This window comes from Sphingomonas glacialis, from assembly GCF_006439055.1.
GTDB lineage: Bacteria > Pseudomonadota > Alphaproteobacteria > Sphingomonadales > Sphingomonadaceae > Sphingomonas > Sphingomonas glacialis_A.
The window spans coordinates 169,928-227,598 of the sequence record NZ_RCZC01000004.1 but is presented as its reverse complement, the minus strand read 5'-3'; the positions used below and the strand labels follow the sequence as shown (position 1 = coordinate 227,598).

General features: G+C 65.6%; 46 protein-coding genes (2 of these 46 running past the window's edge). 22 read left to right on the top strand and 24 right to left on the bottom strand.

The window, feature by feature from the left end:
- From EAH76_RS15585 to EAH76_RS15560, 6 genes are all read left to right on the top strand, one after another.
- Positions 1-769: the 3' portion of a beta-galactosidase gene (locus EAH76_RS15585; RefSeq protein WP_140851196.1), read on the top strand. 1,316 nt of this gene lie to the left of the window's left edge; the window shows 769 of its 2,085 coding nt (coding positions 1,317-2,085); its start codon lies off the left edge, out of view; the stop codon is at positions 767-769.
- A gap of 124 nt (positions 770-893) precedes the next feature.
- Positions 894-2,024, top strand: coding sequence for a ThuA domain-containing protein (locus tag EAH76_RS15580; RefSeq protein ID WP_241659723.1), 1,131 nt, complete (start codon positions 894-896; stop codon positions 2,022-2,024).
- 103 nt (positions 2,025-2,127) lie between these two features.
- A complete protein-coding gene (locus tag EAH76_RS15575) occupies positions 2,128-2,871 on the top strand; it encodes a FadR/GntR family transcriptional regulator (RefSeq protein WP_140851195.1) in 744 nt (247 codons plus the stop codon).
- Positions 2,872-2,983: 112 nt separating this feature from the next.
- Positions 2,984-4,801, top strand: a complete 1,818-nt coding sequence (locus EAH76_RS15570; protein WP_161989061.1) for a beta-L-arabinofuranosidase domain-containing protein — start codon at positions 2,984-2,986, stop codon at positions 4,799-4,801.
- A complete protein-coding gene (locus EAH76_RS15565) occupies positions 4,801-6,069 on the top strand; it encodes a ribulose-bisphosphate carboxylase large subunit family protein (RefSeq protein WP_140851193.1) in 1,269 nt (422 codons plus the stop codon). Before EAH76_RS15570 ends, EAH76_RS15565 begins: the two co-directional genes overlap by 1 nt.
- Positions 6,066-7,349 (top strand): four-carbon acid sugar kinase family protein, encoded by a 1,284-nt coding sequence (locus EAH76_RS15560; RefSeq protein WP_140851192.1) that lies wholly within the window; start codon positions 6,066-6,068, stop codon positions 7,347-7,349. Before EAH76_RS15565 ends, EAH76_RS15560 begins: the two co-directional genes overlap by 4 nt.
- 228 nt (positions 7,350-7,577) lie before the next feature.
- Here EAH76_RS15560 and EAH76_RS15555 read toward each other — a convergent pair whose 3' ends face one another.
- The 14 genes from EAH76_RS15555 to EAH76_RS15490 form a co-directional block, all read right to left on the bottom strand.
- A complete protein-coding gene (locus EAH76_RS15555; RefSeq protein WP_140851191.1) occupies positions 7,578-8,840 on the bottom strand; it encodes an MFS transporter in 1,263 nt (420 codons plus the stop codon).
- The gene (locus EAH76_RS15550) at positions 8,837-9,505 is read right to left on the bottom strand and encodes an aspartate/glutamate racemase family protein (RefSeq protein ID WP_140851190.1); all 669 of its coding nucleotides are present in this window, start codon (positions 9,503-9,505) and stop codon (positions 8,837-8,839) included. The genes EAH76_RS15555 and EAH76_RS15550 overlap by 4 nt, the downstream gene beginning before the upstream one ends.
- A 21-nt stretch (positions 9,506-9,526) precedes the next feature.
- Positions 9,527-12,769, bottom strand: a complete 3,243-nt coding sequence (locus EAH76_RS15545; RefSeq protein WP_140851189.1) for an alpha-L-rhamnosidase — start codon at positions 12,767-12,769, stop codon at positions 9,527-9,529.
- Complete coding sequence (locus EAH76_RS15540) at positions 12,766-13,671, bottom strand: amidohydrolase family protein (protein ID WP_140851188.1); 906 nt, start codon at positions 13,669-13,671, stop codon at positions 12,766-12,768. The genes EAH76_RS15545 and EAH76_RS15540 overlap by 4 nt, the downstream gene beginning before the upstream one ends.
- Position 13,672: 1 nt before the next feature.
- On the bottom strand, positions 13,673-14,422 hold the full coding sequence (locus tag EAH76_RS15535; RefSeq protein ID WP_140851187.1) for an SDR family NAD(P)-dependent oxidoreductase: 750 nt from the start codon (positions 14,420-14,422) through the stop codon (positions 13,673-13,675).
- The gene (locus EAH76_RS15530; protein WP_140851186.1) at positions 14,419-15,276 is read right to left on the bottom strand and encodes a fumarylacetoacetate hydrolase family protein; all 858 of its coding nucleotides are present in this window, start codon (positions 15,274-15,276) and stop codon (positions 14,419-14,421) included. Before EAH76_RS15530 ends, EAH76_RS15535 begins: the two co-directional genes overlap by 4 nt.
- A 13-nt stretch (positions 15,277-15,289) precedes the next feature.
- The gene (gene rhmD / locus EAH76_RS15525) at positions 15,290-16,474 is read right to left on the bottom strand and encodes an L-rhamnonate dehydratase (RefSeq protein WP_140851185.1); all 1,185 of its coding nucleotides are present in this window, start codon (positions 16,472-16,474) and stop codon (positions 15,290-15,292) included.
- Positions 16,475-16,546: 72 nt separating this feature from the next.
- Positions 16,547-17,842: a glycolate oxidase subunit GlcF gene (glcF, locus tag EAH76_RS15520; RefSeq protein ID WP_140851184.1), complete on the bottom strand. Its 1,296-nt coding sequence runs from the start codon at positions 17,840-17,842 to the stop codon at positions 16,547-16,549.
- A 4-nt stretch (positions 17,843-17,846) separates the two neighbouring features.
- Entirely contained in the window at positions 17,847-18,959 is a 1,113-nt protein-coding gene (gene glcE, locus EAH76_RS15515; protein ID WP_241659722.1) for a glycolate oxidase subunit GlcE, read from the bottom strand.
- On the bottom strand, positions 18,956-20,437 hold the full coding sequence (locus EAH76_RS15510) for an FAD-linked oxidase C-terminal domain-containing protein (protein ID WP_241659721.1): 1,482 nt from the start codon (positions 20,435-20,437) through the stop codon (positions 18,956-18,958). Before EAH76_RS15510 ends, glcE begins: the two co-directional genes overlap by 4 nt.
- Positions 20,438-20,448: 11 nt before the next feature.
- A complete protein-coding gene (locus EAH76_RS15505; RefSeq protein WP_140851332.1) occupies positions 20,449-21,213 on the bottom strand; it encodes an SDR family NAD(P)-dependent oxidoreductase in 765 nt (254 codons plus the stop codon).
- Positions 21,213-22,355, bottom strand: a complete 1,143-nt coding sequence (gene lldD, locus EAH76_RS15500) for an FMN-dependent L-lactate dehydrogenase LldD (RefSeq protein ID WP_140851182.1) — start codon at positions 22,353-22,355, stop codon at positions 21,213-21,215. Before lldD ends, EAH76_RS15505 begins: the two co-directional genes overlap by 1 nt.
- A 38-nt stretch (positions 22,356-22,393) precedes the next feature.
- The gene (locus tag EAH76_RS15495; RefSeq protein ID WP_140851181.1) at positions 22,394-23,374 is read right to left on the bottom strand and encodes a sugar phosphate isomerase/epimerase family protein; all 981 of its coding nucleotides are present in this window, start codon (positions 23,372-23,374) and stop codon (positions 22,394-22,396) included.
- A gap of 53 nt (positions 23,375-23,427) precedes the next feature.
- Entirely contained in the window at positions 23,428-24,231 is an 804-nt protein-coding gene (locus EAH76_RS15490) for a DeoR/GlpR family DNA-binding transcription regulator (protein WP_241659720.1), read from the bottom strand.
- On the opposite strand from EAH76_RS15490, the gene EAH76_RS15485 reads away from it, so the two are divergent.
- The 4 genes from EAH76_RS15485 (at position 24,203) to EAH76_RS15470 (ending at position 30,981) form a co-directional block, all read left to right on the top strand.
- Positions 24,203-25,354 carry a transketolase gene (locus EAH76_RS15485; protein ID WP_241659719.1) on the top strand — a complete coding sequence of 384 codons (1,152 nt, stop codon included), beginning with the start codon at positions 24,203-24,205 and terminating at the stop codon, positions 25,352-25,354. The two genes, EAH76_RS15490 and EAH76_RS15485, sit on opposite strands and share 29 nt — an antisense overlap.
- The gene (locus tag EAH76_RS15480) at positions 25,351-26,307 is read left to right on the top strand and encodes a transketolase family protein (RefSeq protein WP_140851180.1); all 957 of its coding nucleotides are present in this window, start codon (positions 25,351-25,353) and stop codon (positions 26,305-26,307) included. Before EAH76_RS15485 ends, EAH76_RS15480 begins: the two co-directional genes overlap by 4 nt.
- An 8-nt stretch (positions 26,308-26,315) precedes the next feature.
- Positions 26,316-27,800 (top strand): FGGY family carbohydrate kinase, encoded by a 1,485-nt coding sequence (locus tag EAH76_RS15475; RefSeq protein ID WP_241659718.1) that lies wholly within the window; start codon positions 26,316-26,318, stop codon positions 27,798-27,800.
- Positions 27,801-27,891: 91 nt separating this feature from the next.
- Entirely contained in the window at positions 27,892-30,981 is a 3,090-nt protein-coding gene (locus EAH76_RS15470) for a TonB-dependent receptor domain-containing protein (protein ID WP_140851178.1), read from the top strand.
- A gap of 94 nt (positions 30,982-31,075) precedes the next feature.
- Here EAH76_RS15470 and EAH76_RS15465 read toward each other — a convergent pair whose 3' ends face one another.
- The gene (locus EAH76_RS15465; protein ID WP_140851177.1) at positions 31,076-33,301 is read right to left on the bottom strand and encodes a hypothetical protein; all 2,226 of its coding nucleotides are present in this window, start codon (positions 33,299-33,301) and stop codon (positions 31,076-31,078) included.
- Between the two features lie 388 nt (positions 33,302-33,689).
- On the opposite strand from EAH76_RS15465, the gene EAH76_RS15460 reads away from it, so the two are divergent.
- Complete coding sequence (locus tag EAH76_RS15460) at positions 33,690-34,721, top strand: IS110 family transposase (RefSeq protein ID WP_140851176.1); 1,032 nt, start codon at positions 33,690-33,692, stop codon at positions 34,719-34,721.
- A 497-nt stretch (positions 34,722-35,218) separates the two neighbouring features.
- Here EAH76_RS15460 and EAH76_RS15455 read toward each other — a convergent pair whose 3' ends face one another.
- Positions 35,219-36,133 carry an IS110 family transposase gene (locus EAH76_RS15455; RefSeq protein ID WP_140851175.1) on the bottom strand — a complete coding sequence of 305 codons (915 nt, stop codon included), beginning with the start codon at positions 36,131-36,133 and terminating at the stop codon, positions 35,219-35,221.
- A gap of 423 nt (positions 36,134-36,556) precedes the next feature.
- Here EAH76_RS15455 and EAH76_RS15450 point away from each other — a divergent pair, with 423 nt between their 5' ends.
- From EAH76_RS15450 to EAH76_RS15430, 5 genes are all read left to right on the top strand, one after another.
- Positions 36,557-37,090 (top strand): DUF6538 domain-containing protein, encoded by a 534-nt coding sequence (locus EAH76_RS15450; RefSeq protein WP_140851174.1) that lies wholly within the window; start codon positions 36,557-36,559, stop codon positions 37,088-37,090.
- A 60-nt stretch (positions 37,091-37,150) separates the two neighbouring features.
- The gene (locus EAH76_RS15445) at positions 37,151-38,320 is read left to right on the top strand and encodes a site-specific integrase (protein ID WP_140851173.1); all 1,170 of its coding nucleotides are present in this window, start codon (positions 37,151-37,153) and stop codon (positions 38,318-38,320) included.
- Between the two features lie 35 nt (positions 38,321-38,355).
- Positions 38,356-38,559 (top strand): hypothetical protein, encoded by a 204-nt coding sequence (locus EAH76_RS15440; protein ID WP_140851172.1) that lies wholly within the window; start codon positions 38,356-38,358, stop codon positions 38,557-38,559.
- Between the two features lie 338 nt (positions 38,560-38,897).
- Positions 38,898-40,127 (top strand): carbohydrate porin, encoded by a 1,230-nt coding sequence (locus EAH76_RS15435; protein ID WP_161989060.1) that lies wholly within the window; start codon positions 38,898-38,900, stop codon positions 40,125-40,127.
- A 94-nt stretch (positions 40,128-40,221) separates the two neighbouring features.
- A complete protein-coding gene (locus EAH76_RS15430; protein WP_206667886.1) occupies positions 40,222-41,121 on the top strand; it encodes a fructose bisphosphate aldolase in 900 nt (299 codons plus the stop codon).
- Between the two features lie 36 nt (positions 41,122-41,157).
- Here EAH76_RS15430 and EAH76_RS15425 read toward each other — a convergent pair whose 3' ends face one another.
- Positions 41,158-42,576: a pyridoxal phosphate-dependent decarboxylase family protein gene (locus tag EAH76_RS15425; RefSeq protein WP_206667885.1), complete on the bottom strand. Its 1,419-nt coding sequence runs from the start codon at positions 42,574-42,576 to the stop codon at positions 41,158-41,160.
- Positions 42,577-42,798: 222 nt separating this feature from the next.
- Between EAH76_RS15425 and EAH76_RS15420 the strand changes: the two genes are divergently transcribed.
- Together EAH76_RS15420 and EAH76_RS15415 are read left to right on the top strand one after the other, a co-directional pair.
- Positions 42,799-43,455, top strand: coding sequence for a sulfite oxidase-like oxidoreductase (locus EAH76_RS15420; RefSeq protein ID WP_140851170.1), 657 nt, complete (start codon positions 42,799-42,801; stop codon positions 43,453-43,455).
- A 10-nt stretch (positions 43,456-43,465) separates the two neighbouring features.
- Positions 43,466-43,891, top strand: a complete 426-nt coding sequence (locus tag EAH76_RS15415) for a DUF2721 domain-containing protein (RefSeq protein WP_140851169.1) — start codon at positions 43,466-43,468, stop codon at positions 43,889-43,891.
- A gap of 48 nt (positions 43,892-43,939) precedes the next feature.
- Here the strand turns inward: EAH76_RS15415 and EAH76_RS15410 are convergent, their stop codons facing one another.
- The 3 genes from EAH76_RS15410 to EAH76_RS15400 are packed head-to-tail and all read right to left on the bottom strand — an operon-like array spanning position 43,940 to position 47,587.
- Entirely contained in the window at positions 43,940-44,545 is a 606-nt protein-coding gene (locus EAH76_RS15410; RefSeq protein ID WP_161989059.1) for a TetR/AcrR family transcriptional regulator, read from the bottom strand.
- A gap of 13 nt (positions 44,546-44,558) precedes the next feature.
- Positions 44,559-46,007, bottom strand: coding sequence for an efflux transporter outer membrane subunit (locus EAH76_RS15405; protein WP_140851167.1), 1,449 nt, complete (start codon positions 46,005-46,007; stop codon positions 44,559-44,561).
- 11 nt (positions 46,008-46,018) lie between these two features.
- Positions 46,019-47,587 carry a DHA2 family efflux MFS transporter permease subunit gene (locus EAH76_RS15400; protein ID WP_241659717.1) on the bottom strand — a complete coding sequence of 523 codons (1,569 nt, stop codon included), beginning with the start codon at positions 47,585-47,587 and terminating at the stop codon, positions 46,019-46,021.
- Positions 47,588-47,706: 119 nt separating this feature from the next.
- On the opposite strand from EAH76_RS15400, the gene EAH76_RS15395 reads away from it, so the two are divergent.
- The 3 genes from EAH76_RS15395 (at position 47,707) to EAH76_RS15385 (ending at position 50,335) form a co-directional block, all read left to right on the top strand.
- Positions 47,707-48,834, top strand: coding sequence for an HlyD family secretion protein (locus EAH76_RS15395; RefSeq protein ID WP_140851166.1), 1,128 nt, complete (start codon positions 47,707-47,709; stop codon positions 48,832-48,834).
- Between the two features lie 252 nt (positions 48,835-49,086).
- A complete protein-coding gene (locus EAH76_RS15390; protein WP_140851165.1) occupies positions 49,087-49,326 on the top strand; it encodes a hypothetical protein in 240 nt (79 codons plus the stop codon).
- Positions 49,319-50,335: a GGDEF domain-containing protein gene (locus EAH76_RS15385; RefSeq protein WP_140851164.1), complete on the top strand. Its 1,017-nt coding sequence runs from the start codon at positions 49,319-49,321 to the stop codon at positions 50,333-50,335. The genes EAH76_RS15390 and EAH76_RS15385 overlap by 8 nt, the downstream gene beginning before the upstream one ends.
- Positions 50,336-50,502: 167 nt before the next feature.
- Here the strand turns inward: EAH76_RS15385 and EAH76_RS15380 are convergent, their stop codons facing one another.
- Positions 50,503-51,918, bottom strand: a complete 1,416-nt coding sequence (locus EAH76_RS15380; RefSeq protein ID WP_241659716.1) for an MFS transporter — start codon at positions 51,916-51,918, stop codon at positions 50,503-50,505.
- A gap of 277 nt (positions 51,919-52,195) precedes the next feature.
- Between EAH76_RS15380 and rpsU the strand changes: the two genes are divergently transcribed.
- On the top strand, positions 52,196-52,396 hold the full coding sequence (rpsU, locus tag EAH76_RS15375; RefSeq protein WP_140851163.1) for a 30S ribosomal protein S21: 201 nt from the start codon (positions 52,196-52,198) through the stop codon (positions 52,394-52,396).
- Positions 52,397-52,409: 13 nt separating this feature from the next.
- On the opposite strand, the gene EAH76_RS15370 is transcribed toward rpsU, so the two are convergent.
- The 3 genes in view from EAH76_RS15370 to EAH76_RS15360 are tightly spaced (at most 56 nt apart) and all read right to left on the bottom strand, a layout consistent with a single transcriptional unit that may run on beyond the window.
- Positions 52,410-53,771, bottom strand: coding sequence for an efflux transporter outer membrane subunit (locus tag EAH76_RS15370; RefSeq protein WP_206667884.1), 1,362 nt, complete (start codon positions 53,769-53,771; stop codon positions 52,410-52,412).
- A gap of 44 nt (positions 53,772-53,815) precedes the next feature.
- A complete protein-coding gene (locus EAH76_RS15365) occupies positions 53,816-57,037 on the bottom strand; it encodes an efflux RND transporter permease subunit (protein WP_140851161.1) in 3,222 nt (1,073 codons plus the stop codon).
- A 56-nt stretch (positions 57,038-57,093) separates the two neighbouring features.
- Positions 57,094-57,671: the 3' end of an efflux RND transporter periplasmic adaptor subunit gene (locus EAH76_RS15360; protein ID WP_206667883.1), read on the bottom strand. Its footprint extends 610 nt past the window's final position; only the last 578 of its 1,188 coding nucleotides appear in the window; its start codon lies beyond the right edge, outside the window; its stop codon occupies positions 57,094-57,096.

Below are 57,671 nucleotides of genomic sequence, written 5' to 3'. Positions count from 1 at the left end.
CAAGGGTTTCGATCCGGTGCGCGAATTCACCGACTTCTACCGCCCGCTGCGCGTCGCAGCGCAGGGGGTGGCGGTGCTGCCGGTCGAAGCCGATCTGTCGCATTACCCGTTGGTCGTGGCGCCCGCACTCAACGTGATGACCGCCGAGACCGCGCAGCGCCTCGCCGCTTACGCCGCGGGCGGTGGGCATCTGGTGCTCGGTCCGCGTTCGGGGATGAAGGACGATGCCAACGCCTTGTGGCCCAACCGCCAGCCCGGCCCGCTCGCCGGAGCGCTCGGCGCGCATGTCGAGCAATTCTACGCGCTCGACACACCGGTCGGCATCACCGGCGGCGTGACCGGCACCGTCTCGACCTGGGCGGAAGCGCTGCTGCCCGATGCGGCCGATACACAGGTGGTCGCGCGTTACACCGATCCGGGCGGCTGGCTCAACGGCAAGCCCGCGATCGTCACGCGGCCGATCGGCAAGGGAAGCATCACCTATGTCGGTGCCTGGCTCGATCCCGTCGCGATGCGCGGTCTCGCGACGCGCTTGCTCGATCAGGCCGGGGTCAAGCCGATCCTCGGTGCGATCGATCCCGACGTCGAAGTGAGCGCGCGGGCCGGCGCGAGGCGGTGCGTGCTGGTGCTGATCAACCATGGCACGGCGGCGCATCCCGTTGCGTTGCCGGCGGGTGCGCGCGTGGTGACCGGGTCGCTCGCCAACGGGACGCTGCAACCGCATGCTGTGGCGGTGGTGCAGACGCAAAACGAAGCGCCATGCCGCTAACCCACCCTCCTTCGTCACTCCGGGCTTGTCCCGGAGTCCACTGTGCCGCGTGTCCTGCGGCCGTAGGATACGAACCGCGGTGGACCCCGGGACAAGCCCGGGGTGACGAAAGGGGAGATCGATCGTGTTCCATGACACGCTGACGCGCACCCTCATGGCAGCCATCGCCGCCGCTCTGCTGTTCCACACCACCGCTGCGTCCGCCGCGACCACCGACTGCCCGCTGCGCGACGCGCCCTTCTCGGTCGATTCCCCGCTGCTCGACGTGCTGCTCAGCCCCGCCGCCCACGCCATCGTCGATCGCGAAACACCCACGCTGATCAATCCCCTCCCCCTACATCTGCAAAAGCTAGATGCCGCGGCTTTCGCCGCGATCCTCACGCTCAGGATAGTGGCCAAGTCAAAAGCCCTCGACCTCACCAAACTCGACGCCGCCCTGCGTGCCGAACCCGTCACCCCCGCCGACAGGCACGCCCGCTGCGCGCGCTACGACGACGATCCGCTGACTACGCTCCCCCGAGCCGGCAAGCCGGCGCTGCTGATCTTCCAGAAGATCACCGGCTTCCGCGACGGTCCCTCGGTCGACGCCGGCGAACGCGCGCTGCGCGCCATCGCCGCGCGCAAGGGCTGGACCGTCGTCGTCACCGATCGCGGCGGCGCGATGACAGCCGCGACGCTCAATCAGTTCGATGCGGTGGTGTGGAACAATGTCAGCGGCGACGTCCTCACGCTGCGCCAGCGCGCCGCGTTCCGCCAATATATTGAGCAAGGCGGCGGGTTCATCGGCATCCACGGTGCCGGCGGTGATCTTGCTTATTTCTGGGACTGGTATACCGACACATTGCTCGGCGCACGCTTCAAGGGGCATCCGACCAACCCGTCGTTCCGCGACGCGCGCGTGCAGGTGGACCGCGCCGACGGCATCACGCGCGGCCTGCCGCCGAGCTGGTCGATGAACGACGAATGGTACTCCTTCTTCGCCTCGCCGCGCGCGACCGACGCGACGGTGCTGCTGACGCTCGATGAAACGAGCTACGCACCCGTCGGCGGCGGCGCGAGCATCGCGATGGGCGATCATCCGATCGCCTGGAAGCGCTGCCTCGGCGAGGGCCGCGTCTTCTACTCGGCGATCGGCCATCGCCCGGAAACCTATGCCGACCCCAACAACCAGCGTTTCCTTGAACAGTCGATCGCATGGGCGGCGAAACGCGGCACGACGCAATGCCGGAATGGTCGCGAGGTCCCAGCGCAATAAATTCAACGCGTTACAGGGACAAATTGCGACACGCGTTGCCTCCGGCCCGTTCTTCCTATTATATCCGAACCGCCGTAGCGACACGGGGCGGAGAGCAACGACGATGGAGGGTCAGGTCAGTTTCGGCAGGTTCAGCGGGGGGACGCTGTCGAGCCACGACCAAGTGGCGCGCGCACTCGGCGTCGATATTCTCGCCGGCACCTTTCCGCCCGGGGCCAAGTTGCCGCCCGAAGCCGAAATTCTCGCGCGCTTCGGAATCTCGCGCACCGTGCTGCGCGAGGCGTTCAAGACGCTCACCGCCAAGGGCCTGATCGTGTCCAAGACGCGTGTCGGGACGACGGTGCTCGACAGCGCGCACTGGAATTTCTTCGATGCCGACATCCTCGAATGGAAGATCAGCCAGGGCTTCGACCTGGCCTTCGTGCGCGACCTCGCCGATATCCGCCGTTCGATCGAGGCGACCGGCGCCGCCTCCGCCGCCGAACGCCGCTCGAGCGCCGACATTGCCGAGATGCGCCGCTGCATCGAGCGGATGAACGCCGCGACCGCCAACGCCCATGCCTTCGCGCTCGCCGATCTCGACTTTCACAAGGCGGTCGGCCGCGCGTCGGGCAACGTACTGATCCGCTCGCTCGCGGCGGTGATCGAGACCGCATTGCTCGCGTCGTTCCGGATGAGTTCGCCGGTGCGCGAGGCCGACGAGCACGAGGCGAGTGTCGCGGGGCACCACCGCATCGTCGACGCGATCGAGGCCGGCGACGCCGAGGGTGCGGCGGCGGCGATGCGCGCGATTATCGGCCACGGCGTCGCGCGGATCGAACGCGGGATAAACGCGCCCGTCGTCTAGTTTCGAATTTCTTCGAATCGAATTGCGGCTTGTTTCGCAATTAGTACTATTATAAACCTTTTCCTCACAGGAGGCGCTGCGAATCGGCGATCCCGCGTTTGAGAGGATGAGTATGCCGGGCTTGCCCACAGCCGCGTTGTCGCGCCGTGACTTCTTCCACTGTGCCGCCTGCGCCACCGCCGTCGGATCGCTTGGCGTCGTGCCGTTCGCGCATGCCGCCACCAACGCGCTGCAGGGGAAAGAAGCGGTCCACGAATTCCCCTATGGCGCTGTCCGTCTCACCGGCGGCGTGATCAAGCAGCATTACGATCACATCCACGCGCACTATCTCGCGCTGGACAATGATCGGCTGCTGAAAGTCTTCCGCCAGAATGCCGGCCTGCCCGCGCCCGGCCCCGACATGGGCGGCTGGTACGATGCCGACGGCTTCGTCCCCGGCCTCGCCTTCGGGCAATATGTCTCCGGCCTCGCGCGCATCGCCGCCGCCACCGGCGACACCGTCGCCAAGGCCAAGGTCGCCGCACTGGTCGACGGCTTCGGCAAGGCGATGCTCGTCGCCAAGAACCCCTATGCCGGCCCCAAGGCGCAGGAGCAGTGGGCCGCCTATGTGATGGACAAGTACGTCGTCGGCCTGATCGACGCCTATCGGTTGTGCGGCGTCGAGCAGGCCAGGACGCTGCTGCCGATGATCATCGACAAGTGCATGCCGTATATCTCGCCGGTCTCGCGCGACCGGATCGGCAAGGTCGATCCGCCGTATGACGAGACCTTCGTGCTGCCCGAAAACCTGTTCCACGTCGCCGACATCACCGGCGACGACAAGTATCGCGCGATGGCGGTGCATTACATGCTCGACAAGGAGTGGTTCGACCCGCTCGCCAAGGGCCAGGACGTGCTGCCGACCAAGCACGCCTATAGTCACACGATCGCGCTAAGTTCGGGCGGCCAGGCCTATCTCCATCTCGGCGACCCGAAATATCGCAAGGCGCTGGAGAATGCCTGGACCTTCATGGAGCCGCAGCGCTTCGCCAGCGGCGGCTGGGGCCCCGAGGAGCAGTTCGTCAAGTTGCACGAGGGCCATCTCGCCGCCAGCCTGAAGGCCTCGGTCGCGCATTTCGAGACGCCGTGCGGCAGCTTTGCCGACATGAAGCTCGCGCGCTACCTGATCCGCTTCACCGGCCAGCCGGTCTATGGCGACGGGCTGGAGCGCACGCTCTACAACACGATCCTCGCCGCGCGCCTGCCCGACAGCGACGGCGATTATCCCTATTATTCGGATTACGGCGCGGCCGGCGAGAAGCGCTATTACCAGAAGAAATGGCCGTGCTGCTCGGGCACGCTGGTGCAGGCCGTCTCGGATTACGTGCTCAACCTCTATTTCCACGACGACGACGCGCTGCTGGTCAACATGTACGCCGCCTCCGAAGTGACCTGGGATCGCCCGGGCGGCGCGGTCGAAGTCGTGCAGGAAACCGATTATCCGTCGAAGAACAGCGTCCGCCTGACGGTGCGCAAGCCCGGCAACGGCGCCTTCGCGATGAAGCTGCGCATCCCGGCCTGGACGAAAGACGCAACGCTGCTGGTCAACGGAAAGCCCCAGGCGGTGACGCCCGGCACGCTGGCGGTGGTCAGCCGCCGCTGGAAGGCGGGCGACACGCTCGACCTCGTCATCCCGCAGCCGCTGCGCACCTTGCCGATCGACGATCGCAACCCGAACCTCGCCGCCGTGATGCGCGGCCCGGTGATGTATGTCGGGATCAACCCCTGGACCGGGATCGAAACGCAGACGATCGCGCTGCCGGGGACACTCGAACCGATGCCCAATAGTGACGTCGCCTACCGCACGCAGGTGGGGGCGCGGAACCTGGTGTTCATCCCGTATTTCAATGTCGATACCGAGCGTTCGACCACCTACTTCAAGATCGCCTGATGACCGAACAGCGCCTGACGGCAACCTATTGGATCGAGACCGCCTTCCCGCTCGCGCAGGCCGCGGCGACGATGGGGGGCGAGCAATCGACCGGCACCTTCGTCCGCGTCCCCGGCGAAACCGACGAACTGCGCGAGGCCCACGCCGCGCTCGTCGAGGAGATCGTCGAACTCGGCGAAGTGGCGTCCCCGTCGCTGCCGGGCTCGGGCCTGCCCAAATCGGGCGACGCCACCCGCCGCGCGGCGCGCGTCGTCCTGTCCTGGCCGATGTCGAACTTCGGCCCGTCACTGCCCAATCTGCTGGCGACGGTCGCGGGCAATCTCTCCGAGCTGAAGGCGTTTTCCGGACTCAAGCTGATCGACCTGAAGCTGCCGCCGGTGTTTCTCGATCGCTACCAGGGCCCGCAATTCGGCGTCGCCGGCACGCGGCAACTGACCGGCGTGTACGACCGCCCGATCATCGGCACGATCATCAAGCCGAGCGTCGGTCTCTCGCCCGAAGCCACCGCCGATCAGGTGCGCGGGCTGGTCGAAGCCGGTGTCGATTTCATCAAGGATGACGAACTCCAGTCGGACGGCCCACATTGCCCGTTCGACGCGCGCGTCTCGGCGGTGATGCGCGTGATCAACGACCACGCCGAGCGCACCGGCAAGAAAGTGATGTTCGCCGCCAACCTCACCGGCGAGATCGACGAGATGCTCAGCCGCCACGACCATGTCCTTGCCGAGGGCGGCACCTGCGTGATGGCGAGCATGAACTCGATCGGCCTGCCCGCGATGAAGGTGCTGCGCGCGCATTCGCAACTGCCGATCCACGGCCACCGCAACGGCTGGGGCATGTTCGGCCGCTCGCCTGCTATCGGCATGAGCTTTGTCGCCTATCAGAAACTGTGGCGCCTCGCCGGGATCGACCACACGCATGTCAACGGCATCGACAACAAGTTCTGCGAACCCAATGACAGCGTGATCGCCTCGGCGCGCGAATGCCTGACGCCGATGTTCGACGCGCCCCATCCCGGATGCGAAGTGATGCCGGTCTTTTCCTCCGGCCAATCCGCCCGCCAGGCCGCACCGACCTTCGCCGCGCTTGGCAGCGTCGACTGCATGTTCGCGGCGGGCGGCGGGATCCTCGCGCATCCCGGCGGTCCGGCGGCGGGCGTGCGCGCCTTGCGCCAGGCCTGGGATGCGGCCGTGGCTGGCGTGCCCGTCGCCGATGCGGCGCGCGATGCCCCCGAACTCGCCGCAGCATTGGGCGCATTCGCGGCGTGACGCCGCTCTACGCTTTCTACGGCGACGATTTCACGGGATCGACCGATGTCCTCGAACAGCTCGCCGAGGGCGGGGTGCCGGCCGTCTTGTTCCTGCGCACGCCCGACGCGGCGCTCCGCGCGCGCTTCGCGGACGTGCGCGCGATCGGGCTGGCGGGTGACAGTCGCAGTCGCTCGCCGGATTGGATGGACGCCAATTTGCCCGGTGCGTTTGCCGCGCTGAGCGACGGCGGACTCGTCCATTACAAGACCTGTTCGACCTTCGACAGTAGCCCGCACACCGGCTCGATCGGGCGCGCGCTGGACATTGGCGTGCGGGCGTTTGGCGGCCCGGCGGCGATCGTCGTCGGCGCCCCGCATCTGCGGCGCTACGTCGCGTTCGGCAACCTGTTCGCAGCGGCGGGCGCGGAGGTGTACCGCATTGACCGCCACCCGACGATGGCGCGCCATCCCGTCACGCCGATGCACGAGGCCGATCTTATCCGGCATTTGGCGGCACAGAGCGAGGCGCGGATCGCTTTGGTCTCGCTCGAAGATCTACACGCTGGCCGCGCCGACGCCGCCTTCGGGACGGCCGAGTCGAACTGCGACGCGGTGCTGTTCGACGGCGTGAGCTATGACGACCTCGCCGCCACCGGCGCGGTCCTGCTCGCGCATGGCGTTCGCTTCGCCGTCGGCAGCTCCGGCGTGACGCGCGCGTTGGTGCTCGCGTGGCAAGCTGCCGGGCTGATCGACGGCGCCCCGGCGCACGCGCGCGCGGCAGCGGTCGATCGCTTGCTCGTCGTTAGCGGCAGTTGCTCCCCCGTTACCGGCCGCCAGATCGCGCGCAGCATCGCCGACGGCTATGCCGCAGTGCTGGCCGACGTTCCCGCTTTGCTGCGCGGCGAGACGGCCGAAGAAGACCGCCTGGTGCGTGACGCGATCGACGCCGTGACGATCGACGGCCGCTGCACGCTCTATTCCGCCCAGGGACCGCTCGACGCCAGCGCCCCAGCCGCCGGCGAACAGCTCGGCGCAGCGCTCGGTCGCGTCGCGCACGCGGTGGTGCGTGCGACCGGATTGCGGCGCCTGCTCTTCGCCGGCGGCGACACGTCGAGCCACGGCGTCGCGCAGCTCGGCATCGACGCGCTGACCTGGGCCGCCCCGATCGAACCCGGCGCGCCACTGGTGCGCGCGCATGCGACCGACGCGGCAATCGATGGCCTCGAGCTCGTGCTCAAGGGCGGCCAGATGGGCGGCGAGGATTTCTTCGAAACGGTCCGGCGCGGCGGCTCGGATTAGCGGGTGAGCCGTTTACGTCGAACCGGCCTAACCACGCTGTCACCCTGAACTCGTTTCAGGGTCCATGCGCGGACGCCAGCCGCACGCGCGACGCTGATTGGACGCGCATGGATGCTGAAACGAGTTCAGCATGACGGGAGTGTTCGAGACGAGGGAGTCACCGCGTCTGCGCCCCGCTCTGTCCTACAAACGACACTTATGCCATTATGATCTCAAGCAACTATGAGCTTACCGGCCCAGCAAATCCGCTGTCACCTTATGGTCGAACCCCTTGGTGCAATCGACCAAAGCGAAGATCCCGGCGGCAACCAGCACCATCACTGCGACGCCCTGCAACGGCAGGCCGTAATTGCCCGTCGCCGAAACGACATATCCAAACGCCACCGAGCAGATGAACCCGCCGAGATTGCCCGCAGTGTTCATCACCCCGCTCGCCGTGCCGCCGTAGCGCCCACCGATCGCCATGCACATCGCCCAGGCGGCGGGCAGCATCAGGTCCATCACCATGAACGCTCCCCCCGCCAGCACCACGATCGCGACCTTGCCGGTGGCCAGGCTCATCGCGAACAACAGACCGGCGGTCGCAGTGAGGCACACGCCAGCGATCAGGCTGTACGCCCGCCGGATCCCGATCCGCTGCGCCAGCCGATCGCACAGCACGCCGCCCGCCAGATTTCCGACGACGCCAAGCAGGAACGGGATCGAGCCATACAAGCCCATCTCGCCGACGGTGAAGCCCGCGCCCTTGACCATCCAGGTCGGGAACCAGTTGAAGAAGAACCAGCTCCCGAACGCATAGAAGCTGTACGCCAGCGCGATCAGCCAGAGCTGCGGCAGCCCGAGCAGCTTGCGCCACGGCGTGCCGAGATGCCCGCCCGCCGCGTCGTCGCCACCGATCTCGGCGACCTCCTCCGGCGTGATGCCGGGCTGGTCCGCCGGCCGATCACGGAACCAGCCACGCCAGACGATCGCCCAGACGAAACCGAGCAGCCCCAGCGCCAGAAACACCGCGCGCCAGCCGAACGTGGCCTGCAACGGCACCAGCAGCAACGGCGCCAGCGCGCCGCCGAACCGGCTCGCCGCCCAGATCACCCCCTGCCCGCGCGCCCGTTCGCGCGCGGGCAGCCAGCGATACAGCACCCCCGACATATTGGGATACGCCCCCGCCGCCCCCAGCCCGAACAGGAAGCGCGCGCCGGTCAATTGCCAGAAGTTGCGGCAGAAGGCGGTGGCCGCGGTGAACACCGACCACCAGATCGTGATCCGCGTCAGCTCGCGCCGATAGCCCTTGGCATCGCCCATCGCGCCTGAAGGAATCTCGAACACGGCATAGGCGATGACATAAGCACCGAGAACCCAGCCCCATTGATCGGGCCGGATGCCGAGATCCTTCTGGATCGACGGCCCGGTCACCGCGATCGCCAGCCGATCGACGAAGGTGATGATCGACAGCGCCCCCAGCAACCCGAGAACGAGATGCCGCTTCTTCACTTTGCCAGCGCCGCCAGCACGTCGCGCGCATGCGCGATGCCGAGTTCTGGGCTCGCCAGCACGGGCGCAGCAACGGCACCCGCCGGCAACGCCGCCACGACGCGCGCCATCGAGGCCTGCGCCAACACGATCACGTCCATGCCTTGCATCGTCTCGGTCAGCGCCGCGCCGACTATCCGGTCATGCGTCGCCCCGTCGCCGGCCATCACCGCGGCGAACGCGCCCTCGCAAACGTGCGCGACGATCTCGACCTGCTTGCCCTGCTCGGCGGCAACGCGGCGGATCAGCTCCACTGTCGGGTCGAGCGTGGTCGACAGCGTGGCGACGACGCCGATGCGTGTGCCCGTCGCGACCGCTTTTTCTGCCATCGCGCGATCGACGCGCAGCACCGGCTGGTCATAGAGCGCCGCCGCCATGTCGACCGCCGCGCCGATCGATGAGCAGGTCACCAAGGCGACGTCGCAGCCGGCATCGAAGGTCGAGCCGACCAGATTGATCACGCGCCGCATCGTCGCCTTTTCCAGATGACCGGCGGCAATCGTGTTCTTGATCGTGCTTTCATCGACGAAGTGCAGGATGCGCACATCGGGGATCAGCCGTGCCGCGATTTCGTTGAACACCGGCACCAAAGTCGCCGAATTATGGATCAGACCTAGCGTGGCCACAGGGCATTCCTCTCGATTATATTATAGCGTGAAGCGATAGTCGCCCGAGCCAACCTCGAAGCGGACGAGGTCGCCGTGATGGCGGATATTGCGAATGTCGGGATGCGCGTCGAGCACGACGCCGTTCTCGCGCCAAGTTCTGCCGGCGGGCAATTCTACCTCGGCGATGGTATTGGGCGGAGTTGAGAGGCTCAGCCCGGTCAGGCCGCTCGCGTCACCCTCGGTTGCTGTAGCGATCGTTCCGACCACGGAATCGTAGCGCGCGGACACACGGCCGACCGCGGGCAGCCAGACCGGCCGCACTGCAATCCGCCCGAACCCCGGTGCGGCAGGCGCGATCCCGGCGAGGCGACGGTAGAAGAAGCCGACGACCGCGCCGAAGGCGTAATGATTGTAACTGTTCATCGAAAGGTCGCCTACGTCACCGTTCCAGCGTTCCCACATCGTGGTGGCGCCGGTCTCGGGCATGTAGCCCCAGCTCGGATAGGCGGTCTGCAGCAGCAGCCCCGATACTTCGTCCCACAGGCCGGCATCGGCGAGGACGTCGAGCAGATAGGGCGTGCCGAGGAAGCCGGTCGAGAGCTTCATCCCGCGCGCGCGGATGTCCGCGGCGAGCACCTGCGCGGCCGCGGCGCGCTGCGGTGCGGGCACGAGGCGCATGTGGAGCGCCAAGACCTGACTCGTTTGGCTGCCGTTGCCGGCCACACCGTCGTCGCGCACGAATTCCGCAACGAACGCGCCGCGGATCGCCATGTGCAGCGCGTCATAGCGTGCCGCATCGGCGACGCGCCCGGTCGCGCGCGCCATCGCCGCCATCAGCTCGGCGCACCAAGCCCAATAGGCGGTGGCGCACAAAACGCGCGGCGTGGTCTCGTCATCGGGCTTGATCGCATCGACCGACAGCCAGTCGCCGAGATCGAGCCCTCGATCGTTCCGCCAGACATGATCGGGGTTGCCGCGCACGACATAGGCCATCCACGCCTCCATCGCCGCCCAGTTCTCGTCGATCACCGCGGTGTCGCCATAGCGTTGCCACAGCTGCCACGGCAGGATGATCCCCGCCTCGCTCCACCCGGCCGTCACCACGTCGGGGAAGGACAAGGGTTGCGGCACGACGATCGGATAGGCGCCATCGGGCCGCTGCGCCGCGCGCGCCTCGAGCAGGAAGCGGCGAATGAAGGGGTCGACCTCCATGTTGAACGCCGCGGCATCGAGGAACACTTGGATGTCGCCCATCCATCCCATGCGCTCGTCGCGCTGCGGGCAATCGGTCGGCACGCTGAAGAAGTTCGAGCGCTGGCTCCACAAGGCGTTCTGCCAAATCGTCTGGAGCAGCGGCGCATCGAGGAAATCGATCGTGCCGGTTTCGCGGCACGCGCTGTGGACGACCACCCCCACGACCTCCTCGCGCGTGGGAATGCCGGGAAAGCCTTCGATCTCAACATAGCGAAAGCCGTGATAGGTGAAGCGCGGCTCGAACGTCTCGACGCCACCGCCGGCGAGGACGACGCTATCGGTCGCCTTGGCGAGCCGCAGGTTGCTGAGATCGGTCGTGCCGTCAGAGTTGAGCAACTCCGCGAACTTGGCGGTGATTGTGGTGCCCGCCGGCCCCTCGGCGGCGATCCGCACCCAGCCCGAGAAATTCTGCCCGAAATCAAAGACGTAGCGTCCCGCCACCGGCTCGGTGACCGCGACCGCGCACATTTCACGCGTGCGTTCGAGCGCCGGGGAGGTCTGCGCCACGACCTGCGTTGTCGGTGTCGCACCACGCTGCGCGGATGCCCAACCCGAAGCATCGAAGCCGGGCAAATCCCAGCCGGGCATCGCCAGCCGGAGATCGACCGACTCGCCGTCATAGATTTCCGACTGCACGATCTCCGACGCGGCAACGCGCCAGTCCTCGCCGGTCGTTACCCAGGCGCTGGTGCCATCGGCATAGTCGAGCCGCAATTGCGCGCGGAAGCGACGCGGAGCCGGCCCAAAGCCATAGCGCTCGATCCGCCACCCGAACGCGCTGGCGTACCAGCCGTCCGCAATGATCGCGCCGAGCGCATTCTCGCCCGGCACGATGAGATCGGTGACATCATGGACTTGATACAGAATATGGTCCTGCGCGACGGTCATTTCCGGCGCGAGGATCGCAGTCGACACCGCACGCCGGTTGATCCGCGCATCATAGGCACCGAGCGCGGTGGCGTAGAGTCGCGCCGCGACCACCGGCTGAGCAGGCGTGAAGCCAGTGCGCAACAGCGTCGCCGGCTCGGGCGGTCGCGGATCGTTGTGGACGTCCGCACCGCTTGCGACCGCAATTTGCCAGTCGCTCGCGTCGAAGCTCGCTTCGGTCCAGCCGACGGGCGGGTTCGGCGCGAACCGCCACGCCGGACCGCTGACGACCCGCTCGATCCGGCCATCGGCGTGGTGCAGCCGGATCAGCGCGGCAAAGGCGCCGCCGTCGACCGGGAAGAAGCCGACCGTATCCGCCTCGATCAGCGCGCAGATGCTGTTGCGGCCCGGCTGGACCGTACCGGCATAGGCCTCGAGCGTGCCCCAGAACGGCAGCATCGTGTCCCAGCCGAACGGACGTGGCAGATCGGATGCCACGCCGTTGACCCACACGCCACGCAGATGGTCCTTGCCCGCGATTAGGATGTCAGCCGACACAACGTCGTCCGCCGCGTCGAAATCCAGTCGGAAGGCGTGCGGGCGATCGTCGAGCGGCGTTTCGCTCCACACCCAGGCGAGCCCCGCCGCGCGGTCGGCGGCGGCGAGTGTGTCCTCGGCCACGATCCAGTCCGCGCGCCAGTCATCGTCGGCGAGGCCGGTTTCAAACCAGGTCGGCGCCGAACGCGCGATCCGCCCGTTCGTGTCGGTGACTTCGACCGACCACCAGACGCGCTGCATCGCGACGAGCGGTGGCCCGGCATAAGCGATGTCGAGTTGCGCCGAGCTGGCGATCACGCCGCTGTCGAACAGCAACGCTGCATCCGGTCTAGCGGAGCCTGTCGACGCTCTGCTCTCATCAAGCGCGCCGGTCTCAAGCGGACGGGTGCCCTTCGACAGTCTCAGGGTGAACGGGGGGGTAAGTGTACCGTCCAGCGCTTCGGCACTCGCCGCCGCGCGAACGCGATAGCTCGCCTGCTCAACGCCGCGCTCGCCGGACTCCAGCCGCCACGACAGCCGCGGCAGCGCGACTTCGGTGCCGAGCAGCTCGACAGTATATTCGGTGCGCAGGTCGACCACGCTCAGGCCCGGAGGCGCGGTCACAAGGAAATTCCCAGGCGATAGATACGGTTGGCATTGCCGGCGAACATCGCCCGACGCTCGTCGTCGCTGAAGTCGGCGACGATCGCGTTATAGGTATCGAGATGCTCATCGAACCCGCCGAACAGTTTGTCGGTCGGGAAATCGCTGGCGAACATCACGCGGTCGACCCCGAATAGGTCGATCGTCTCGAGCACGTAGCGCCGCGCCTGATCGATGCTCCACGGCCGGAAGGCAAAGCCGATCCCGGAAATCTTGACCGACACGTTGGGCAAGGCGGCAAGCGCCATCATGCCGAGCTGCCATTCGTCATGTCCGGCCTCGCCCAGCATCATCCCGGCATGATTAATGATCACCGGCGTCGTCGGCTGGGTCGCGATCGTCGCTGCAAGGCGCGGGAACTGCCCAGGATACGCCTGCAGGTCGAAGCTGAGGCCATGCTTGTGCAGCAAAGAAAACCCCGCGGTCCAGCGCTCGTCGGTGGTCAGGTCGCGCGGCGTATAGGTGCGCTGCGGATCGGGGTGCCAGTTGACGATCTGGCGGATGCCGCGGACGTTCGGGCGTGCCGCCTGCGCCGCCAGCACGCGCTTGATTTCGGGATCGTCGAGCGCGGCGAACGCGACGATGCCGTTCGGCAAGCCGCGACCGTCCGCCATCGCCTGCAGCCAGTCGGTTTCCTTCAGCGCGTCGCCCGCGTCGGCCCCGGCATCGACATGTACCACGCCGCGCACGTCCCAGCCCGATGCGTCTGCCAGATAATCATCGAGCAGATAGGTCTGCGCGATCGCCGCGACGCTGCCGTTCGGCCCGTCATCGGCGAACGGCGGCATCAGCCATGGGTAGCGGAGAGCCGCCAGATCCCACAGATGCACGTGCGCGTCGATGAAGGGCAAACGCTCGGGCATGCTAGAAGGTCGTCCGCCCGCCCGAGGTGTCGAAGGTCGAGGCAGTGGTGAAGCTGCACTCCTCGCTCGCCATGAAGCAGACCATTGCGGTCGACTCCGGGATTTCGCCCAGCCGGCCCATCGGGATCTTGCCGCGCATGTAATCGACCTGGCTCTTGGGAAGCTGGTCGAGGATCGGGCTTTCGAAGGTCGCCGGCGTCAGCGCGTTGGCGATGATCCCCTTGGTCGCCAGCTCCTTGCCGAGCGATTTGGTCAGCCCGATCACGCCGGCCTTCGATGCCGAATAGGCCGAGGCATTGGGATTGCCCTCCTTGCCCGCGACCGAGGCCATGTTGACGATCCGGCCATAGCCGTTCTCGAGCATCAGCGGCACGACCGCGCGACAACAATAGAACAAGCCGTTGAGGTTGATGTCGATCACGCGGCGCCAACTGTCGAGCGGATATTCGTGGACCGGCCCGGTCGCGCCGGTGATGCCGGCCGAGCAGACGAGGATGTCGATCTTGCCGAGCGCGGCGGCACTTTCCGCAGCAGCCGCTTCGACCGCCGCCTGATAGGAGACGTCGATTGCGACGGTATGCGTCGCGCCGACCTCGTCCTTGGCGGCGGCGACCGTTTCCGGGTTTAGATCCCATAGCGCGACCGTGCCGCCCTCGGCGACGATGCGCTTGGCGACATCCTTGCCAAGACCCGACGCACCGCCGGTGATGATCGCTGTGCGGCCAGCGAAGCGGCCCGCGTAGACGCTCACTTGCCGGCTTCCCAGGCGACGAAGTCCTGGCGTTGCGCGCCGAGCTTCTCGATGCCGAGCTCGACCACGTCGCCCGCCTTGAGATACCACGGCTCGGGCTTCTGGCCGAGGCCGACGCCCGGCGGGGTACCCGTCGTAATCACGTCGCCCGGCTCGAGCACCATGAATTGCGAGAGGTACGACACGATCTGCGCGACGGTGAAGATCATCGTCGCCGTGCCGCCGTCCTGGACGCGCTTGCCGTTGACCGAGAGCCACATCGACAGTGCCTGCGGATCGCCGACCTCGTCGGCGGTGACCAGCCATGGGCCGATCGGACCGAAGGTCGGGAAGCCCTTGCCCTTGTCCCACGTCGGCCCGCGCTCGGTCTGCCAATGGCGCTCGGACACATCGTTGATCGTGCAATAGCCCGCGACATGGTCCAGCGCGTCGGCTTCCTCCACGTAGGAGGCGCGTGTGCCGATGATCACGCCGAGCTCGACTTCCCAGTCGGTCTTCTTCGAACCGCGGGGGATCGTGACGGGGTCGTTCGGCCCCTGGATGCAGGTGATCCACTTGTTGAACACGACCGGCTCCGACGGGATCGGCAGGTTCGATTCCGCGGCGTGATCGGCATAGTTGAGGCCAATGGCGACGAACTGGCGCGTGCCGGCGACTGGCGGGCCATAACGCGGCGTGCCCTCCACCAGCGGCAGCGAGGCCGGGTCGATCGCCTTCAGGCGCGCGAGGCCCGCGGCGCCGATTTCGGCACCGGTGAGATCTGCGACATGGCCGGAGAGGTCGCGGATGCGGCCCTCGGCATCGATCAGGCCGGGCTTCTCGGCGCCCGCGGCACCATAACGACACAGTTTCATCGAAGGATCTCTCTCAATTGGAATAGGGGCGGTGCAGCGCGATCTCGTGGTTGAGCTCGACGCCGAAGCCGGGCTTGTCGAGCGCCGAGCCCTTGATCCGGCCGTTCACCGGTACCGGTTCGCCAAGCAATTGCGGCGCGAACATCGGCACGACCTCGGTCGGCCCAGGGTGCATCATCAGAAATTCGGCGAAGGGCGAATTGTGCCGCGTGATGACGAAATGATAGCTGTACACCGACGATCCGTGCGGCACGACCATCTTGCCATGCGCATCGGCGAGCGCCGAGATCTTGAGCAATTCGGTCACGCCGCCGCACCAGCCGACATCGGGCTGGATAATGTCGCAACACTCCATCTCGAGCAGCATGCGGAAGCCCCAGCGCGTCGCCTCATGCTCGCCGGTGGTGACGAGCATGCCCTTGGGCACGTTGCGCTTGAGTTCGGCATAGCCCCAGTAATCGTCGGGGCTGAGCGCTTCCTCGATCCATTTCAGGCCATGCTCCTGCGCCGCGAGCGCCAGCCTGGTCGCGTAATTGACGTCGAGCGCCATCCAGCAATCGAGCATCAGCCAGAAATCGGGCCCGACCTTCTCGCGCATGTCGGCGAGCGTGGCGATGTTCTTGTGCAGCCCCTCCTCGCCCTCGGCGGGTCCGTGGTGCAGCGCCATCTTGCCGCCGATGAAGCCCAATTCCTTGGCGATATCGGGTCGCGCGCCGGTCGCGTAGAATTGCAGCTCGTCGCGCACCGCGCCGCCAAGCATGTGATAGACCGGCTCCTGCCGCAGCTTGCCGAGCAAGTCCCACAGCGCCAAGTCGACGCCCGAGATCGCGTTGATCACCAGCCCCTTGCGGCCGTAATATTGCGTCGAGAAGTACATCTGATCCCAGATCTTCTCATACTCGGCCGGGTTGCGGCCGACGAGGAAGCGCGAAAGATGCTTCTCGACGATGTAGCAGGCGGGCTCGCCACCGGTGGTGACGGCAAAGCCGGTCGTACCGTCGTCGGCCTCGAGCTCGACCACCAACGTGCCAAGCACGTTGATGCCGAAGCTCTGCCGCGACTGGCGGTATTCGGGATAGCGGCTCATCGGCGTGGCGATGTGATCGTCGATCCAATGACCTTCGCCCTGGTCGTGATAATCGGCGCCACCGCCGCGAACCATGAAAGCCCGGACATGTTTAATCTTGGGCAAGCCCACGCATCTCTCTCCTTGAGCTGCGTGTATTATATGACAAATTGGCTGCGTCAATCTTTGCATGGAGTCGATCGGTTAAATCGTGCCTGCCAGTTCGGCTGGCATCGGCCCGCCGGTGGCCCAGTCGATCAATTCGATCGTGTGGACGACGGGGGTGCCGCTGCGCTGCGCGATCTGCACCGCGCAGCCGATATTGCCGGTGCCGATGACGTCGGCACCAAGCCGCGCGATGTTGGCAACTTTGCGATCGCCGAGCTGCGCCGCAATCTCGGGCTGAAGGATGTTGTAGGTCCCGGCCGAGCCGCAGCACAGATGCGCCTCGATCGGTGTGCGCACGATAAAGCCCGCGGCGGCGAGCAGGCGCTTGGGCGCCTCGTTCACCTTCTGCCCGTGCTGTAGCGAACAAGCGGCGTGATAGGCGACGGTAAGACCATGCCCGTCGCCGAGCGGCAGGTTGCCATCGATCAGCACTTCGGAAATGTCGCGCGCGAGCGCCGAAACGCGCGCCGCCTTGGCGGCATAGGCCGGATCGTCGCGCAGCAAGAACCCGTAATCCTTGATCGTCGTGCCACAGCCCGAGGCGGTGACCACGATCGCGGCGAGGCCATCCTGCTCGATCTCGCGCGTCCAGGCATCGACGTTGCGCCGGGCAGCGTCGCGGCTTTCATTTTCGCGCCCCATGTGGTGGACTAGGGCGCCGCAGCACTGCTCGCCCGCTGCAAACACTGCGTCATACCCGGCGCGGTTGAGCACACGCACCGCGGCAGCGCGATATTGCGGGCGCAGCACCGGCTCGGCGCACCCCTGCAACAGTATGACGCGCCCCCGCCTGCCGGCAACCGATGATGATAGCGCGGGTGCCTTGGCGGGAATGCTCGCGGGTGCCATCCGCAGCATTGCCGCAAACGGTCTCAGCGAAGCGAAGCGATCGACCAGCGGCACGAACGGCCGCACGAGCCGTGCAAGTCTAAGTGCCGCGCGAAAGCGCCCGGGATGCGGCAGCACCAGTGCCAGCAGCCACCGCACCAGCCGCTGGTGCCACGGACGATCAAAGCGCTCCTGAATATAGGCCCGCGCATGGTCGACCAGGTGCATATAGTTTACGCCTGACGGGCACGTCGTCATGCACGCGAGGCACGAGAGGCAGCGATCGACATGCTTGACGACTTCGGCACTCGGCGTGCGATCGTTCTCGAGCATGTCCTTCATCATGTAGATCCGCCCGCGCGGGCTATCGAGCTCGTCGCCGAGCAAGACATAGGTCGGGCAGGTCGCCGTACAGTAGCCGCAATGCACGCATTTGCGGATCACGCTTTCGGACGACGCCATCGCGGGGTCAGCGAGCTGATCGGGAGTAAAGTGCGTCTGCATGGCGCTAAAACCGTCCCGTCTCGAATACGCCGGCCGGATCGAACGCGCGTCGCACGCGCGTTTCTAGCGCGGTAAGCGCGGGCGACCGCGGGTGAAACGCGGACACTGCGCCGCGAAGCGCGGTATCGCCGCGCACCAGCATCGCATGGCCGCCGCCCGCTTCCGCAACACGGCGGATATCGGCCGGGTCCGAGTCGCTCGCCAGCCACAGCAGACCGCCGGCCCAATCGAGTAGCCACGCTGCACCGGGCAGCGCGATGATCACGCCAGGCGCCTTGCTCGGCGCGACGACGATCCGCCACAAGATCGGCGCCGACGCAAGCGGGCGAACGTGGCGCACCGCATCCCACAGCGCATCGCCTTCGTCGTCATCGATCGGTTCGAGCGCCGCCAGTGCATCGCGCGCCAACATCGCGCGCCGCGCGGCAACCGACGGCGCGAAACCGTCGAGCCGTAGCGCGGTGACCGGCTCGCCGTGCCATGCCAGATGCGCCGCCGCGGAAAGCTCGGCGGGGGTGCCGAGCGCACTCGCCATCACCGCCACCGCGGCTGCAGGGTCCAGCCCGCGCAGCAACAACGTTTGTTGCAATTGGGGGCGTGGTACTACCTTCAATGTCACCTCGGTCAGGGCAGCGAGACGTCCCCAGCTTCCCGCCATCAACTTGGACAGATCGAAGCCGGTGACGTTCTTGACGACCTTGCCGCCCGCGACGAAGCGCTCGCCGCGCCCGGACACCGCCTCGAATCCGAGCAGATGGTCGCGCACCCCGCCGCGCGTCAGCCGCAGCGGCCCGGCCATGCCGGCCGCGATCACGCCGCCGATGGTGGTGCCGAGCCCTTCGGGATCGAACGCCAGCATCTGGTTCTCCGCGGCGACCAGCGCCTGCACTTCGGCGAGCGGGGTTCCCGCGCGCACGGTGAGCACTAACTCGGGCGGATCGTAATCGACCACGCCCGAAAAGCCGCGCATATCGACTACGGTCACGTCCGGTGTCGGCGCGCCGATCGCATCCTTGCTGCCACCACCGCGCAAGCACAGCCGATCGTCCTTCCCGGCAAATGCGGCCACGAGGTCGCACAGCTCGCCGATATCGGTCGGCCGCAGCATCACGCTCATAGTCGCGGCAGATCGGGAAATGGAAGCTTGCCGCCGTGCACGTGCATCTGCCCCAGCTCGGCGCAGCGATGCAGCGTCGGGAAGACCTTGCCGGGGTTGAGCAACGCCGCCGGGTCGAAGGCATGCTTCAACTCGACCTGCTGCGCGAGATCGATCGCCGAGAACATTGCCGGCATCAGGTCGCGCTTTTCAACTCCGACGCCATGCTCGCCGGTCAACACCCCGCCGACTTCGACACACAGCCGCAGGATATCCGCCCCGAACGCTTCGGCCAGCTCGAGCTGCCCGGGCACATTCGCGTCGTACAGCACCATCGGATGAAGGTTGCCGTCGCCGGCATGGAAGACGTTGATCACGCCCAGCCCGTATTGCTCGGATAGCAGCTTCATTCGCGCCAGCACATCGGGCAGCCGCCGCCGTGGGATCGTGCCGTCCATGCAGAAATAGTCGGGCGAAATCCGCCCCGCCGCCGGGAACGCCGCCTTGCGCCCGGCCCAGAAGGCGATGCGCTCGGTATCGTCGCTCGAGGCGCGGATCGAGGATGCGCCGTTCGCCTCCGCGATCCGCGCGACCGCCTCGATCAGATGCGCGCATTCCGCCGCCGGACCGTCGAGCTCGACGATCAGCAACGCCTCGACATCGAGCGGATAGCCGACATTTACGAACGCCTCGGCAGCGTGGATCGCGGCGCGGTCCATCATCTCCATCCCCGCCGGGATGATGCCCGCCGCGATTACCTCACCGACGCAGCGCCCGGCGCCTTCCAGCTCGGGAAAGCCGATCAGCAGCGCCCGCGCCGTCTCGGGCCGCGGCAGGATGCGAACGGTGACTTCGGTCACCACGCCGAGCAGCCCTTCCGACCCGACTACCAGCCCGAGCAGATCGAGCCCGGCGCTCTCGAGCCCCTGCCCGCCAAGCCGCAGCACCTCGCCGTCGATCGTCACCAGCTCGACGCCGAGCACGTTGTTGGTGGTCACCCCGTATTTGAGGCAATGCACCCCGCCCGAATTCTCCGCGACATTGCCGCCGATCGTGCAGGCGATCTGGCTCGACGGGTCAGGTGCGTAATAGAAGCCTTCATCCTCGACAGCGCGGGAAATCGCGAGGTTGGTGACGCCGGGCTGCACGATAGCGATGCGATCGGCATAATCGACATGGAGGATGCGGTTGAACTTCGCCATGCCGAGCAGCACGCCGTCGGCGAGCGGCAGCGCGCCGCCCGACAGCGACGTTCCCGCGCCGCGCGGCACGACCTTGACGGCATGGTCGCGGCACCAGCGCAGCACCGCCGCGACCTGCGCGACGGTCTCAGGCAGCACCACAACCAACGGTGGCTGGCGATAGGCGGTGAGCCCGTCGGTCTCATACGGCCGTAGCCCGTCGGCATGGTCGATCACGCCTTCGCCAGGCACGATCGCGCGCATCGCCGCGACGATCTCGGCGCGCCGCGCCAGCACCCCCGCGTCGGGCTCGGGCATGCAGAGCGACATTATTGCAGGTTCACGTACATCCCGCCGTCGACCAGCAACGCTGCGCCGGTGACATAGGCCGCCATGTCTGATGCGAGAAACACGATCGGCCCCGCGAGATCTTCAGGCACGCCGAGCCGACCGAGCGGGACGCGCGTTTCCATGTACTTGCGCTTCTCGGGGTCGGCGAGATCGTCCTTGTTGATCTCGGTAAGGATCGTGCCCGGTAACACGCTGTTGCAGCGGATGCCGTGCCGGCCAAGCGCGATCGCCGCCGATTGCATCAGCGAATGCACACCCGCCTTGGTTGGGGTGTAATGCGTCTGGAACTCGCCGCCGACCAGCGCCGAGATCGACGACACCGCGACGATCGCTCCGCCATGCCCCTGTTCAACCATCTGCCGCGCCGCCGCCTGGCACATGAAATAGGCGCCGTGCATGTTGACCTGCTGGGTGCGCTCGAACACATCGACCGGCATGTCGAGAAAGGCGTGGAACGGGCAGATGCCGGCGTTCGACACCAGCACGTCGACCTTTCCGAGCCGCTCGAGCGCCTGCGCGACGAACTCGGTCGCCGTCGCCGGCAAGGCCACGTCGCCCTTGAGCGCGAAGCCACGCTGCCCGAGCGCCTCAATCTCGGCGACGCAGCTCTCGGCATCCTCGTCGCGCGTATAATAGTTGATCGCGACATCGGCGCCGTGCAGCGCGGCGCCGATCGCCGCCGCGCGGCCGATCCCGGTCGATCCGCCGGTGACCAGCACCGTCTTGCCTTCGAGCAGCTTCATCATCGTCCTTCGTTCGGAACGAGGATCGAGCGGCCGATCGCGCCGATCCGGTTGACCCCGGTCAGCGTCATCGCGACCGTCATTTCCTTGGCGATCAGCTCGAGCAGCTGCGTCACCCCGCCCTCGCCCGCCGCCGCCATCGCATAGACCCACGCCCGCCCCAGCAGCACGCCCTGCGCGCCGAGCGCCAGCATCCGCACGACGTCGAGCCCATTGCGCACCCCGCCATCGACCAGCACGGTCAGGGCATCGCCGACCGCGTCCGCGATCGCCGGCAGCGCACGCGCGGTCGACAGCACGCCATCGAGTTGCCGCCCGCCATGGTTCGAAACGACGATGCCGTTCGCGCCGATCGCCGCCGCCTCGCGCGCATCTTCGGGGTCGAGAATGCCCTTGAGGATCAGCGGTCCGTCCCATTCGGCGCGGATCCATTCGAGTTCGCGCCACTGGATCGACGGGTCGAAATTGCTGCCGAGCCAGCCCATGTAGTCATTGAGCCCGCTGTCCTTGCCCAGAACCGGCGCAAGATTGCCCAGCGTATGTGGCCGCCCACGCACCCCCACGTCCCAAGCCCAGCGAGGATGCGTCATCGCCTGCACCATCCGCCGGAACGGTGCATGCGGCCCCGACATGCCCGAATGCGCATCGCGGTAGCGCGCGCCGGGCACGGGCATGTCGACGGTGAAGATCAGCGCTTCGGCGCCCGACGCTTTCGCGGTCGCGATCAGATCCTTCATGAAGGCGCGGTCGCGGATCACGTAGAGCTGGAACCAGAAGGGGTCGGCGACCTCGGCGACTTCCTCGATTCCGCAGATCGAGACGGTCGACAGGCACATCGGCACCCCCGCCTTCGCCGCCGCACGCGCGGCCAGCACTTCGCCGCGCCGCGCATACATGCCGCTAATTCCGACCGGGCCGAGCCCGACCGGCAGGCTGAGCTTCCGCCCGAACAACGTCGTGCTCAGGTCGATCGTCGCGACGTCTTTCAGCACCCGCTGGCGTAGCGCGATGCCGGCGAGATCGCTAACGTTGCGGCGCAGCGTCTCCTCGGCATAGGCGCCACCATCGGCATAATCGAATAGGAAGCGCGGCAAGCGGCGCCGCGCCGCCTCACGGAAATCGGCGGCAGAGGAAATAATCATACTATTGCTCTACCGCCGATCGATCCGCGCGTCACCCGTCAATAGGAGGTGAATAAAGCTTCGCGCGCGAGCCGCATCGTCGCCACCGCATCCTGCCGATCCTGCGCGGCCTGCATCGCGTCGAAATCGAGCTTGTCGAGCGCGCGTTCGCACATCTTGAGGAAGTCGATCGCGGCATTTGCCGCCTGAACGCTGTCCTCGCGGAACGGGAACTGGTCGAGCTGCCACACGCCCTCCCACTTGTTCTTGCGCAAAGTATAGAAGAATTCGAACAGCTCGATCGGGTGGACCGACCCGGCGATAAGATCGTCGTCCCAGCCCCGCAGATTGTCGTTCACGTCCATCCCGAACAGCCGACCATGATCGATCGCGAGCTGCGCCGCATCGGCTGGCGATTCGCCGCCATAGAGCGAATGGCCGAAGTCGAGCAGGATGCCGACATTGGGCAGTCCGATCTTCTCGATCCCGAGCAAGGTGCGCGCGACGCTGTCATAGCTCATATGCACGCGCGGCTCACGCGGCTTGTATTCGATGACGAACTTGAGGTCGGGGTTCTGGCTCGCCAGCTCGCCGACGCCGTCCATGCTCGCCTGCCACAATTTCCTGTGATCGACCTGGAACGGATAGTCCCAGCCGTCCTGCCCCGGCCACAGTTTGACGTAATCCGCGCCGAAATGGCGCACGACGCGGGCGGCATCGTTGCACATCTCGTTGGCGAGGCGGCGGATGCCGGGATCGGGGTTGGTGAAAGCGCCCTTGGCGAACTGGCGCGTGTAGATTTCCGGCGTGATGCCGATCACCGAGAGGTTGTTGCGCGTCAGCGCCGCGCTCACCGCGTCGAGCGAGAGGTCGGGATCGACGAAGGGATAGTTGATGTCGACCACCGACAGATCGTCGACCGTGCCGGCGAGGTCGATCATCTCGATCAGGCTGCGCGGCGGGCCGTAGCCGTCGGTGGCATAGCGATCGACGAAGGTCGCGAAATGCCAGATGCCTGCGCCGAATTTTTGCGTGCTCATGCGTATATCCTCATCCGAATGGTAAAGCGCAGCGGCTCGAGCGGCCGTTTCTGCTAGGCGACGATCACCTTGACCCCGGCCGCTTCGATCGCGGCGTGATGCGCGGCGCTGATGCCGTCGTCGGTCACCAGCGTGTTGATCAGGTTGAGCCCGCCCAATGACGAGAAGGAGCGCACCCCGATCTTGCTCGAATCGGCGACGAGGATGACGGTGTCGGCCGCGGCGATCATCGCGCGCTTGACCGAAATGTCCGACAGCGCCGGGAAGGTGAGGCCGGCATCGACGTCGATCGCCGCGGTCGCCAGGAACAGCGTCTGTGCGAACAGGCCCGCGAAATAATCGGCCGAGCGCTCCCCGCTCAAGGACAGCGTCGGCGCCTTGAAGTGCCCGCCGGTCATGTGCACCTCGAACCCCGAGGTCGCGCCGAGCATCAGCGCGATGTTGAGCGCGTTGGTGATCACCGTCATGTCGCGATGCTGCAGCAGGTTCGCTGCGACCTCGGTGGTGGTCGATCCCGAATCAAAAATCAGCGTCTCGCCATTGCCGACCAGCGTCGCCGCGGCGCGCCCGATGCGCTGCTTGGCGGCGAGGTTTTCCTGGTGCTGCAACGCCATCGATCGCACCTGGTGCGGCACCGACTTGAGGAACGCGCCGCCATGCTCGCGTTCGATATGGCCATCGGCCTCGAGCCGTTCGAGGTCCTGCCGCACCGTCACTTCGGACACTTCGAACGCCTCGGCGAGCGTGCGCACACGCGCGCTGCCTTCTTCCTGCAGCCATTCGAGAATCTTCGCGCGGCGCGTCTCGCCGAGCAGCTTGGGGCGGCCGATGAAGCTCATCGCCGATGGCTCGGGCATCGCGGCACCCCGCTGGCGAGAAGGCAACGGGGCGAAATGGATCGGCACGTTTCAAACACTTAGCGTCTCCCTCCCCTATTGTCGGCCGGAGCGCCAAGGCTGGCGATGCCGAGACAGCAATCTAGCGGGGCTCACAACGCCCTGTCAATTTTTGCGCGGTACTTTCGAAATGAAGATATTCGAAAGTCGATCGCTTGCGTTTGTTCCGCCATTCGCTTATGAAAATTTTAGGAGAGCAAAAAGCATGTCGAGTTCAGTGGAATCGCGCGCCGAGAATGCGCCACAGCCAGATCGGGCTGTCCGCATCGCGCACGTCCGCGAACGCGCCAATTGGATGCGCCGCCGCCTGCTGAAAATGATCTTCGACGCAGGTCAAGGCCATCCCGGCGGTGACCTGTCGGCAAGCGATATCGTTGCGACCCTGTATTTCGACATTCTTCGAATTGATCCCAAAAATCCCGCCGCCCCGGACCGCGACCGCTTCGTGTTGAGCAAGGGGCATTGCACTGGCGCGCTCTACTCGGCGCTGGCGGGCGCGGGCTTCTTCCCCGAAGCCGAACTCGACACCTATCTCAAGCCCGAATCGCGGCTCAACGGTCACCCCAACCGCACGTATCTGCCGGGGATCGAGACCAACACTGGGCCGCTCGGCCACGGCTTCCCAGTCGCGACCGGCATCGCCACCGCCGGACAGATCGACCAGGCCGGCTACCGGGTGTTCGTGCTCACCGGCGACGGCGAGCTACAGGAAGGCAGCATGTGGGAAGCGGCTATGTTCGCCGGCCACCGCGGCCTCGGCAACCTGACGCTGATCGTCGACCGCAACCGGCTCCAGCAGGGCGCCGGCACCGAGGACACAAATGCGCTCGAACCGCTCGCCGACAAATGGCGCGCGTTCGGTTGGGAGGTGGTCGAGCTCGACGGCCATGACGTCGGCGCGCTGATCGACGCTTTCGATGCGGCAGCCGAACCGCGCAACAAACCTCGCTGCATCATTGCCAACACCTTCAAGGGCAATGGTGTGAGCTACATGCACGACAACGCCGCCTGGCATCACGGCGTGCCCAACGCCGATCAATATGCGCTCGCGCTCAGCGAACTCGAAGCGGAGATGGCGGCATGAGCGCGGCTGCTGCCCCATCGGGCCTGTTCGACTGCCGCGACGCCTATGTCCGCACGCTCGAAGAGCTCGCCGCTGCCGACGATCGCATCGTCGCGGTGTGCAACGACTCCGTTGGCTCGTCCAAACTCGGCGCCTTCCGCACCCGTTTTCCGACCAGGCTGGTCAACGTCGGCATCGCCGAGCAGAACATGGTCGGCGTCGGCGCCGGGCTCGCCAATGGCGGCAAAATTCCGTTCGTCAGCGGCGCCGCCTGCTTCCTTACCGCGCGTGCGATGGAGCAAATTAAGGTCGACTGCGCCTATAGCCAGGCCAACGTGAAGCTCTGCGGCATTTCCAGCGGCGTCGCGTACGGCGAGCTCGGCGCCACGCATCACAGCATCGAGGACGTCGCCTGGCTGCGCGCGATCGACAAGCTGACCGTGATCGTCCCCGCCGACCCATGGCAGACCGCCGAGGCGATCAAGGCCGCCGCTGAATTCGACGGCCCGGTGTACATACGCCTCAGCCGCATGCCCGTCCCCGCGCTGACCCGCACCGATCCGGTATTCCGCATCGGCCAGGCCGAAGTGCTGCGCGACGGGCACGACCTCGCGATCATCGCCAACGGCACCACGGTGCACCACGCGATCGCTGCGGCCGAGACGCTGGCGAGCGAAGGCGTGTCGGTCCGCGTCGTCAACATGGCGACGGTCGCGCCGGTCGACGGCGAGGCGATCGCCGCCGCCGCCGGCACCGGCGCGATCGTCACGGTCGAGGAGGGCTTGTCCCGGGGCGGCCTCGGCGGCGCGGTCGCCGAATTCTGCGCGGCAAATGCGCCGGTGCGGATGCGGATGCTCGGCTTCCCCGGCTTCGCGCCGACTGGCTCCGCGGCATGGCTGATGGAGCATTTCGGCCTGACTGCGCCCGGCATCACACTCGCAGCGCGCGAACTGCTCGGCGTCGTGCGCGGCTGATGACGCGCATGGCCATCCTCGCCCTCGATCAGGGGACCAGCAACAGCAAGGCTCTGCTCGTTGCTCCGGATGGCACCGTCCTGGCGTCGCGCGCGCGTTCGATGCGCGTCGATCACCCGAAACCCGGCTGGGCCGAACAATCCGCGCTCGATATCCGGGACACGATCGTCGGCCTGATCGACGAAGTGGTCGCAGCCGCCCCCGACGTCAGCGTCGCCGCGGTTGCGATTGCGAACCAGCGCGAGACAGTCGTGCTATGGGATGCCGACACCGGGCTCCCGCTCGGCCCGGCGGTGATCTGGCAATGCGGACGCTCGGCCGAGCGCTGCGCCGCACTGCGCGAAGCCGGCCATGCCGACGACATTTTCGCGCGCAGCGGCCTCGCGCTCGACCCGATGTTTTCGGCCGGCAAGCTCGCCTGGCTGCTCAACTCGGTACCCGGCGCGCGCGACCGCGCAGCGGCCGGCACACTGCGCGCCGGAACGATCGATAGCTGGTTGGTGTGGCAGCTCACCGCTGGCGCGATCCATGCGACCGAGCCAGGCAATGCCGCGCGCACACAGCTCTTCAACCTCGACACGCTTTCCTGGGACGCCGAACTCGCGCGCCTGTTCGACGTGCCGCTCGCCATCCTCCCTAAAATTCAGCCGTCCGACAGCCACTTCGGCAGCGTCGCGCCCGGCCTGACCGCCTTGCCCGACGCCACCCCGATCCACGCCGTGCTCGGCGATAGCCACGCCGCGCTGTTCGAGCACATCGCCGCTAGCGGTGCGCAGGTTAAGGCGACGATGGGCACCGGCAGCTCGGTGATGGCCGCGACCGACCGCCGCATCCATTCCACCCACGGCCTGTCGAGCACTATCGGCTGGAGCCGCGGCGACATCGCGCAGCATGCGATCGAAGGTAATATCATGGTCTCGGGCCAGGCCGCCGCCTTCGCCACCGAACTGCTCGGACTTACCGACGAGACCGCGCTGACCGATCTCGCCGCCACCGTCGACGACAGCGCCGGCGTCGTGTTCGTACCCGCGCTCGCCGGCCTCGGCGCACCACATTGGTGCAGCGACGCGCGCGGCACGATCTCGGGCCTCACCCTCGCCACCCGCCCCGCCCACGTCGCGCGCGCCACGTTCGAGGCGATCGCGTTGCAGATCGGCGATGTCCTCGTTGCGATCGAGGCTGATCTCGGCCGGCCCTTTGGCGAAATGTCGGTCGACGGCGGCGCCGCGCGCAACGATCTGCTCGCGCAACTGCTCGCCGATCTGCTCGACCGCCGCATCGTCCGTCCGCGCGTTGCCGAGGCGAGCGCACTCGGCGCCGCACGGCTAGCCGCCGAAGCGCTCGGCCTGACGCGTACCGACACCGCGCCGGCCCCCGCCGACAGTTTTCATCCGAGCCTTTCCGCCGCCCGCCGCAAGGCGATCCACCATCACTGGCAGAGCGCCATCACGCGCGCCCTACGCCCCGAACCGGTGCCCTCGGCACCCGAATAAAGACCCAAGGGGGACGCCACGATCCCCCGGACCCCGCCGCCCTAAGCAAGCAGCGGTGTCTCGAACCAGAAACGTAACAGGGAGAAGATCAATGACCATATCCGACACTACCCCTCCATCCGCGCAGCACGCGCTCAAGCGCCTGCTCCTTACCGGCGCGAGTGCGTTCACCGTCTTCGCCGCGATGCCGGCGTTCGCGCAGAGCCAGCCGATCGAATCCCTGCCGCCGTCGCAGCCTGCCGCCTCGATACCCGCGAGCGAGCCGTCGCCCGCCGACGCTACGTCGCAGGACATCGTCGTCACCGGCAGCCGCATCGCCAGCCCGACGCTGAAGTCGCCGAGCCCGCTGCAGGTCATCACCGCCGAGGATATCCAGCGCCAGGGCACCACCAACGTGCAGGACATCCTGCAGAACAATCCGGCGATCGGAGCGCCCGGGCGCAGCCGCAACACTGGCGGTAACGATACCGACCCCGGTCTCGCCACGCTCAACCTGCGCAACCTCGGCCCCGATCGCACGCTCGTGCTGATCGACGGCCGCCGCACCGTGGCGGGCGTTCCCGGCACCGCACAGGTCGACGTCTCGATGATCCCGCCGTCCTTCGTCGAGCGCGTCGACGTGCTGACCGGCGGCGCTTCGGCCGTCTATGGCTCGGACGCGATCGCGGGTGTCGTCAACTTCATCTACAAGAAGCATTTCAAGGGCTTCCAGGCCAATGTTCAGGAAGGCATTTCGGGCAAGGGCGACGACGCCGAGACCGATGCCAACATGACCTTCGGTTCGGACTTCGCCGGGGGCCGCGGCAATTTCATGGGCTACGTCGGCTATAACCAGGCCAGCGCGGTGTATTCGGCCGCCCGCGCGTTCAGCGCGACCCAAGTCACCAGCCTTGGCTCTACCGAGCGCAAGGCCGGAGCGTCAGACCTGAACCTCCAGGCAGCGAAAGACCTGTTCCTCCCGACCAACTCGCTATCGAGCGTCGGGCCGGGCGGCATCTTCGTGATCGGCGCGAATTCGAACCAGATCATCAATCCGGACGGGACGTTCCGCGCTTTCAATTCCGTCCGGGACGGCTTCAACCCCGGTTTGTACGGCCAGATCGCATCGCCGACCAAGCGCATCACCGTCGCCGAGCGCGCCAATTTCGACGTGACCGACAAGCTCAACGTGTTCCTTGAGACGACCTATTCGAACGTCCGCACCAACGGCGAACGCGAGGCCTCGCCGCTGCGCACCGACAGCGCACTCGGCGCCTTCTCGGGCACCGGCGGCTTCTATCCAATCCAGTTCGCCGTACAGAATCCGACTAGCGGCGCGACCGTCATCCTCAACAATCCGCTGGTGCCCGCCGCGGTGCTGGCGGCCGCGACCAACCGGTCGGCCAACGACCTTATCAATTCGAAGGACCTCAGCTTCCTGGTGCGCACCACAGCCTTCCCGCCGGGCACCCGCAAAACCCCGACCGAACGCGACAACTTCCGTATCGCGCTCGGCGGCAGCTTGGATTTGGGACATAGCTGGAAGCTCGATGGGTATTACCAGTACAGCTACACCAAGCAACATCAGGAACAGCAGGGCTTGGCGAACCTCTACAACGTTGCCAACGCGCTGCAGGTCGTCACCGACGTGTTCGACGTCAACAAGAACGGCAACACCACCGAGGCGATCTGCGTCGATGCCGCGGCACGCGCCGCGGGTTGCGTCCCGCTCAACATCTATGGCCTGAACGCCGACGGCTCGAGCAAGATATCGCAGGCAGCGATCAACTATGTGATCACCAATTCGGTGCGCGATTCGAAGCAGGAGATGCAGGTCGGCTCGGTCAATCTGTCGGGCACGCTGTTTAACCTGCCGGCCGGCCCGCTGCAGGTTTCGGTCGGCGGTGAATACCGCACCGAGTCGAGCCGCGACATTTTCGATCCGCTGACCAACCAAGCGAAGAACGGCTATGTCCAGTTGCTCAACACCGCGGGCCGCTTCGACGTCAAGGAAGCTTACGGCGAGGTCGTGGTGCCCGTGCTCCACAACCTGCCGCTGGTCGAAAGCCTGACGCTTCGCGGCGCGTATCGCCTGTCCGATTATTCGACGGTCGGCCGCTTCTCGGCATGGAACGTGGGCGGCGAATGGGCCCCAGTCCCTGACGTTCGCTTCCGCGCGGTCTATGCGCACGCGGTGCGCGCACCCAATATCGGCGAATTGTTCGCCGCATCGGCCGCGGGCATCGTCACAATCGTCGATCCGTGCCAGGGTGTCACGCTGACATCGACCGGGTCGACCTCGGTAAATTGCCGCGCAAACCCGGCGATCCTGGCGAACATCAACGCCAACGGATCGTTCTCGCTCGTCACGTCCGATCTGAACGGCGTAGGCGGCGTCACCTCGGCCAACCCCAACATCAAGCAGGAAACCGGCAAGACCTTCACCGCCGGGGTGGTGATCAACCCGCGCTCGATCAATGCGCTGCGTAACCTCACGCTCACCGCGGACTATTTCGACATCAAGCTGGAAGGCGCGATCAGCCGGCTTGCGACGACCACCGTGCTCAACAAATGCTATGTTCAGGGTCTGGCCGATTTCTGCCAGTTCGTCACGCGGCGCTCGCAGCCTTCGGGAGCGTACAGCATCGGCTCGGTCGAGCAGATCGTACGCGGCTTGGTAAACAGCGGTGGCGCCTTCACGCGCGGACTCGATTTCACTCTGAACTATCGTCACGGGCTCGCCGGCGGGACCGCCTCGATCAGCGCGAGCTGGACGCATCTGCTCAAGAACGGCGTGGTTCCGCTGACGGGCGATGCCTATGACAATACGAAGGGCGAGCTCGGCACACCGACCGACAAGGCCAATGTGAGCCTCGACTGGGGCAACAAGGTGGTCGGGTTGACGATCAATGCCGATTATCTTGGGCCGCAGATGCTCGATTACGAGAACTTCCAGACCACCTATGTGCTTGCGGACGGGTCGCTGCCCGATCGCAGCCTCTTCACGATCAAGTCGACGATCTACACCGATGCGCAATTGCGCTTCACCGGCGTGAAGGGCTTCGAATTCTATCTTGGCGCCAAAAACCTGTTCGATGTCGCCTATCCCGGCCTGTACGGCGGCGTCGGAGGTTTCAACGCTTCGTCGATCTATGATCCGATCGGTCGCCGCTTTTACGCAGGCGTGCGCGTGAAAATGTAGTGGATCCCTCCCCTGGGTGACCTTGAGGGAGCCGTCGTCCGACGGCTCCCTTTTTTTCGCACTCACCTGCCTTCGGGGAGGAGAGACGCAGCCGTCAGCGCTCGACCCGTACCAGATATTGCGTCGTTGCGGGCGTGCCGATCGGCAGCTCCCAGCCGGGCTCGATCATCTTGGCCGCAATCTCTTTGCCGATCGGGCGCGCCGCGCCGTCGAGCGGCTGCGCAAACACCCCGATAGCGCCTTCCAGAGCCTTGAGCGTGACATAGCCGGTGATGGGTTCGATCAGCGTCGGCGCCGTCCCCCACACGGCGAGATTGGCGCCGCGTTCGTCCCATTTCTGGCCGGTATTCTCGACCCGCCCCGTCGTGGTCAGCAGGATGCGGTTCGACAGGCTGATCGGCTTGCCGTCGAGCGATGACAGCGTAATCACCGCGAACCGGTTGCTGATCTCGGCGGACAGGTTGCCCGTTTCGACCTTGGCATTCGCACTGATGAAGCCGACCAGCGCCTGGCTGCGCGGTGTATCGACGCTGACCAGCCCGTCCTTGCCGTCATCGGTGCGCCAGTTGAGCTCGCCGGTGTCCGACGTGATCGGGTTCATCACCCCGAGCGGCGCCGGCAAGCTCGGTTTGCAATCGAGACAGGACACGCGCGAGCTATGGACGAGCGGGATGCGCACGTCGAAGCCCCGCGTGTAATACGGCATTTCGCCGCGCGGCAGCCGCGCCGCCTCGCTGATCTGGTCGGTCGAATAGGAGCGCGTCAGCATCGTCTTCGCCGCCGCGACGTCGCCGCGCAGGAACATCATCGCGCCGACCGGCATCTGCGCCATTTTGGCCGGATCGAGCGTGATGTCGAAGTGATCGGTGATCATCGGCGTCCACTGTCCGGCGACCTTGGTCTCGAACGTGTAGAAGAAGATCCCGTCCCAGTCCTGCAACGCGGCGTAGGACGCGAGGATCGGAATCATCTCTGCACCGTAATCGCTCGGGAACGGCTCGTTGACCTCGCTGACGGTGAACGGCTTGCTGGCATAGGCGCTGCGCGCGAGTTTCAGGATCGTCGCGCGCTCGGGGAAATTGACCATCGGATCGTTGCGATGGCCGTAGATCGCCGGGTGCTCCCAATAGACGTGGGCATCGACCACGTCCGACTTGACCAGCGTCCGCATCAGCGGCTGGTTCGCCATGAAGAAGGTGTGGTCAGCCATCGGCACGATCGGCACCTTCACCCCGACCTCATCTTTAAGGAAACGCTTGAAGTCGGCATGGAAGTTGATCTCCACCTGAGTGATGAAGGCGATCTCGGCATCGAGCCGCAGCCGCGGCGCGTCGGGATGGTCGCCGCGGCGCATGAAGCCGATCGGCTGGCCGTCCGCCACGCCCGCCAGCCTGTGCAACGCGGCTATCTCGGCCGGCTTGCGGTTCCTGGCGAGCCACTGATTGTACATGTCGACCAGCAGCGCGTGGTAGTGTGGCGTCAGGTCGAGCTGATAGTTGGGCGCGCCCTCCTTGCGCTCACCGCGCAACCAGTTGCGCGCCCAGAATTCAAGCAGCGAATTCTCGTTGACCACCTCGACCAGGGCGATGGCGGGATCGTCGGCGTAGCGCAGGCCGGTATAGGCGTTCTTGTGATCCAGCAGCTGTTTGGCATAATCCTTTTGCAGCGCAATTAGCTCGGGCCCGAAATAGGTGAAAGCTTTGAACGGCGCGATCAGGGCGGCGTCGGGCACGCCGTCTCCAGGCGTGAAGACGCGCCCGACGTTGAGGTTAAAATTGGTATAGATGCCGTTCTTTTTCAGTGCAGCGATCCAGTAATCGAGCCGGTCGAGCTGTTCCGGGTTGAAGTGCTGGCTGTCGGGCAAGTCGCCGCGGATCAGCCCGCGCGGCGGGTGGGTGAAGGGTCCTGCCGCCGGCGACACGCTCGCCCCTTCGTTCCGGATCGGGAACTCCGTATCGGGCCGGTCGAGAAAATGCAGCCGCACGCAATTGACGCCGAGCCGCGCGAGCGCTGCTGCATAGCCTTCCGCCGCCTTGTGGTCAGGAAGTTCGGCCGAGCCGTTCGCCCAACCGGTCATGTTCACGCCCCAGCAGCGGAAGCGCTTGCCGTCGCCCCGATAGAAGTGCCCGTCTTTTACGCGAATGAAGCCGTGGCTTCCCGCGGGTCCGTCGAGCAAAAAGCGCGCGTCTGCGGCAGAATCGACGCGACGCTCATGATCGACCGCGAAAGGCTGTAGCGGCACGTCGGGCGCCGCGCCGGCCGGTGCCGCGAGCGCCATGAGAACTAGCGCTAAGCCGCGCCCGAGGTCTGCCTTGCTCACCCAATCTCTCCCATGCAGCCGCGGGGCCGATCAGGCTTCGCTGTCGCTCTGCATGGTAGATTACGATGTCACGCGATCAACGCAATAATCATATCATATGGGCAACTATAGGAGCGCCATGGCTGGTTCCGCTTTGTTTCACGATGTGACGCGCACTCGACGCCTTCGTAGAGCGCCGAATGGATTCCGAATGCGATGATTTCCACGCCTTCGATGCGGATGCACTGGACGAGCGTACGCCCGAGCCCATCGAAACAGCCGACCAGCCGGCGTATGTAAGGCCCTCGCACAATCCATCTGTGGACATCCGGTAATCGCGCGCAGGCTTAGGTGATAGCGTAGCGATTCGGGCGACGAGCCCGATGTGCTCTGACCATCGGAGGCTATCATGATGCGGTTTGTGGGACTGGATATTTCGCAGAAGACAACGGCTGTTTGCGTTATCGACGGGAGCGGCGCGCGCATTTGGCGCGGGCAATGCCTTTCGACGCCAGATCAGATTGATGTGGTCATTCGTCAGCACGCCGACGAAAATGCCCGGATTGGGATCGAGACGGGTCCAATGACGACGTGGCTAGTGCACGAGTTACGGGCTCGCGAACTGGACGTTGTATGCCTCGATGCCCGCCATGCTCGAGCGGCCCTGAAAATGCAGCTCAACAAGACTGATGCTAATGATGCGGAGGGCTTGGCCCAGATTATGCGCACAGGGTGGTTTCGCGCGGTCCATGTAAAGTCATTCGAGACACACCGGGCTCGAGCACTTCTGGGCGCACGGGCTCAGCTCGTCGGGATGACGACGCGGCTTTCAAACCACATACGCGGCGTGCTCAAAACGTTCGGCCTTCTACCCGGCGCAATGCGAGGCCTCCCGTTCGACCGTCGAGTTGAAGCGCTGCTCGAAGGGCGACCAGACGTTGCACCGGTAATCCAGCCCATGCTCGGCGCATGGAGACAGCTAAGGATCCAGATAGCGGCGTTCGACAAAGCTGTCCGCGACATCGTGAAGGCGAGCCCAACCTGCAAATTGTTGATGTCGGTGCCTGGCATCGGAGCGCTTACCGGGCTCGCCTATGTCAGCACGGTCGAAGACCCTGATCGATTCAGACAGTCGAGAGCCGTCGGTGCCCATTGCGGCCTTACGCCGAGGCAATACCAATCTGGTCAGATGGACCGGAGCGGCAAGATATCGCGCTGCGGTGATGCCCTGATCAGAACGCTGTTATACGAGGCGGCCAGCGTCATTCTCACCAGGCTTAGGCGCGCTTGCGATCTAAAGGACTGGGCTGAGGCGATCGCGAAGCGTGCAGGTCGTGGGAAGGCGCGCGTAGCGCTGGCACGCAAGCTCGCTGTAATCCTGCACAGTATATGGCGTTCAGGTGAGCCCTATCGCTGGGCGGATGGGGCAGCCACCGCCTGAAGGAGCGCTTTTCTCGAAATTCCTGTTCGGCCGCCAACCGGACGGAATGCTTGCCCAATGGGGCGAGGATGAAGGTGACTGCGCAAGAGGGCCTTGAGCTTGCCAATCCGTCGGCAAAGCCCGTTGTGGACCTTGCAGCACCTCGACTTCGGACCAGATGATGCGGCGACTTTATCGACCGCGAAGAGAACCGTGACCCCGGGCGGCAAAGAACCGAAAAAGGATTTGACGAATGGAAGGCGATTAGAGAACGCCCCTTCGAACGCAAGCGGTATTTGGAGGCTCTGACAAGTAGTCGGATGCTGCCATCTGTCCGGCCTGTAGTGCAGCGCTAAGCTGCTGGCCCGTATGGGAGTTCGCGGACCGGAACCATATCACCAACAGCGTGCTCGTGGCACGGTGGAAAGCCCTGGTTCTTCCGGCCCCGTCTCGCCGACTGTTTTGCCATACCCTCCTTCGACCGACTGCGCCCTCCGACGCCTCTGGTCCGCCTCGGCTTACGCCGAGCCCGCGACCGGAGCTCTGTAATCCTCTTGCTTGACCAACACCGCCCAGACGATGCGCGCGGTTTTGTTGGCGAGCGCGACCGTCACCAGCATCCGCGGCTTTCGCGCGAGCATGCCCTCAAGCCACGAGMCCTTGGGCGCACCGCGCCTGCTCGCCTGCAACACGACGGCACTGCTGCCGATGATCAGCAGCCGCCTGAGCGTTCGCTCGCCCATGCGGGAGATAGCGCCCAGCTTCTGCTTGCCGCCGGTCGATGCCTGTTTGGGCACGAGCCCCAGCCAGGCAGCGAAGTCACGTCCCTTCGCGAAGGTCTCGGCCGGAGGCGCGATCGCTGCGATCGCCGTCGCCGTGATCGGACCGATGCCAGGGATCGTCATCAGCCGGCGCGCCACCTCGTCTTCGCGTGCACGGCGGGCGATCTCCTTGTCCAGCGCGGCAACCCGCTTGCCAAGTTCGGCCAGCATATCGACCATCATCGCAAACATCGGCCGTGCCGCCTCGGGCAACGTTGCCGACATGTCGCTGTCGTCGAGCAGGTCCGCCAGCATTGCCAGGTGACTCGGCCCCTTAGGCGCCACCCAACCATATTCGGCGAGATGCCCGCGGATCGCATTGCCGAGTTGGGTGCGCTGCTTCACCAACAGATCCCGCGTGCGGAACACCAGGGCCGCCGCCTGCTGCTCTTCCCGGACCTCGTACCCCATCGCCTGAAGCTCGCGCGCCCAGTGGTGCGCACCTCCGCACGCTTCCAGCGCCACAATGCACCGCGGCTGCGATACGAAGAAATTTAGAAGCTTTCCTCGGCTCAGCTTGCGGCTGAAAACCGTTCGCCCGGTGCTATCGGCGCCGTGCGCATGGAAAACGTTCTTGGCGATATCCAACCCGATTGTGGTAACTTCCGACACGGACGCCTCCCTCAAGTGGTGATCAACACCTCCACTTTGGCACATTGATGCCGTCGGGGGGCGTCCACCCCATCACCAATCTAACCTCATGCGAAGCCACCCTGATCAAAACAATCGCGCAATCACATTCCGAAGTAGGCTCCGGCCAACATTCATATTTCTCGACGCCAGGCCCCAGCACCGCTATCCTTAAATCGCGTCACCGGATCGGCCGGTGGCGGGCGGCAGGTACAGCGGCTGGTCAGCGGACAGGTACAGCGGAGGAGTAACCGCTTTATCGAAAACCGCAGATTTCAGCGGGTTTCCGGTAGGTCTCTCCCCTCCCGTAGGGGTCACCAGTTTCGCTCCAATCCGCAGAAATCCAGTGTTTACGTTGGTTTCCACCTCCGCCTGGTACAGCGAGCGGGTACAGCGGGACGAACAATGGTGGCGATGGCGGAGCCCTGGCGGCATCCTGAAACTGGAACGTACTACCTCCGACGACAGATCCCGAAGCCACTCCGCGAGGAGTTCGGCGGCCGTCAGCTCTGGAAGAGATCCCTCGAAACGAAGGACGCCGGAGTGGCCCGCCGGGCGTTCGCCGCGGCCAACGCCGAACTGGAGGTCCGCTTCGAGGCGGCCCGGGCGGCGATCGAAGAACGCACGCTCGGCACGCGGCTGACCGCTGCGCAGGCCGATGCCGCCGTCGCGCGCGCATCCGCGCTCCACCGGGGGAGCCGGCTGGACCGCTTCCCCGCCCTGTCGAACGTATACTGGGCCGAGGAGGCAGCGGCCGCCAAGCTGGCAGCCGGTCGCGTCTCGGTCTTCCTGGATTCCTCGCCGGCCGGCCTCGCGGCGATGGATCCCAACAACCTCCCCGGGGATGCGTGGATGCGCGTCTTCCGAACGCGCCCCCGCAAGGACATCCTGTTCATGGCGGAGCATATGATCCTCTGGGTCCACGGGTCGTTCCGCTAGGAGGGAGGCTTCGACGACATCGCGCGAGGGCCTGAGAACGACTGGGCGCTGACGCAGGCCGTGACCAGCGCGATCGAACGCGAACAGGCCGACCTGCGCGTCCTGGCATCAACGCCCTTCCGATCGACAGGGACCAGACTCCGTCCCGACATGCTGCTCGGAGAGCTGCTGACCGAATGGAAGAACAAGACGCCGGCACCCGGGCAGCAGGGCGCGCATGAGACCGGAACTACCGTGGAGGACTTCATCGACTTCGCCGGCGACATACCCGTGGCCCAGATAAGCGGCGATCATCTCTACAACTTCCGGGATGCGGTGGCTTCGCTGCCCAAGGCCATGCCGCTAGCCCATCGGGCCCTAACCTTCTCGGCACGGGTTGCCGCATGCCGCGGTCTGCCGGGTCCGATGGTGGCTCCCGCCTCGGTGAAGCGCCGCGTCGGGCACCTCCAGGCGCTGCTGACCCACGCGTTCAACCAGCGCTGGATCGAGATGAATTCTGGCAGCGGCATAAGGATCGAGGGCTACACCAAGAACACCGGCGGCCGCCGCCCCTTCCTGGACGACGAGCTAGCCACGCTGTTCTCGAGCGACCTCTTCCTGCGACCCGAGAAATGGTCGGAACGACGGGAATCGGTCGGGGATCTGACCCTCGCCTGGCTGTTCCTGCTGGGCTTGACCAACGGTTCGCGCATCGAGGAGATCGGGCAGACCGAACTCGCGAACGTGAAACGCGACGGGGGAGTGCTCTATCTGGACCTCGGTGCCGACGCGGTAGTCAAGAACGAGACGTCGCGACGCCTGATTCCGATACACGATCTGGTGATCGCTCTCGGATTCGAGGAATACGTCGCGACATTAAGGACGGCAGGTCAGACCAGGCTGTTTCCCGATCTTCGTCCAAACCGGTTCGACAAGCTCTGCCAGGCGGCGTCGCGCGTAGCGAACCGCCTCATCGACAAGGTCGTGTCCCACGATCCCCGGATCGCGTTCCACTCCCTTCGGCACAACTTCAAGGACCTGGCGCGCGACGTTCCGATCGAGAAGTACATAGTCGAGCAGATTATGGGCCATGCCGGCATCTCGACCGGCGACAAATACGGCGTCGGTGCGCGGTTGAAGACGCTCAAGCGCGAACTCGATCGCGTCACGTTCGAGATGGTCGATTGGACCGCGGTGAAGAAGGCGTTCGCATCGATCGACTGGGAGAAGTCGGTCGGAGCCCGGACATGAGGGAGTGCTACGTAGTCTTCACCGAACCCGGCCGGGTGTTCGAGAGCATCCATCGGACGATCGATGGCGCCACCGTTGCGGCCTGCGTCTGCGGTGCCGCCGTGATGCCAGACGGGTCCGCCATAACCATCGAAGCGGTCAAGGCCGCGCTACGGCTAGCCGCGACCATCTCCTTCGAGTGCAATATCGAGGATGGAGCGAATCTCGCTCGTATAGAACGTCATCCCATCCTGGTCTGACCGGGATGGGAACGGGCAGCACCCCGCGCCGAAGACGCCCGCGATGAACGAACTCCCGCCGACACCCTCGTATAATTGTCCCGGACCGTCGCACGCGGTCTGTTGAAAAGGCCGGACAAGGGCGCTCAACCTGAAGCGGGGACGTGGATGTGCGACAAGATCGATCGACCCCCAGGTCAAGAAGCGCATCATGGCGGCGTCGGATCGCGATGCGCTCGACAGGATGGCCGCCGGCGCTTCGCGCGACGACCATCGTCGCTGGGGTCGCATCCGTGGCTATGTCGGTTACACCGGCATGCGGCCAGAGCGAGCCCGCAAAGCGTAGCGAAGCAGATCCGGTGACGTTCCAGCAAGGCACGGACGCCCCGGATACGTTAACCGGGGAATGGGGGGGGCTGCGAACGAGACTGCGCGACGACGGTCTGGATCTGGCGGCGGGCTACGTCTCTGAGACCGCCTGGAACGCCAGTGGCGGAATGCGCGAGCGAGTCGTCGAGACCGGGCAGTTCTCGTTCGCGGCCACCATCGACACAGCGAAGCTCATAGGTCTCACGGGAGGGACATTCCAAGGAACGATCACCTTCCGGCGGGGGCACGACCTAGGAGCCGATGCCGGCCTGGGAGTGCTGCAGCAGGTCCAGGAGGTCTATGGCCGCGGACAGACCTGGCGCCTGACCCAGCTATGGTATCAACAGACCTTCGCCGAGGGACGCGCCGACATCAAGATCGGGAGACTAACCCAGGGCGAGGACTTCGCCGCCTTCTCCTGCCAACTCCAGAACCTGAGCTTCTGCGGCTCACCCCCGGGCAATCTCGCGGGCGACTATTGGTATAACTGGCCGATCAGCCAATGGGGGGTCCGCGGAAGGCTCAGGAACGATCGCTTCTACGCCATGGTCGGGGCCTACGAGGTCAATCCGCGCAACCTCGAAAACGCATTCACCTTCGGGCGCTTCCATGGTGCAACCGGCGTCCTGATCCCCGCTGAAATCGGCTTCACTCCGCGCCTCGGCGCATCACGGCTGCCGGGAAGCTACCGGTTCGGGGGCTGGTACAACACGGCTGAAGCGAACGATGTAGGTCTCGACATCAATGGCAACCCGCAAGCAGTGACCGGACTGGCGCCGCTTCGCCGCACCGGTCGCTATGGCTTCTACCTTCAACTCCAGCAGCAGCTGTCAGGCAGCGTCGAAGAGGGAAAGGCCGGCCCGAAGGTCAGGAACGGATTGATCGCGTATCTGAACATAACCCAGACCGACCGGCACACCACGGTCACCGACAACCAGGTGGCCGCGGGACTGACCTATGCCGGGCTCATTCCCTTCCGACCGCATGACGACGTCACGTTCGCGGTCGCCCGCACGAACGTGAACGCGAACGCCCTGCTCGGCTTGGCAAAGGGACAGGCCCGGCCAGACGCCGAGTACGCCGCCGAGTTCGCTTACTGCATCCACACGATACGGTGGCTGACGCTTCGACCCAACCTGCAGTATGTCGTGAACCCAGGCGGTTTCACGCAGGCGAAGGACGTCGTCGTTCTCGGCCTAAAGGCGTCGGTGGCCCTGTGAATCATGGGCCGGCGGGTCCATGAAGAGAGGCTGGCTCGGCCGGCAAAATTCATCGGATGGGATCCACGGACCAGGTCCGCCAGGAGAATGTAGAATGACGATGATAGCAGAGATGGACGCTCGCATGCGTTCGGCCGAGGGTTTCATCGCGGCGCTCGACCAGAGCGGCGGCTCGACCCCGGGCGCGTTGGCGGCCTACGGCATCCCCCAGACCGCCTATCATGACGACGACGGCATGTTCGCGTTGATGCATGACATGCGCGCCCGGGTGATCACCGCTCCGGCGTTCAGCCGAACCAGGATCCTCGCCGCGATCCTGTTCGAGCGGACGATGGAGGAGACCGTCCTCGGACAACCTGTTCCGACCTATCTATGGCGTACCCGCGGAATCGTACCGGTCCTCAAGGTGGACAAGGGCCTGCTCGCCGAGTCCGACGGCGTTCGCCTGATGAAACCGATCACCGGCCTAGAGGACCTGCTCGCCCGTGCAGCCGAGCTCGGAGTGTTCGGGACGAAGATGCGGTCCGTCGTGAATTTGGCCTCACCTTCCGGGATCTCCGCGATCGTGAAGCAGCAGTTCGAGCTCGCGCGAACGATCGTCGGGCATGGACTGATGCCTATCATCGAACCGGAGGTGCTCGTCGCAAGCCCGCAGAAGGCCGGGGCCGAAGCAGCTCTCGTTGCAGAACTGACGCGTAACCTGGACGAGCTCACAGACGGCGTCGACGTCATGCTGAAAGTCACCATTCCCGAGACCCCCGATCTCTATGCGGGTCTCGCCGCCCATCCCCGGGTCGCGCGCGTGGTCGCGCTGTCGGGTGGCTACGAGCGAACCGATGCATGCACGCGTCTCGCCCGCAACCACGGCATGATCGCCAGCTTCTCGCGAGCCCTCCTGGACGACCTGCGAGTCTCCATGGACGACGCGACGTTCGACGCGACCCTCGCCGAGGCAATCGACGAGATCTACAGGGCATCAACGGTCAAAGAGTGATCGATCCGCTGCCGCCGGAACGGAATGCGACCTCGATCAGACGGCCGTGTGATGCGAGTGCAATTCGCCGAGCAGCTTGGCCAGCAGTTCGATCGCGCGCTCGATATCGCCATCGGTGGTGCGCCAAGAGGAGACGCTGAGCCTGAATGCAGCACGACCGTTCCAGGACGTGCTCCCGAACCACAGTTCCCCGGAGCGCTCGGCCGCGATCCGCACGGCGTTCGTCTGCGCGTCGTCCGCCGCGCGTACCACGAGCTGGTTCAGGACGACGCGGTTGACGACTTCGAAGCCCGCGGCCCTCAGACCTCCCGCAAGACGAAGCGCCTGACGGCAATGTCGGTCAACGAGCTCGGCCACCCCGACAGTACCCAGCGAGCGCAGCACGGCCCAGACCGGAATGCCCCGCGCACGCCTGGAGAACTCGAGCGTCAGGTTCTTCTGGGCATCCGCCGAACCTACGGCATAAGCCGCATCGCTGTTCATCGCCCCTGCGAGCGCTTCCGGATCACGGCAGATCGCCATCGCGCAGTCATAGGGCGTGTTGAGCCACTTGTGCCCGTCCACGGTCCAGCTGTCGGCGAGATCGATCCCTTCCGTAAGCGCCCGGCGAGTGGCGGACGCCCTTGCCCAGAGCCCGAAGGCACCATCCACATGAACCCAGGCACCCGCCTCGCGCGCCCGTGCGATGAGCGGGCCGAACGGATCGAACTCGCCGGTGTTCACCTCGCCTGCCTGCAGGCAGAGGATCGTCGTCGCATCCAGAGGCGGCAGGCGGTCCAGGTCGATGCGCCCCTCGCCATCGACGGGCGCGATCAACAGCTGACTCCGACCAAAACCCAGGATGCGAAGCGCCTTCAGAACCGTGACGTGAACCTTCTCGGAAACCACGACCTTCACCTCCGGGCACTGCGCGATTCCCAAAACGTCCAAGTCGAAGCCGGCCTTCAGAAGCACCGAACGCCTGGCTGCCGCCAGGCAGGTCAGTCCGCACGCGGTCGACGATGTGCCGAAGCCAACAGCGCTGGAACGCGGCAGATCCAGCACCTCGAGCAGCCAACTGGAGGCGACCGCTTCGATCCGGGCGGAGACGGGCGACGCGACGTGGAGCGCCGCTCCCTGGTCCCAGGCCAGCATGAGCCGCTCCGCGGCCGCGGCGGCCGGTAGCGCCGCTCCGACCACGAATCCGAAATACCGCGGACCATTGGTCGCGACGGTTGCAGGCGAGCCACTCTCGTCGAGTAGCGCCAGCGTGCTTTCCGGGGACAGGCCGAACGCGGGCAGGCCCTCATCGAAGGCGCGCAGCCCGTCCAGACCCTGCTGGTCTGGGAAGACCCGGCGCCCGGAAACGCCTTCGAGATACGCGGCGCCACGCCGGGCGGCATCGGCATAGAGAGCAAGCTCCGTCGCCATCGGGTCGGAGGCGAGATCTCGGACGGCGGTAGATGCGTCGGTCACTGGAGATCCTTGTCGTGGGAGCGCGCTTCCCTGAACGGAGCACTGCGCGTCGTTCCCTCTCTCGCACGTTCAAGCGCTTACGACGATTATCCATGAGGATAGGACAGGTGGCGGCCGCCGCCGCGTTGTACACCGGTATAATCGCATGGCAGTGTTAGAGCACGTATGGGTCCGCCCAAGGAAATGCCGCAGGGCACGGCCAGATCAATGGAAAGAACCGTCATGACCACACCGGACGGCGACGAGCCGAACAAGCTGACGAAGTCGAAGCTGCGCTGGGCCGACGAAGGGAAGTTCCTGACGGGTGGATCTCGCAAACCGACCGGGGAAAGACTCCCGCCGGGCCAACACCTCGTACGCGACTGGCCGGTGCTCGATCTCGGGCTACAGCCCGACATCGCACGCGAGAAGTGGACGCTCGAGATCACCGGCAGCGTCGAGCGGCCGGCGATCCTCGACTGGCGTTCGTTCGGAGCCCTGCCCCAGTCCGGAAAGCGCAGCGACATCCACTGCGTCACCACGTGGTCGCGCTACGACAACGACTGGAACGGCGTCGCCACGCGGGACCTGCTCGACCACGTGCAGCCGACGGCCGATGCAGCGGCGGTCCTTCTGCACGGATACGACAAGTACACGACCAACCTGACCCTCCACGACTTCGCCTCGCCGGACGGACTGCTGGCGCACAGCTGGTCGGGGCAGCCGCTGAGCCGCGACCATGGCGGCCCCGTCCGGCTGGTGATACCGCACCTCTACTTCTGGAAGAGCGCCAAGTGGCTGAGGGCGATCCAGTTCCTGACTGCCGAAGAACTCGGGTTCTGGGAACTCAACGGGTATCACCGCCGCGGCGATCCGTGGGCCGAGGAGCGCTACTCGTGACGCCCCGGGCATGACGACGCACGCATCGCTCGACGCCGCCGCGCAGGTGGTTCAGCTCGCGCTCACCCCGGTCTTCCTCCTCAGCGGTCTGGCCGCGCTGCTGAACGTCTTCACCTCGCGCCTCGGACGCGTCGCGGACCGGGTCGGGAAGCTGACGGAGGATCCAGGACACCACGCTCGCCAGCTAGCGGCGCTGCGGCGTCGGACGCACGTCCTCGATGTCGCGGTCCTCACCGCATCGATCGCCGGGGCCCTCACCTGCTTCGCGGTGTTGAGCCTGTTCGTCGGTGCGCTCGGCATGGCGACCACAGGTCGACTGCTGTTCGCGCTTTTCGGCGCCGCGGTCGTCTTCACCGTGGTGGCGCTTGCCGCATTCGCTGCGGAGACGCTGCTTTCGAGCGTCGCGGTACGCGAACAGGTCGACGCGGCATCGTAGATCGCCGACTTCTGTCCCGACGCAACGATCGGCCCGATAGGCCTTCTCCTACTGAAGACCGACCCGGTGGCGGACGAGCGAACGGGAGGCGGAAAGCATCGCCTCCGCCTTCTCCATCACGGGCTGAGCGCGCGATAGCGCCAACGCTCCGGTCATCTCGGCGATCAGGGAGGCCGACAGGTCGTCCGCATCTTCGCGTCCCATCCTCACGAGCAACTGGTTCACGCCGGCCACTAGTCGATCGATACCCTGTGTGAACTCGTCGCGCACGGGCGGTGCGAGCCGGCCGATCTCACCCGCCAGCGCTGGAATGGGGCAACCGCGCTCGACCGCATCACGATGTCGCATCGATAGGTACGTATCGAGAAACTGACTCAGTACGTGCGTCGCGTCGGGATGGTCGAGCCGGGAGAGGAAGGCCGAATAGCGCTCCTCGAACATGTGGCGCACCGCCATCGCGAGGAGCTCGTCCTTGGAGGCGAAGTGGGCATAGAAGCCACCAACCGTCATCCCGGCACGCCCCATGATGGTCGCCACGCTCACACGATCGGCGCTCTCCATCCGAATCGCCGAAGCCGCCTCCTGCAGGATGCGTTCGCGGCTTTTGGCCTTCTTCTGCCGCGTGCGGTTCGGCTTGGGTGTTTCGTCGCTCATCGTGCCACTCCCATCATCCATTTCTCTTACCCGACGCTGGCTGGTGCGCGACCACCGCGTCGCTCTGCCATCCACCACCAAGCGCTCGGTAGGCCGCCACGGCAGCCCGCGCCTGCTCCGCCTTCACGGTCGCCTGCCGGTCCGAAGCGGCGAGCAGCTGCCGATCGGCGTCGAGCACGTCGATTATCGCCACGACCCCACCGCGATACGCCAGGTCGGCCTGGCCCCGCGCCTTGGTCAGCGCCGCGACCTGGCGATCGAGCGCGACGCTCTCCGAACGCGCCTCCTCCAGACGCGAAAGAGCGGTCTCGACGTCCTCGGCCGCGGTCAGCACCGATTTGCGCCAGCTGGCGAGCGCCTCGGCCCGCCCGCCCCTGGCCTGCGACACCTCGGCGTCGATCCTACCGAAGTCGAAAAGCCGCCATCGGAGACCCGCGCCGCCCGATCCCTGGACGGCACCACCGCTCAGAAGGTTGCTGGTCCCCAAGCTGGCCACACCGAGGAGGCCGGACAAGGAGATGTGCGGATAATATTCCGACACGGCGACGCCGATCTGCGCATTCGCCGCCGCCAGTCGTCGTTCCGCCGCGACCACGTCGGGGCGCCTACGCAGCAGGTCGGTCGGCGCGGCGCTGCCCGATGGCATAGGCGCCGTGGGGATGACCTGCGCTTGCTGCAGGATCGGTCTGTTCGCGCCGGGCTGCTCGCCCACCAGCACGTCCAGCCGGTTGAGCTGCGCCGCGATACCGGCCCGCAATGGCGCCAGCGAGGCCCGGACGCCCTCGAGCTCACCCTGCGAACGGTTGAGCTCGCGATCTGCGGCGATCCCCTGCCCGACCCGCTGCTTCACGACATCGACGAGCTGCAGCTCGATACGCTCCTGGCGCGACGCGACGTCGAGCCGCGCCTGCAGCGCGCGCAGCGAAAGATAGGCGTCTGCGGTCTCGGCAGCGACCGCGACCCGCACCGCACCGGCATCCGCCACCTGCGATGCCAGCGCGTCGCGGGCAGCCTCACGCCGCCGGCGATTGCCGCCGAAGACGTCGATCTCCCACGATGCCTGCACCCCAGCCGAATATTGCGTATAGCCACGTGGGGCGCCGAACGCCTGGGATATCCGTCCGATCGGCGTATCGCGCGACTGGCTGACCCGCGTCACGTCTCCCGCGCCGTCGATACGCGGGAGCAGGTCGGCGCCGGCGCTGCGCGCGATCGCGCGGGACTGGTCGATCCGGGCCGCCGCCGCGGCGATGTCGAGATTGCCGGCCACCGCCTTGGCGACGAGGGCGCTCAGAACCGGATCGTTGAAGCCCTGCCACCAGGCCGAGTCGGTGGGTTCGGCAGCGATAGCCGGCGCGCCCATGAAGGCCGGCGTAAGCGCTACGTTCGGGCGGATGTAATCGGGGCCGACCGCGCAGCCGGCCAGTGACGCTGAAGCGAGCAGAACAGCAAGAATACGCATGATCGATTTCCTCAATGTGCGTCGGCAGGCGACACAGTCGCGCCGGGAGCCGGGGATTTGCAGAAAGGGACGAGGACGAGCGCCACGACGAACAGGATCGCCATGATGTGGAAGACCTCGGCGAACGCGATGGTGAGGGACTCGCGACCGACGAGTCGGGCGATCGTTGCCTGCGCCATCAGGAGCGCGCGGTCGGGGTCGGGCGTGATGACCGCCATGCGACGGGCGATGTCCGCCGTCATGTCCTGCGCCGCGCGCGCGTTCACGCCCAACGCCTCACCGAATCGCGCGGCCTGGGTCCGGGTGTTGTCCTGAAGCCAGGTGTTCACCGTGGCGATGCCGATCGCACCACCAAGATTGCGCATGAGGTTGAATAGGCCCGAAGCGGCGCGGAGCTCCTGGCCCACGAAGCCGGACAGGGCCAGGTTCACGCTCGGGACGATGCACAGCATCACGAACAGACCGCGGACCGTCTGCGGCACGAGCAGCTCCGCGAAGCCCCAGTTGGAGGCGATGTGGGAGGTCAGCCAGAGACTGAAGGCGAACCCGGTCAACCCGACGCCGATCAGAATCCGCCGGTCGATCGACGTGTTCGACAAACGCGCGACGACGATCGTGCTGATCACCTGACCGATGCCGACGACGAAAACGGTGGTTCCGATCTGAAGGCTGTTGAAGCCGCGCACCCGCCCGAGGAATACCGGCAGGAGGTAGGTCGAGGCGTATATCCCGAAGCCGATCACCAGGTTGAACACGCAAGCGATGGTGAAGGTCAGGTTCTTGAAGGGGCTCAGCCGGACTATAGGGTTCCTCGAGTAGAACGAACGTTCGAGGAACAGACCGAACGCCACCACTGCGAACCAGGCGACCATCAGGATGGTCGGATCGCCGAACCAATCCTTCCGCGGTCCCTCCTCCAGCACGTACTCGAGACCGCCCAGGGCTACCGCCATCGCGATGAGGTGCGACCAGTCGATCTTGCCGAACATGCCGGTGTCGCCGCGATCAACGTCGACGAACACAATCGTGAGGATCGTCACCGCCGCCCCCGGCACCACGTTGATGAAGAAGATCCAGCGCCAGTCGATCGTCTCGGTGATGATCCCGCCGACCGTCGGCCCAAGCGTGGGCGCCAGCACCGACACCATGCCCAGGATGGCGGGAATCAGAGCGCGCTGCTTGCCCTCGAAGATCGTGAATCCGACCGCGAACACGCTCGGCACCATCGCGCCACCGACGAAACCCTGGATCGCGCGAAAGGCGATCATCGACTCGATGTTCCAGGCGAAGCCGCACGCTACGCTCGAGAGGGTGAAGAGGCCAGCCGACGTCGCGAACAGCCATTTGGTCGACATTGCCTGTGCGAGGAACGCCGAGAAGGGGATCATGACCAGCTCGGCCATAAGGTAGGCAGTCTGGACCCAGCTGATCTCATCCGGCCCCGCCGACAACCCAGCCTGGATGTCGTTGAGCGACGCAGCGACGATCTGAATGTCGAGTAGCGCCATGAACTGACCGAACGCGAGGATGCCAAAGATCAAGAACTTCCGCGATGTCGGAAGCGCCACCGGGTTCGGCAACGATCGTGTTCTCGAGCCCGATGAAAAGAGTGCATCAGCCATCCGAAAGAGCCCTTGTGATATTACGTTCATAATATTATGTTCGTAATATAGAAATTGCAAGGTGGAGTTTGGTCGATATGGACGCGGTTACAAACGGAGCGGCGTTCACCGCCGCAGAGACCCGATCCCCCAAAGGCCTGCGGCTGCCGTCGCGTCGGACGTCGGCGGCTTCGGCCGCGGCGATAGCCGTCGCAGTCGTTGGCGCCCTCTGGATCACCTCCCCCGTCACCTCGCAGTCGACGGACGACGCGTATGTCGCGGCGGACACCACCTCGGTGGCTCCGAAGGTCCGCGGTCTCATCGAAGAGGTGCTCGTGCGCGACAACCAGGTCGTTCATGCAGGGCAACCGCTGGTGAGGATCGATCCCGAGGAATTCGATGCGAAGGCTGCCTCCGCCGAGGCGGTCCTCGCCGACGCGCGAGCGGGAGTCCTTTCCGCTCAGGCCGCGCTTGCGAGCCTGACGGCGGAGGAACGCCTCGCGCGTTCCAACGTCGTGGCGGCCGACACCTCGATCAGGTCCGCCGTGGCGCGGTCGGATCTCGCCGCCGCGGATCGCAAGCGCTACGACGCCCTCGTGGCGGGAGGTGCGGTCGCGAAGCGCGATGCCGACAGCTACGGTGCCGCGGCGGTCACGGCCGAGCAGGAGTCGGCGCGCGCGCGGGCGCTCCTTAGCGTCTCACAGAACAGTGCGGGCGTGGTGAGTGCCAAGCGCCCGATGCTGTTGGCAGCGCTCGAGACCGCCAAGGCCAAGGTTGGCCAGGCTGAGGCTGCACTCGATCTGGCGCGCCAGGATCGCCGTCACACCATCATCTATGCGCCGGTCTCGGGGTCGATCGGCAACCGTCAGGTTCGGGTCGGCGACTACGTCCAGCCGGGCACGCGTCTGCTGACCCTGGTACCCATGAACGCGCTATACGTGACGGCGAACTTCAAGGAGACGCAAACCGGTCACATGCAGGTCGGTCAGGAGGCGACGATCGACGTCGACGCCCTGCACGGGCACGACCTGAAGGGGACAGTCGAAAGCCTCGCACCCGGCTCGGGTTCGAGCTTCTCACTCCTTCCCTTCGAGCCGGGCACCGGCAATTTCACCAAGGTCGTACAGCGCGTGCCCGTGCGCATCCGGTTCGACTCGAGGCAGGTGGGTGCGGACCTGCTGCGCCCCGGCCTGTCCGTGACCGCCAAGGTGCGCGTGAGGGGCTAACCCCCAACGCGAGCACCCCTCGCGAGAGAAGGCTATTCAGGGAAGGGCCCATAGCGGGATCCGAGCCCACGCTTGCGATGCTCGATGATCGCTGATCAGCTTGCTGGACCGCACGCTCGCGGCTGACCCTTGAACCGCATGGGTCTTCGCCGCGAGCTGTTTTCAGATCGTTCGCTGTAAAACGGAGTGCTCGTTTTGTTTCTGTTAACCGTTGGAATGTAGAGCTGGGATGCCGTGTAAGAGGGCAATCTGGTGCGTATCGATCAACTTCGGCCTGCCCCCACTCCCGCCGAGCCCCTCGACATCCCGCCCGAGCTGCTGGACAGCGTGAATCGACATCAGACCCATCTTTCGGCGCTTGTCGCAAGCCTTCGCGCGGCCGGTGTGGATGACGAACTGGTTGACGTAAGCGTCCGTACGCTCGTTGACAGCTACGCCGACGACCTGACCGTCGTGATCCGCGCCATGATGAGGGCGACCTCTCATGAATGACGGGCTGCGATTCGACGACGACGCCCGCGTAGCGGCATTGCACCGTCTGGAGGTGCTCGACACCGCGGTCGAAGAACCGTTCGAAAAGATAATGATGCTCGTTCGGACCGTCCTGTCCGTGCCCATCGTGACCGTGACGCTGGTCGATCGCGATCGGCAATGGTTCAAGGCGAAGCACGGCATCGACCAAAGTGAGACACCGCGCTCGGTATCCTTCTGCACTCATACGATCCAACAGCGCCATCCGCTGGTCGTCGAGGATGCGCTCCTGGATTCAAAGTTCGCCGATAGTCCGCTGGTGGTTGGGGCTCCACACGTTCGCAGCTACGCCGGTATCCCGCTGCGCACACCGGACGGCTATAACGTCGGCGCGCTATGCGCGATGGATACAAGACCGAGGCAATTCAGTCCTGCGGAGGTCTCGATACTCGGCAACTTCGCAAAAATCGTGTGCGACGAGCTGGAGCTTCGCCAGATCGCGCGAGTGGACTATCTGACCGGAGCGCTGACCCGGCGCGCGTTCGTCGAGCAGGGTGAACGAGAGGTGGAACTCGCTCGCCGCCACGGACGGCCTAGTTCGCTCGTGATGCTCGACGTCGATCATTTCAAACGAGTGAACGATAGCTTCGGGCACGCGCTCGGGGATCAAGTGCTGCAGCAGATTGCCGACATCGCCACGGTAGCGCTGCGCCCAAACGATCTTTTCGGTCGCCTGGGGGGTGAGGAGTTCGCTTTGCTGCTGCCGGAGACGACCGGCACGTCAGCCGTCGTGGTGGCGGAGCGACTTCGGCAAAGGATCGCCGAGCGCACGATGACGATCCCCGGCGTCGACGATCTTCACGTGACGGCGAGCTTCGGCGTCGCTGAGTTATCGGCGTCGACCAACTCGTTTGCCGCCTGGCTCGAAAGCGCCGAGACAATGCTATATGCTGCCAAAACCGGCGGACGAAACTGCTCGAAACTCGCGCAGCCGATCCGATCCAGCGCGAATGCCCGCAAGCCGCAATAATATTCCCTTGTCTAAATGGACCCGATGACTTTCGTCCGCAGCGCTATCTCCAATTCCCGACTGTCGTCGTCCGTCGATCTCGAAAGTGGCGATGCGAATAGATGCGACACGAGCGCGCGATGGTCCGCCCGCCCTTCGGCCCTTCGCCCGACGTCGCTAGTATCGAATTAGCCGCTTTGTCCTTCTGAGGATCCCAGCGTCACGAAGGCGACGCATCCCGATGCGATCGCAAGAGCCGCCGCGACGATCGCTGCGGCCTTGAACGCACTGGTCAGCGCGTCGCCGGTCTGCGCGAGCACTGCGCCCGCCATCGCTGTCGCGATAAGTCCCCCGGTTCGGGCGATCGCGCTGTTGAAGCCAGAGGCGGTGCCGGTATGCTCCCGATCAACGGAAGACAGCACTGCCGTGGTCAACGGCGCGACGGCGCCCGCCATTCCGATGGCGACGATAACCATACCCGGCATGACGCTGGTCCAGTAGCTGGCGGTCGGATCGACTCTAACCAGCACAAGGAAGCCAAGGCCGGTCACGATGGGTCCGATCGTCAGCGGCCAGCGCGGCCCGATCTTCTCGGTCGTACGGCCCATCAGCCGGGATGCTGCGCCTATCACAATGGAAAATGGTAGCAGTGCCATCCCTGCCTGCATCGGCGTATAGCCGCCGCCGACGATCAGCAGGTAAGGAAGCAGCACAAGCAGGCCTCCAAGCGCGCCGTAGAGCAGGAATGTGAGGAGAGTCAGCCCGACGAACGCGCGCGACGCGAACATCGACAGCGGCATCATAGCGTCGGTTCGACGGCGATGCTCGACCCATACGAACAGGCCCAGCAGCGCGATGCCCGCAATAAGTCCCGCCCAGGTCTTCGCGGACCCCTCGTGGTGGCTCGACCACAACGTCAGCGACCAGGTAAGCGCACCCAGCGCCAGAGTCGCCAGTACGGCCCCTGAAACATCGAGCGGCTGTTCTCCCTCCGCGCTTTCCTCGACGAACCTGTACGCGACGACGATCGCGGCGAGCGCGACCGGCACATTGATCAAGAAGATCGCGCGCCAGCCTGCGACGCCCACGAGCCATCCGCCGAGCGGAGGCCCGACCGCGCTAGCGATCGCTCCGGCTGACGCCCAGGTGCCGACGGCGCGTCCCCGCGATTCCCCTGAGAACGCGCTGCCGAGGATGCCGAGGCTGTTCGGCATCAACATGGCGGCGCCAACCCCCTGCAGGGCGCGCGCCGCTAGCAGGAGGGTGAGGTCCGAGGAGGCCGCGCAGAGGATAGACGCGACCGCGAACAATGCTGTTCCGAGGATCAGGACCCGCCGCCGGCCGAAGTGATCGCCGGCAGCGCCGCCGATCAGGAGAAGTGCGGACAGCGGAAGCAAATAGGCGTTGATCACCCACTGCAGCGAGGCGGCGTCGCCATGCAGATCCCTGCCGATCGAAGGCAGCGCGACGTTCGTGACGGAGCCATCGATGAACGGGAGGCTGGACGCCAGCATCGTGGCCGTGAGAATCATTCCGGCGTTCGCCGGCGAAGACTCAGCCCCGGCTTGCTGCGGGGTGCGGGAGTGGGTCTCGACGCCGGTCACCACTCTCCGATACACCCCCCAGGACCGCTTTGCATTGCGTATCGCGAGCGGAATCGTATCATCGCCCTAAGCTAAAGCTGAGTTCTGCAGTCCAGCGTTCAAGTAGGCCACCCGATTTCCTTCCACGCCAAGCTGAACAAGCGTAGTCACCGCAATTGCCCGCCCTACAGACGGAACGCTTTCCATCCCATTGGCACCCAGGCCTTGGCTTGCAGCTTGCGGCACCATAGAGCGGTGCGCGCTCACCATCGCTCTGCGAAACCTGGAGAAGGCTCGTATGCAAATCATCGTACGCGACAACAACGTCGATCAGGCCCTCCGCGTTCTCAAGAAGAGGCTTCAGCGTGAAGGCGTCTATCGCGAGTTGAAACTGCGCAAGCACTACGAGAAGCCCTCGGAGAAGCGCGCCCGCCAACACGCCGCCGCCGTCCGTCGCGCCCGGAAAGCCGATCGCAAGCGAGCCGAGAAGGATGGCTGATCAGGGCGCAGGCTCATTCCGAGTACGCACCGCCCAACGCCTTGTACACCGCTACCACATCGGTGTTCGACTCGATCTCCGCACGCGTCAGCGAGTCCTCGGCATCTAGCTGCTGGCGCTGCGCTTCGAGCAAACGGAGGAAGTCGATGTCGCCCTCCTTGTAACGGACGTTGGCCAGCTGCGAGGCGCGGCGCGCCGCGTCCATCTGCGAAGTGAGACTTGCGATCTCCTTCTGCCGCTGCCCATAGGCGACGACCGCGTTCTGCAGGTCTTCGATCGCTTTCAGCACAGTCTGGTCGTAGGCGGCCAGGTTAACGTCGGCCTCCGCCTTCTGCGCGCGCAGGCGTGCCCGCGCGCCACCCAGGTCGAACGCCGGCCAGGTGACCGATGGCGCGACCGCGTACGCCCCACCACCCTTCGTGAACAGCGAAGACACGTCGCCGCTCAGAAGTCCAAGGAATCCGGTGATCCGGATGCGGGGGAACAGGTCGGCGGTCGCCACTCCGACCCTAGCAGTCTGCGCCGCCAGGCGCCGTTCGGCCGCGCGCACGTCGGGTCGTCGGCGCAGAAAGGCGCTGACATCTCCGACGGGCAGCGCCCTGACCGCGGGCGTTACCGGCGACGTCACAGGCGTGAGCGTTGCGTCGAGTTCGCCCGGCCTCTGCCCGACGAGCACCGCGAGCCGATGCGCCGCGTGCCGCTCGGTGATCGTGAACTCGGGTATCGTCCCCCGGGTCGCCTCAAGCCGCGCCCGCGCGGTCTGGACGTCGACCGGGTCTCCGGTTCCGACGTCCACGCGAACCTCCGTCAATCGCAGCGTCTCGGCCTGACTTCGGGCGTTGTTTTCAGCCACGGCCCGCCGTGCCTGCGCGCCGCGCAGGACAAGATAGTTCCGGACGACTTCGGCCGTCACGACGACCTTCGCGTCGTCCGCATCGAAACGTGTCGCTTCCGCATCCGCCCGTGCGCTTTCGATCTGATGCTTCACGTGGCCGAACAGATCCAATTCCCAAGTGGCGTCGAAGCCTAGATCGAACTGCTCGACAGTGGTCTGTTCCGTAGTGAGTCCCGGTCGCTGCTCGCGGCTTCGTTGATAGTCGGCGCCGCTTGATACGCGCGGGAACCGATCGAGCCTGGCATCGTCGAACAATGCGCGCGAAGCCCGGACCCGTCCGAGCGCTTGGCGAAGATCGAGATTGTCCCTACCAGCCTTCAGCACCAGCGCATCCAGCACCGGATCGTCGAACAGCCCCCACCACGACTCCGCCGGCGGACGGGCAATCGCGATCGATGGGTCGATCGTCGCGATTGCAACAGGCGCCTCGACGGGCACGTGATAGCGCGGTCCCACGACGCATCCGCCGACAGTGATCATGCAGCTCGCCATTAGAACCTTCGAGGCGCTTTTCCGCAAGGACGTCATGCTGGTACTCCTTCGGGTTCGGCCTGCGCCTTCGGGGGCAGTTCCATGCAACAGGTCTCGACTTCCGCGATCCGCTCCTTGCCGCAGGCCTTGCCCCGCAGCATGCAGCGCAGGACCCAGTAGAAGACCGGCGTTAGCGCCAGGCCGAAGGCGGTGACGCCGAGCATTCCCGAGAAGACGGCGACGCCCATGGCCCGGCGCATCTCCGCCCCCGCCCCGGTCGAGATCACAAGCGGTGCAACGCCCATGATGAAGGCGAGCGAGGTCATCAGGATCGGACGGAGGCGAAGGCGGCAGGCGTCGAGCACCGCCTGCATAACGCTCTCCCCCTCCATCTCCCGCTCGCGCGCGAACTCCACGATCAGGATCGCGTTCTTGCACGCGAGGCCGACCAGCACGATCAATCCGATCTGAGTGAAGACGTTGTTGTCACCCTTCGAGACGTGCACGCCGAGAAGAGCGCACAGCAGGCACATCGGCACGATCAGGATAACGACGAGCGGCAGGTTCCAGCTCTCGTACTGGGCGACCAGAACCATGAAGGCGAGCAGCAGGCAGATAGGGAAGACATAGATCGCGGTGTTGCCCGCAAGGATCTGCTGATAGGTGAGCTCGGTCCACTCGTAGCCCATCCCGTTGGGCAACTCCTCGTTCGCGATGCGCTCCAGCGCCTTCTGCGCCTGGCCGGAACTGTATCCCGGCGCAGGGCCGCCATTTATTTCGGCGGTCAGTTCGGAGTTGTAGTGGCTGGTGCTTTCCGGGCCGGTCGTCTCGTGCGTCGTAACAAAGGCGCCGAGCGGGATCATCTGGCCCGACGCGTTGCGCGTCTGAAGCCGTCCGATATCCTCGGGTTGCAACCGGAAGCGCTGATCGGCCTGGACGTTGACCTGATAGGTCCTGCCGAACCGGTTGAAGTCGTTCACGTAGAGCGATCCCAGATAGACCTGCATCGTCTCGAACAGTCCACCGAGCGGCACCCCTTGCGCCTTGGCCTTCTCGCGATCGATGTCCGCCCGCACCTTGGGCACGCCAATCTGATAGGACGTGAAGACGCCCGCGAGCGCCGGATCCTTGCTTGCCCTTGCGATGATCGCCTGCGTCGCCGCGTTCAGCGCGGTGGGCCCGAGCCCCGAATGGTCCTCGATCTGCATCCGAAACCCGCCGATGCTGCCCAGACCCTGGACGGAAGGCGCCGGATAGACCGCGATCGAAGCTCCTGGGATCGTCGAGAACTGCGCGTTGAGCGACTTGGCGATGGCAAGTGCGGACGTGTTCGCCGTCTCCCGGTCCTTGAACGGCTTCAGGTTGGTGAACATGATGCCGGCGTTGGGGCTGTTTACGAAGCCGTTCACCGATAGACCCGGAAAACCGACGGTGTGGGCGATGCCAGGCGTCTTGAGCGCCATGTCGCTCATCTTGTGCATGATCGCCTCGGTGCGGTCGAGCGAGGCGGCGTCGGGAAGCTGCATCACCCCGACGAGATAGAGCTTGTCCTGCTGCGGAACGAAGCCGGTCGGGGTGTAGACGAAGAGCCAGGCCGTCACCGCGAGCAGCCCTCCGTACAGCACGAGCGCGATGGAGCTCCGCCCGAGCACGCGCGAGACGCCGCCGACATAACTGTTCGACAGCCTGGCGAAGAAGCGGTTGAAGGGGCGGAATATCCAACCGGCGCCCCGATCGATCACTTTCTCGAACGGATCCTTGGGAGCGTCGTGCGGCCGAAGGAGAAGCGCCGCGAGCGCCGGTGAGAGCGTCAGCGAGTTGAACGCCGAGATCACTGTGGAGATGGCAATCGTCAGTGCGAACTGGCGGTAGAACAGCCCGGTCAGCCCGCTGATGAACGCGGTGGGCACGAAAACCGCGCACAACACCAAGGCGGTCGAGATGATCGGTCCCGTGACCTCGCGCATGGCCCGCCGCGTGGCGGCGATCGGCGTGAGCCCAAGCGCGATATTGCGTTCGACGTTCTCGACCACGACGATGGCGTCGTCGACCACGATGCCGATCGCCAGCACGAGGCCGAAGAGCGTCAGCGCGTTGAGCCCGAAGCCCAAGAGAAGCATGGCAGCGAACGTGCCGACCAGACTGACGGGCACGGCGATGAGCGGGATGATGGAGGCGCGCCAGCTCTGAAGGAAGAGGAGGACCACAAGGACGACGAGGGCCAGTGCTTCGAACAACGTGTGGATGACGGCGTCGATGGACGAATTCACGAAGTCGCTGGTGTCGTAGACGATGCTGTAGTGGACGCCGGGCGGGAAGTCCTTGGCGACCGCGTCCATCGTCTTCTTGACGCCATCGGTCATCTGCAGCGCGTTGGTGCCGGGCCGCTGGAAGATGGCCATGCCGACGGCCGGCTTGCCGTCGAGAATCGAGCGCAGTGCATAGCTGTCCGAACCCAGTTCGACCCTGGCCACATCGCGAAGGTGCGAGATTTGGCCCTGGGTACCGGCCCGGATCACGATGTCGCGGAACTGATCCTCCGTCTCCAGACGCCCTTGGGTGTTGACTGAGATCTGGAAGGCCGCCTGGCCCGGTGCCGGCGGCGCGCCGAGCTGGCCTGCTGCGACCTGGATGTTCTGCTCGCGAAGCGCCGAGACGATGTCGCCCGCGGTCATGCCGCGCGCGGCGAGCTTTTCGGGATCGAGCCAGATCCGCATGGAATACGGTCCGACGCCGAGCACCCGGACGTCACCGACGCCATAGGCGCGGGCCAAGCGATCCTTGACGTGCAGCTGGGCATAGCTCGCCAGATAGAGCATGTCGTAGCGCGCGTCGGTCGAAGTCAGGTGGACGACCTCGATAAGTGCGGGAGACGCCTTGGTCGTCGTCACGCCGACGCGCTGCACCTCCGGCGGAAGGCGCGCGAGCACCTGCGCCACGCGATTCTGCACGAGCACCTGCGCCTTGTCGCCATCGACGCCCAGCGCGAACGTGACGGTCAGCGTCATCACGCCGTCACTCGTCGATTGCGACGACTGGTACAGCATGCCCTCGACGCCGTTGATCGCCTGCTCAAGCGGAGACGCCACCGTCTCGGCGATCACCGCCGGTTCGGCGCCCGGGAACGTCGTGCGGACGACGACGGTCGGAGGCACGACCTCGGGGTATTCCGCGATCGGCAGGAGCGGCAACGCCACAAGACCGGCGAGAAGGATGACCAGCGATAGCACGATGGCGAAGCGCGGGCGGCCGACGAAGAAGTCCGATATGCTCATGCGAGGGGCTCCCGAGGGGGGTGCGGCGGGAGTGGCGGGGGTTGCGGGAGGAACGGTCATCCTACCGGCGCCAGCTGATCCATCAGCGACTGCGGGATCGGCACGTCCTTGCGGACCGCCTTCACCGCGTCGCCGGACTTCACCTTCTGCAACCCGTCGACGACGACCTGCTCCCCCTGCACCAGCCCGGAGGTCACGATCCGGAACTCGCCGAGTGCCGCGCCAAGCTCAACCGGTCGGGTACGGACGTGATTGCTGCGGTCGAGGATCATCACGAAGCGCTTCCCGAGGTCGGTGCCGAGCGACTGCTCGGGGACGAGCGCGATGGTTTTCGTACCACTCGACACCAGACGGATCCGGCTGAAGAGCCCCGGGGTCAGCTTGCCGTCGGGATTGTCCAGGATGGCGCGGCCCTGAATGGTGCCACTGCCGGAATCCACGACGTTGTCGAGGAAGTGGAGACGCCCGCGGTGGGGAAAGCCCTGCTCGTTGATCAACCCGACGAAGACCGGCCCGCCCTTCCCGCGCTGGTCGCCCGCGTACTTCAGGTATGCCTGCTCGTCGGCGTTGAACGATGCGTAGATCGGGGAGTCCGACACGACCGTCGTCAGAAGGCTGGACGCGGTGACCAGAT

Excerpts from the sequence above, each read along its gene's own strand:
- EAH76_RS15575 (WP_140851195.1), top strand. The coding sequence starts at position 2,128 with ATGGAGGGTCAGGTCAGTTTCGGCAGGTTCAGCGGGGGGACGCTGTCG.
- EAH76_RS15570 (WP_161989061.1), top strand. The coding sequence starts at position 2,984 with ATGCCGGGCTTGCCCACAGCCGCGTTGTCGCGCCGTGACTTCTTCCAC.
- EAH76_RS15565 (WP_140851193.1), top strand. The coding sequence starts at position 4,801 with ATGACCGAACAGCGCCTGACGGCAACCTATTGGATCGAGACCGCCTTC.
- EAH76_RS15540 (WP_140851188.1), bottom strand. The coding sequence starts at position 13,671 with ATGCCCGAGCGTTTGCCCTTCATCGACGCGCACGTGCATCTGTGGGAT.
- EAH76_RS15530 (WP_140851186.1), bottom strand. The coding sequence starts at position 15,276 with ATGAAACTGTGTCGTTATGGTGCCGCGGGCGCCGAGAAGCCCGGCCTG.
- glcF (WP_140851184.1), bottom strand. The coding sequence starts at position 17,842 with ATGCAGACGCACTTTACTCCCGATCAGCTCGCTGACCCCGCGATGGCG.
- glcE (WP_241659722.1), bottom strand. The coding sequence starts at position 18,959 with ATGAGCGTGATGCTGCGGCCGACCGATATCGGCGAGCTGTGCGACCTC.
- EAH76_RS15510 (WP_241659721.1), bottom strand. The coding sequence starts at position 20,437 with ATGCCCGAGCCCGACGCGGGGGTGCTGGCGCGGCGCGCCGAGATCGTC.
- EAH76_RS15505 (WP_140851332.1), bottom strand. The coding sequence starts at position 21,213 with ATGAAGCTGCTCGAAGGCAAGACGGTGCTGGTCACCGGCGGATCGACC.
- lldD (WP_140851182.1), bottom strand. The coding sequence starts at position 22,355 with ATGATTATTTCCTCTGCCGCCGATTTCCGTGAGGCGGCGCGGCGCCGC.
- EAH76_RS15495 (WP_140851181.1), bottom strand. The coding sequence starts at position 23,374 with ATGAGCACGCAAAAATTCGGCGCAGGCATCTGGCATTTCGCGACCTTC.
- EAH76_RS15485 (WP_241659719.1), top strand. The coding sequence starts at position 24,203 with ATGAAGCTCATCGCCGATGGCTCGGGCATCGCGGCACCCCGCTGGCGA.
- EAH76_RS15490 (WP_241659720.1), bottom strand. The coding sequence starts at position 24,231 with ATGCCCGAGCCATCGGCGATGAGCTTCATCGGCCGCCCCAAGCTGCTC.
- EAH76_RS15480 (WP_140851180.1), top strand. The coding sequence starts at position 25,351 with ATGAGCGCGGCTGCTGCCCCATCGGGCCTGTTCGACTGCCGCGACGCC.
- EAH76_RS15475 (WP_241659718.1), top strand. The coding sequence starts at position 26,316 with ATGGCCATCCTCGCCCTCGATCAGGGGACCAGCAACAGCAAGGCTCTG.
- EAH76_RS15470 (WP_140851178.1), top strand. The coding sequence starts at position 27,892 with ATGACCATATCCGACACTACCCCTCCATCCGCGCAGCACGCGCTCAAG.
- EAH76_RS15460 (WP_140851176.1), top strand. The coding sequence starts at position 33,690 with ATGATGCGGTTTGTGGGACTGGATATTTCGCAGAAGACAACGGCTGTT.
- EAH76_RS15450 (WP_140851174.1), top strand. The coding sequence starts at position 36,557 with ATGGTGGCGATGGCGGAGCCCTGGCGGCATCCTGAAACTGGAACGTAC.
- EAH76_RS15430 (WP_206667886.1), top strand. The coding sequence starts at position 40,222 with ATGACGATGATAGCAGAGATGGACGCTCGCATGCGTTCGGCCGAGGGT.
- EAH76_RS15420 (WP_140851170.1), top strand. The coding sequence starts at position 42,799 with ATGACCACACCGGACGGCGACGAGCCGAACAAGCTGACGAAGTCGAAG.
- EAH76_RS15415 (WP_140851169.1), top strand. The coding sequence starts at position 43,466 with ATGACGACGCACGCATCGCTCGACGCCGCCGCGCAGGTGGTTCAGCTC.
- EAH76_RS15410 (WP_161989059.1), bottom strand. The coding sequence starts at position 44,545 with ATGAGCGACGAAACACCCAAGCCGAACCGCACGCGGCAGAAGAAGGCC.
- EAH76_RS15405 (WP_140851167.1), bottom strand. The coding sequence starts at position 46,007 with ATGCGTATTCTTGCTGTTCTGCTCGCTTCAGCGTCACTGGCCGGCTGC.
- EAH76_RS15395 (WP_140851166.1), top strand. The coding sequence starts at position 47,707 with ATGGACGCGGTTACAAACGGAGCGGCGTTCACCGCCGCAGAGACCCGA.
- EAH76_RS15385 (WP_140851164.1), top strand. The coding sequence starts at position 49,319 with ATGAATGACGGGCTGCGATTCGACGACGACGCCCGCGTAGCGGCATTG.
- rpsU (WP_140851163.1), top strand. The coding sequence starts at position 52,196 with ATGCAAATCATCGTACGCGACAACAACGTCGATCAGGCCCTCCGCGTT.
- EAH76_RS15370 (WP_206667884.1), bottom strand. The coding sequence starts at position 53,771 with ATGATCACTGTCGGCGGATGCGTCGTGGGACCGCGCTATCACGTGCCC.
- EAH76_RS15365 (WP_140851161.1), bottom strand. The coding sequence starts at position 57,037 with ATGAGCATATCGGACTTCTTCGTCGGCCGCCCGCGCTTCGCCATCGTG.